Source organism: Streptococcus infantis, from assembly GCF_047463655.1.
GTDB classification, from domain to species: Bacteria; Bacillota; Bacilli; order Lactobacillales; family Streptococcaceae; genus Streptococcus; species Streptococcus infantis_Z.
Genome location: NZ_JASHDM010000011.1, coordinates 1 through 57,671 on the forward strand (window position 1 = coordinate 1; position 57,671 = coordinate 57,671).

Here is a 57,671-nt window from a genome sequence, read left to right on the forward strand (position 1 = left end):
TAAAATTGCCACCTCAGAACTTGCCTTACTCACATCAATCCCAAATACTGTACGCATGATATTACCTCTTTTGTCTTGAATAATTCCGTGTTTTAGTGATTTTATTTTCAATACGCGACGTCTAGCGTCCCACATACTTTGATCAAATTCCACCTAAAACAGGTGTCTTTCCAGTTTGTCAAGCGACGTCTAGCGCCAAAGAGCCCTACGACTTTACAAGACACCTCTACTTTAACATAAAGAAAAAGTAGTGAGTACTCTCTCCCGTCGGAGATTTTCTCACTACTAATCTTAGTATGTTTGTCAACTGTAGTGGGTTGAATAAAAGCTAACATCTGGAGAGGACAATCGTTGTCCTCTCCATTTTTATATTCAGAGCGATGAAAATTCGTTTCTTAAAGTTGTTAAAGTTCCGGAAGCCAAATGCATTGCGTTTGATGAATTTAATGAGATTATTCGTTACTTCTAATTTGGCATTGGAGTAGGATAATTGAAGTGCGTTGACGATTTTCTCTTTATCCTTAAGAAATGTTTTAAAGACAGTCTGAAAAAGAGGATGAATCTTTTTTAGATTGTCCTCAATGAGTCCGAAAAATTTGTCAGGCTCTTTATTCTGAAAGTGAAAAATCAAGAGTTGATAGAGAGTATAGTGGTGTTTCAAGTCTTTTGAATAGCTCAAAAGCTTGCTTAGAATCTCTTTATTCGTTAAGTACATGCGAAAAGTAGGACGATAAAATCGCTTATCGCTGAGTTTACGACTATCCTGTTGAATGAGCTTCCAGTAGCGCTTGATAGCTTTGTATTCATGGGATTTTCTATCAAATTGATTCATGATTTGAACACGGACACGACTCATAGCACGGCTAAGATGTTGCACAATGTGAAAACGATCTAGAACGATTTTAGCATAAGGAAAAAGCTGTTTAGCCAAGTTATAGTAAGGACTAAACATATCCATAGTAATGATTTTCACCTGACAGCGAACGGCTCTATCGTAGCGCAGAAAGTGATTTCGGATGATAGTCTGGGTTCTACCTTCAAGCACGGTGATAATGTTGAGATTGTCAAAATCTTGTGCAATGAAACTCATCTTTCCCTTGGTAAAAGAATACTCGTCCCAAGACATAATCTCAGGAAGTCGGCTAAAGTCATGCTTAAAGTGAAAGTCATTTAACTTGCGAATGACAGTTGAAGTTGAAATGGCCAGCTGATGATCAATATCGGTCATAGAAGTCTTCTCAATCAACTTTTGCGCAATCTTTTGGTTGATAATACGAGGGATTTGATGATTTTTCTTGACGATAGAAGTCTCAGAGACCATCATTTTCGAGCACTGATAGCACTTGAAACGGCGTTTTCTAAGGAGGATTCTAGTAGGCATACCAGTCGTTTCGAGGTAAGGAATTTTCGACGGTTTTTGGAAGTCATATTTCTTCATTTGACTTCCGCAATCAGGACAAGATGGAGCCTCATAATCCAGTTTAGCGATGATTTCTTTGTGAGTATCCATATTGATGATATCTAGAATTTTGATGTTTGGGTCTTTGATATCGAGTAGTTTTGTGATAAAATGTAATTGTTCCATATGAATCTTTCTAATGAGTTGTTTAGTCGCTTTTCATTATAGGTCATATGGGACTTTTTTTCTACAACAAAATAGGCTCCATAATATCTATAGGGGATTTACCCACTACAAATATTATAGAGCCGATAATATGCGTTTTATCATAGACAGATCTATTTCATTTTCTACTATAGTTGATTGAAATAAGATATGAACAAAGAGGTTAGGAAAGTCAAAACAATGTCTAATAAATGTTTTAGAATCCATGACGTGCTACTCTAAGTTCAATCCACTATAAAATTAAGTTTTTGACTAGCCTCTGAATGATTACTGAAGATTAACCTTGTTTCTCAAGATGTAGTAGGTTCCGAGATAGAAAACTGCGATGAGGATTAGGTCTTTGAAGATTTCATAAGTAAGCATCATATTGTAATGGTTACCAAAATTTAAGAAGAGATCACTGAAACCAAGGACAACATGAATGACAATATAGGCTAAAACGGCAAGAGCTGTGCGGTATTCATTAAAGAGTTGTCCGATAGAGATTGCCAAGTAGATGCAAAGGATGCTTGCTACAGTGCTAAGGATGAATGAAATCAGAGATAAGCTGATACTGTCTAGGTACTGTTGGAACAAGTCTTTAAAAGCAAGGAAATCAACAGAATTAGGCTCAATGATCACAAGAATGATATAAATGCTCAGAACCAAGACTGCTGAACTGATCAGAGACCAAATGAAGGCTCCCAAGAGTTTGGCTAAGATAATCTGGTGTTCGGAAACTGGCAAGGTCAAAGTGAGATAACCTTGTCGGTCATAGACACTACCCTTGAAGCGACGGATGATCAAAATCAAGGTTGAAATCCCAAGCGTAATCATCAAGCCACCAAACACGAGTGCTAGAAAAATAAGTAGAATAGGTTGACTTTCTTTGATAGGTAGATTGTTATAGGTCTTTGCTTGAATTCCTATAAGAGCAGAAAGTGCCAACACAGCACCATAGAGGGCTAAATACCATTTGTTAACATTTTTAAATTCATAACGAACTAAATTCCAAAACATAATAATCTCCTTTATCTAGGCTTTGAATTCATGACGGAAGAGTTGGTCGATAGACTCTCCAGACTCATAGCGAATATCATCAACATTTCCTTGACGGACGACTTTTCCGTCCTTGAGGAAGACAATCTCATCCAAGATTGGTTCGATGTCTGAAATCAAGTGAGTTGAAATCAAGACAGTCGAAGTTGGAGAGTAGTTGTTGATGATGGTGTTCAAGATATAGTCACGAGCTGCTGGGTCGACACCACCGATTGGTTCATCAAGGACGTATAGACGAGCATCACGACTCATGACAAGGATCAACTGAACCTTTTCTTTGTTCCCTTTTGAGAGTTTCTTGAAACGGCTATTCTCATCGATGCCAAGGTCACGAAGGAGACCTTGAGCACGTTCCAGATTAAAATCTTGGTAGAAGGTCTTGAAATAAGTGAGAGCTTCCTTGACCTTCATCTGCTCGTTGAGGTAGGTCGTATCAGGAAGATAAGAAACAATTGCTTTAGTTGTTGGGCTTGGTTCCATGCCATTGATGAGGATACGCCCTTCCTCTGGCTGTAGCAAGCCGTTGATTAGTTTAATCAAGGTTGTCTTTCCAGAACCGTTTGGACCAAGGAGGCCAACGATTTTTCCAGCTGGAATTTCAAGGGAAACATTTGTAAGAGCAGGACTTGCTCCATAGGATTTTGACACATTTTCAAATGCTAACAAGGTCATAGTTTAAACTCCTTCAATATAATCTCTCAAAACAGTCGGTAGTTCTTCTTTTTCATAGCCGAATTCTACCATGCCTGTTACAAACTGTTGCAGCTGTTCTTCTGACAGTTGCTTACGGGATTGGAGGATCAAGTCCAAATCCTCTGTGACAAAGCGTCCAGATGTCCGCTTGGTATAGACAAAGCCTTCTCTCTCCAAGTCCGATAGGGCGCGCTGGATGGTGTTGGGATTGACCCCTGCCTCGCTTGCCAATTCTCTAACGGTTGGAAGCTGTTGATTGGGCTCAAGTTTATGGGAAATAATCTGCAATTTGATTTTCTCCATAATCTGCAAATAAATGGGTTTATTGTTATCAAATGTCCAAGACATCACGATCTCCTTTCTAATTACCTTTGTGTTAATTCAATAATACAACAAAACAAAAAACTTGTCAAGCCAAAAGGAGAATTATTTTGGGAATCTCTTAAAAAATGGTATAATGAAAAGAAAACGACAAGGAGGGAAAGGCATGCGTTGTCCAAAATGTGGCGCTACAAAATCAAGTGTGATCGATAGTCGCCAGGCTGAAGAAGGAAATACAATCAGAAGAAGACGTGAGTGTGAAGAGTGTCAGCATCGTTTTACAACCTATGAACGTGTTGAAGAGAGAACACTAGTTGTGGTCAAAAAAGATGGTACACGGGAACAATTTTCAAGAGATAAAATCTTTAACGGGATTATTCGTTCAGCCCAGAAACGTCCAGTGTCTAGTGATGAAATTGGCATGGTGGTCAATCGCATCGAACAAAAACTCCGTAGTCGCAATGAAAATGAAATTCAGAGTGAGGTTATTGGCTCCTTGGTTATGGAAGAGTTGGCAGAGTTAGATGAGATTACTTATGTACGTTTTGCCAGCGTTTACCGTAGCTTTAAGGATGTGAGTGAGCTTGAAAGCCTACTCCAGCAGATCACACAATCCTCTAAAAAGAAAAAGGAAAAATAAATGAAGCCAAATGACCGTTTTTCTTTTGTAAAGAATAATCGGGTGTCGCAAGATACCTCATCAATGGTGCAGTGCTACCTCCCGATTATCGGTCAGGAGGCGCTGAGCCTCTATCTTTATGCTGTGACTTTTTGGGATGGTGGTCAAAAGGAACATCTCTTTGCAGCCATGCTTAATCATCTGAATTTCGGGATGGATACCCTTTTAAAGGCTTTTAAAACTCTGACAGCCATGAAATTGGTGACCCTCTATCAGCAGGGGGAGGCCTATAACTTGTTAGTCCATTCTCCCTTATCAACTCAAGAATTTTTACAACATACAGTTTATCGGACCTTATTAGAAAAAATGATTGGGGATAGTGCGGTTGCAGCTATGAGACAGGAAGGTGTTGAAGGGGAACCTATCTCGGTGTCCTTGAGTCAAATCTTTCCTCAGTTATCTGAGTCTGCGAGTCAAGAAACCTCTGGCAGTCAGCCAGCAGCAGATGATTTTGATTTGGAGCATTTCCGTCAGCTTATGGCTCGCGATGGTCTTCGTTTTCAAGATGAGACTTCGGATGTTTTGGCCTTGTTTGCAATAGCAGACGAGCAGAAGTGGACCTGGTTTGAGACTTATCAAGTAGCCAAAGCGACAGCAGTGTCGCAAGTGATTTCTGTCAAACGCATCCGTGAAAAGATAGCGCAAAAGCCTGTGACTTCTGACTTTAATCCCAAGGAAGCAACCATTATCCGAGAGGCTAAGAAAAAGACAGCCTTGCAGTTCCTTGCTGAAATCAAGCAGACTCGAAAGGGAAGTATTACCCAGACTGAACGGGACCTGCTCCAGCAGATGGCAGCCTTGGGTTTGCTGGACGAAGTAATCAATGTTATCTTGCTCCTGACCTTTAATAAGGTTGATTCGGCCAATATCAATGAAAAATACGCCATGAAGGTGGCTAATGACTACGCCTATCAAAATATCCGTAGTGCAGAGGAAGCTGTCCTCCGTATTCGTGAACGTGGCCAAAAAGCAAAAACGCAAAAGCAGAATCAGACAGCCCCAACAAAAACCAATGTGCCTAAATGGAGCAATCCTGAATATAAGAATGAAACTAGCGAAGAAACTCGCTTAGAACTAGAACGTAAGAAAAAAGAAATGTTAGCTCGATTAGAAAAAGGAGGAGACTAGATGGAAAGTGTCGGAGACGTACTCAAGCGTCAACCAAGCCGATTTCAGTATCAAGATTTGGTCCAGCAAATTGTGAAAGACCCTGATGTTGCGGCCTTTATCCAGAAAGAATCTCTCAGTCAGGAGGAGTTAAACCGTAGTATTTCCAAGTTTAACCAATACATCACTGAGAGAGATAAGTTCCTCCGAGGAGATACAGACTATATCGCGCGTGGTTACAAGCCTATCCTAGTCATGAATTATGGCTATGCAGATGTCTCTTATGAAGAAACTCCAGAGCTAATCGCGGCAGAAAAAGAAGCGGCGATTAAAAACCGTCTCAAGCTAATCAATCTTCCAGCTAGTCTTAAAAAAGCTAGCCTAGCTCAAGTTGATTTAGATGATTTGGGGCGCTTGTCCGTTTTTGAAAAGCTCCTAGCCTTTGTGGAGCAATATCCAGCTATTCGGAAAGGTCTGTACTTATATGGAGACTTTGGTGTGGGGAAAAGTTTCATGGTAGCTGCCCTAGCCCATGATTTGTCAGAAAAACGTGGCGTTTCATCAACTCTCCTCCACTATCCTAGCTTTGTCATCGATGTCAAAAATGCCATCGGTGATGGCAATGTTAAGACTTTGGTAGATGAGATTAAGCTGGCTGAAGTCTTGATTTTAGATGATATTGGTGCCGAGCAATCAACAGCTTGGGTGCGTGACGAGATTCTGCAGGTCATTCTCCAATATCGCATGCAGGAAGATTTACCGACCTTTTTCACCTCCAACTTCAATTTTGAAGATTTGGAGAAGCATTTCGCTAAAGGGAAAAATGGAAATGACGAAACTTGGGAAGCCAGACGCGTCATGGAACGCATTCGTTATTTAGCAGAGGAAACCAGACTTGAAGGAGAAAACCGCCGATGACAGAAACAATCAAATTAATGAAGGCTCATACTTCAGTGCGTAGATTTAAGGAGCAAGAGATTCCCCAAGAAGATTTAAATACCATTTTGTCTGCAGGACAAATGGCTTCTTCTTGGAAAAATTTCCAATCGTATTCTGTGATTGTAGTTAGAAGTCAAGAAAAGAAGGATGCCTTATTTGAGTTAGTTCCTCAGGAAGCGATTCGCCAGTCTGCAGCCTTTTTACTTTTTGTTGGTGACCTAAACCGTGCAGAAAAAGGGGCTCGTCTCCATACAGATGTTTTCCAACCTCAAGGGGTGGAAGGACTCCTCATCACTTCAGTAGATGCAGCTCTAGCTGGACAAAATGCCTTGCTTGCGGCAGAAAGCCTAGGCTATGGCGGAGTGATTATCGGTTTGGTGCGTTACAAGTCTGTTGAATTAGCAGAATTATTCAAACTTCCAGACTATACCTATCCAGTATTTGGGATTGCACTAGGTGTGCCAAATCAAAAGCATGATGTAAAACCAAGATTGCCACTTGAGAATGTTGTCTTTGAGGAAGAATACCAAGAGCAGTCAACTGAGGCAATCGAAGCCTATGACCGTGTACAGACTGAATATGCAGGTGCGCGTGCGACTACAACTTGGAGTCAACGTTTGGCAGAGCAATTCGGCAATCCAGAACCAAGCTCGACTCGAGAAAATCTTGAGCAGAAAAAGTTATTGTAGAAAGTGAGAAAACATGGCCTTACCAACTGTTGCCATTGTGGGACGTCCCAATGTTGGGAAATCAACCCTATTTAACCGTATCGCGGGAGAACGCATCTCAATCGTAGAAGATGTTGAAGGTGTAACGCGAGATCGTATCTATGCCACAGGTGAGTGGCTTAACCGTTCTTTTAGTATGATTGATACTGGAGGAATCGATGATGTCGATGCTCCGTTTATGGAACAAATCAAACACCAGGCAGAAATTGCCATGGAAGAAGCAGATGTTATCGTCTTTGTCGTGTCAGGTAAAGAAGGAATTACAGATGCGGACGAATACGTTGCCCGTAAACTTTATAAAACTCATAAACCAGTTATCCTAGCCGTTAACAAGGTTGACAACCCTGAGATGCGAAATGATATCTTTGATTTCTATGCTCTAGGTTTGGGTGAACCACTACCGATTTCATCTGTTCATGGTATCGGGACAGGGGATGTACTGGATGCTATCGTTGAAAATCTCCCACATGAAGTCGAAGAAGAAAATCCAGATGTTATTAAATTCAGCTTGATTGGTCGTCCAAATGTCGGAAAATCTAGCTTGATCAATGCCATTTTGGGAGAAGATCGCGTCATTGCCAGCCCTGTCGCTGGTACCACTCGTGACGCCATTGACACTCATTTTACAGATGCTGACGGTCAAGAGTTTACCATGATTGATACTGCTGGTATGCGTAAATCTGGTAAAGTCTATGAAAATACTGAGAAATACTCTGTCATGCGTGCCATGCGTGCTATTGACCGTTCAGATGTAGTTTTGATGGTCCTCAATGCCGAAGAAGGTACTCGTGAGTATGACAAGCGTATCGCTGGATTTGCCCATGAAGCTGGTAAAGGGATGATTATCGTGGTCAATAAGTGGGATACGCTTGAAAAAGATAACCGCACCATGAAAAACTGGGAGGAAGATATCCGTGAGCAGTTCCAATACCTGCCTTACGCACCGATTATCTTTGTATCAGCTTTGACCAAGCAACGTCTCCACAAGTTGCCTGAGATGATCAAGCAAATCAGCGAGAGTCAAAATACCCGTATCCCATCAGCTGTCTTGAATGATGTGATTATGGATGCTATCGCCATCAATCCAACACCGACAGACAAAGGGAAACGCCTCAAGATTTTCTATGCGACACAAGTGGCAACCAAACCACCAACCTTTGTTATCTTTGTGAATGAAGAAGAACTCATGCACTTCTCTTACTTGCGTTTCTTGGAAAATCAAATCCGCAAGGCCTTTGTCTTTGAAGGAACACCGATTCATCTGATCGCAAGAAAACGGAAATAAAAAAGCAGAATCTGGAAGGATATTTCCAGATTTTTTGCTATAATAAAATAAGGAAAGCGTTGGAGAGGTAAGGAGATGGAAAAACTATTAAAATTCTTGATTTTGGCACCCTACTTTTACTTTTTTCGTTGGCAAGGGAAGGTACAGCCAGGAAGTAAGTACTTTTCTGTCTTTTACTATTTTTATTGGTTTTATTTACCTTTAATGGCTTTGTTTAGTTTAACCTTCACTCTTTTTTCGCTAGTCTTATTTAACTTTATTTTACAAGAACCAAGGGATCTTGCTAGATGGGTGATTTGGCTACTTTTAGTCCTTTTATCCTTAGTCAATGACTGGAAAATCTATGCTTGTCTAAAATTTATGAATAAGCTGCGATTGGAAAAGAAGAAATCCAGTCTTCCTTGAAAGAAATAGGAAAGATTGTACCTGAAAGAAAACTAGCCTTGGAAGAGGGATTTTAAGGGAACTAATCACCTTGGTTAGCCCTTTTTTCGTCCTAAGGGAAAACGGAATATTTCTTGAAAAAATTGGGCAAATATGCTACAATAAAAAGAACATTCTAAAATATTCAGAATTTAAAGTAAGGAAAAAAATGGCAAATTTATTAAAAACAATCATCGAAAATGATAAAGGAGAGATTCGTCGTCTGGAAAAGATGGCGGACAAAGTCCTAAAATATGAAGATGAAATGGCTGCGTTAACAGACGAGCAATTGCAAGCAAAAACAGAAGAATTCAAACAACGCTACCAAAATGGTGAGACTCTTGACCAACTTTTGTATGAGGCGTTTGCTGTTGTACGCGAGGGAGCTAAGCGTGTTCTTGGTCTTTTCCCGTATAAGGTTCAGGTTATGGGGGGAATCGTTCTTCACCATGGTGACGTTCCTGAGATGCGTACTGGTGAGGGGAAAACCTTGACAGCGACGATGCCTGTATACCTCAATGCTCTTTCAGGAAAAGGGGTTCACGTAGTTACGGTCAATGAATACCTTTCTGAACGTGATGCGACTGAGATGGGTGAATTGTACTCATGGCTTGGCTTGTCAGTAGGGATCAACTTGGCAGCTAAATCTCCAATGGAGAAAAAAGAAGCTTATGAGTGTGATATCACTTATTCAACCAACTCAGAAATTGGATTTGACTACCTCCGTGATAACATGGTCGTTCGTGCGGAGAATATGGTTCAACGTCCACTCAACTACGCTTTGGTCGATGAGGTCGACTCAATCTTGATTGACGAAGCTCGTACTCCTTTGATTGTTTCAGGGGCCAATGCAGTTGAAACAAGCCAACTCTACCATATGGCTGACCATTTTGTGAAGTCTTTGGATAAGGATGACTATATCATTGATATTCAGTCTAAGACGATTGGTCTATCTGATTCTGGTATTGACAAGGCCGAAAGCTACTTCAATCTAAGCAACCTCTACGACATTGAAAATGTTGCTCTGACTCACTTTATCGACAACGCCCTTCGTGCCAACTACATCATGCTTCTTGATATTGACTATGTGGTCAGCGAAGAGCAGGAAATCTTGATTGTCGACCAATTTACAGGTCGTACTATGGAAGGTCGTCGTTATTCTGATGGCTTGCACCAAGCGATTGAAGCTAAAGAAGGTGTGCCAATCCAAGATGAAACCAAGACTTCAGCTTCTATCACCTACCAAAACCTCTTCCGTATGTACAAGAAGTTGTCTGGTATGACAGGTACTGGTAAGACTGAGGAAGAAGAATTCCGCGAAATCTACAATATTCGTGTTATTCCTATCCCAACAAACCGTCCAGTTCAACGTATTGACCATCCAGATGTACTTTATGCTAGTCTTGAAGCTAAATTTAAGGCTGTTGTCGAAGATGTAAAAGCTCGCTACCAAAAAGGTCAACCTGTCTTGGTTGGTACGGTTGCTGTTGAAACCAGTGATTATATTTCTAAAAAATTGGTAGCTGCAGGTGTTCCTCACGAAGTATTGAATGCCAAGAACCACTACAAAGAAGCTCAAATCATCATGAATGCTGGCCAACGTGGTGCAGTTACAATCGCGACCAACATGGCCGGTCGTGGTACTGATATTAAGCTTGGTGAAGGTGTTCGTGAACTTGGTGGACTTTGTGTCATTGGTACAGAACGCCATGAAAGTCGTCGTATCGATAACCAGCTTCGTGGACGTTCAGGACGTCAAGGGGATCCAGGGGAATCTCAATTCTACCTTTCTCTTGAAGATGATTTGATGAAACGTTTCGGTTCAGAGCGCTTGAAGGGTGTCTTTGAACGTCTCAATATGTCAGACGAAGCGATCAAATCTCGTATGTTGACACGTCAGGTTGAAGCAGCACAAAAACGTGTTGAAGGAAACAACTACGACACACGTAAACAAGTCCTTCAATACGATGATGTCATGCGTGAGCAACGTGAGATTATCTACTCACAACGTTACGATGTCATCACTGCTGATCGCGACTTGGCTCCTGAGATTCATGCGATGATTAAACGCACCATTAATCGTGTTGTTGATAATCATGCGCGTGCTAAACAAGATGAAAAACTAGAGGCTATCTTGAATTTTGCAAGATACAACTTGCTTCCAGAAGATTCAATTTCACTTTCAGACCTAGAAGGTTTGTCAGACCAAGCAATCAAAGATGAACTTTACCAACGTGCCTTGCAAGTCTACGATAGCCAAGTTGCTAAGCTTCGAGATGAGGAAGCTGTTAAAGAATTCCAAAAAGTCTTGATCCTACGTGTTGTAGACAACAAGTGGACAGACCATATCGATGCTCTTGATCAGTTGCGTAATGCTGTTGGCCTTCGTGGTTATGCACAAAACAACCCTGTCGTTGAGTATCAAGCAGAAGGTTTCCGTATGTTTAATGATATGATCGGTTCCATTGAGTTTGATGTGACTCGTTTGATGATGAAAGCACAAATTCATGAACAAGAGCGTCCACAAGCAGAGCGTCATATCAGTACTACAGCGGCTCGTAATATTGCTGCACAACAGACTGAGCTTCCTGCAGATTTGGATCTTAGCCAAGTTAAGCGTAATGACTTGTGTCCATGTGGTTCTGGTAAGAAATTTAAAAACTGTCACGGTAAACGACGTTAAGAATGACTAATTTTCAGGCGGATGCCTAGTGAAAAGTGAATTTTCGCTTGGCATCCGTTTGCTTTATAAGGAGGATGAATCATGGTATTTACAGCCAAAAGCCCTAAAATTAATATTGAAGAAGTTCGTAGTTTGTCTAAATTAGAAGGACAAGCACTTGCCAATAAACAACAACGCGATCAAGAACTTGAAGCGATTATTCGTGGTGAAGATCAACGCATTTTGTTAGTGATTGGTCCGTGTTCGTCTGACAATGAAGAAGCAGTTCTTGAGTATGCCAAGCGTTTGGCAAAACTGCAAGAAGAAGTAAAAGACCGCGTCTTTATGGTCATGCGTGTCTACACTGCTAAACCACGTACTAATGGTGATGGCTATAAGGGCTTGATTCACCAACCAAATGCCAAAGAAGCACCTAGTCTCATTAATGGGATCAAGGCGGTTCGTCATCTTCATTACCGTGTTATTTCTGAAACAGGAATGACGACCGCGGATGAAATGTTGTACCCAGAAAACCTTCCTTTGGTAGATGACTTGATTTCTTACATGGCAGTTGGAGCTCGTTCGGTTGAAGACCAACAACACCGTTTTGTAGCTAGTGGAGCAGATTTTGCGACAGGTTTTAAAAATCCAACGTCTGGAAATCTCAATGTCATGTTCAACGGTATTTATGCGGCTCAAAACAAACAAAGTTTCCTTTTCCTAGGGAAAGAAGTTGAAACGACTGGAAATCCTCTATCGCACGCTATTCTCCGTGGTGCCCTCAATGAATACGGGAAAAATATTCCTAACTACTACTATGATAATTTGATGGATACCATTGCCCAGTATGAAAAGATGGGCCTTGAAAATCCATTTATCATCATTGATACCAACCATGATAACTCAGGCAAGCAGTATATGGATCAGATTCGCATCGTTCGTCAGACCTTGATTAACCGCGATTGGAATGAAAAGATTAAAAAATATGTTCGTGGTTTCATGATTGAGTCTTATCTAGAAGACGGTCGTCAAAATGAACCAGAGGTCTTTGGGAAATCTATCACCGATCCATGTCTAGGATGGGAAAATACTGAGGCTCTTGTGCGTGAAATCTACCAAAGACTAGGAGAATAATATGGCATTTATTGAAAAAGGTCAAGAGATTGATATTGAAGCGATTAAGGCGGAAACACAGTTATCTGCAAAAGCCTTGCAACATAAGGAAAGCCGTGACCAGGAACTAGCAGACATCCTTTCAGGAAAGGATGACCGAATCTTGTTGGTCATTGGACCTTGTTCGTCTGACAATGAAGAAGCAGTTCTTGAGTATGCTCGCCGTTTGGCAGACTTGCAGAAGAAAGTTGCGGATAAGATTTTCATGGTCATGCGTGTTTACACAGCCAAGCCACGCACCAATGGAGATGGCTACAAGGGTTTGGTTCATCAGCCAGATACTTCTAAAGCACCAAGTTTGATTAATGGTTTGCAGGCTGTACGTCAGCTTCATTATCGTGTTATTACAGAAACTGGATTGACTACAGCAGATGAAATGCTTTATCCATCCAATCTAGTTTTAGTTGACGACTTGGTGAGCTACCATGCCGTGGGTGCGCGTTCAGTAGAAGACCAAGAACACCGTTTTGTAGCTTCAGGGATTGATGCACCAGTGGGGATGAAAAATCCAACCTCAGGAAATCTATCTGTTATGTTTAATGCCATCTATGCTGCACAAAATAAGCAAACATTTCTTTACCATGGACAAGAAGTTGAGACTTCAGGTAATCCCCTGGCCCACGTTATCCTTCGTGGAGCTATGAATGAATATGGGAAGAATGAACCAAACTTCTACTATGAAACTCTCTTAGATGCTATCGGCCGTTACGAGTCTATGGGGCTTGAAAATCCCTTTATCATGATTGATACTAACCATGATAATTCAGGGAAACAATATATGGAGCAAGTTCGAATTGTTCGTCAGGCTCTGCTCAACCGTGACTGGAATGAAAAGATCAAGAAGACAGTTCGAGGTTTCATGATTGAATCTTACTTGGCAGATGGTCGCCAAAATCAACCAGAAATCTTTGGTTGTTCTATTACAGACCCATGTCTAGGATGGGAAAACACAGTAGCCTTGGTAGAAGAAATCTATACTACCTTAACAAAATAAGTGAAAAGGATGGAGTTGGGGAAACCTCAACTCTTTTTGACGAAAATGATAGTTGGACACGGAATCGATATCGAAGCATTAGCTTCCATACAAAATGCAGTTAAAAAAAGAGAAGGCTTTGCGCAGCGTGTGTTGACAGACAAGGAATTGAAGCGTTTTGCCAGTCTCAAAGGTCGTAGACAGATTGAGTATTTGGCTGGTCGTTGGTCAGCTAAAGAAGCTTTTTCAAAGGCTATGGGAACGGGTATTGGAAAGCTAGGATTTCAGGATTTGGAAATTTTGAACAATGAGAGAGGTGCTCCCTACTTCAGCAAATCCCCGTTTTCAGGAAAAGTTTGGCTATCTATCAGCCATACAGATCAGTTTGTGACAGCTAGTGTTATTTTGGAGGAAGATTATGAAAACTAGTCCACATAGACCAACCAAGGCCCTTATTCATCTAGAAGTAATTCGCTACAATATCCAACAAATGGGAGCGCACATTCCCCAAGATACCCTCAAATGGGCAGTTGTAAAAGCCAATGCATACGGACACGGAGCGGTAGCTGTTGCTACGGCTATCCAGGATGACGTTGATGGTTTTTGCGTTTCTAATATCGATGAAGCCATCGAGCTTCGTCAGGCAGGAATTTCTAAGAAGATTCTTATTTTAGGAGTATCTGAGGTTGAATCTCTTTCATTGGCTAAGGACTTTGATATTACCTTGACAGTGGCTGGGTTGGAATGGATCCAGAAACTCATAGCCACAGAACCAGACTTATCTGGTTTAACCGTTCACCTTAAGATTGACTCAGGTATGGGACGAATTGGTTTTAGAAGTGCAAGCGAGGCTGAAGAAGCTCAAACTTTACTCAAGGAGCATGGAGCAAATGTTGAGGGAATCTTTACACACTTTGCAACTGCTGATGAAGAGTCGGATAGCTATTTTAAGGAACAGTTAGAGTGTTTCAAGGAAATACTTGCTGGCTTGCAAGAAGTACCAGAATTGGTTCATGCTAGTAACTCTGCAACGACTCTATGGCATGCAGAAACTATTTTCAGTGCTGTTCGCATGGGAGATTCCATGTATGGTCTCAATCCAAGCGGACAAGTTTTGGAATTGCCTTATGAACTAAAACCAGCCTTAACTTTGGAGTCAGCTATTGTTCATGTTAAAACAGTCCCAGCTGGGGCTTGTATGGGTTACGGAGCAACTTATCAAGCAGATGGTGAGCAAGTCATTGCAACGGTACCGATAGGTTATGCAGATGGTTGGACACGAGATATGCAGAATTTCTCAGTTCTGGTGGATGGACAATTGTGCCCCATCGTAGGACGTGTATCCATGGACCAAATCACCATTCGTTTGCCTAAGCTTTATCCATTGGGTACCAAGGTAACCTTGATTGGCTCAAACGGGGACAAGGAGATTACTGCAACAGAAGTAGCGGTTTATCGAGGAACCATCAATTATGAGGTGGTTTGTCTCCTCAGTGATCGAATTCCAAGAGAATATTATTAAGAAATAGAAGGAAAGGAGTAGAGCATGAATTTACATCAACCCTTGCATGTCTTACCAGGAGTAGGACCTAAATCAGCAGAGAAATATGCAAAACTAGGAATTGAAAACTTGCAAAATCTCTTGCTCTACTTCCCTTTCCGTTATGAAGATTTTAAGACTAAGCAGGTGCTAGAGCTAGAAGACGGGGAAAAGGCTGTTTTATCTGGTCAGGTAGTGACACCAGCCAGTGTTCAATATTATGGTTTTAAGCGTAATCGTCTACGTTTTAGCCTCAAGCAGGGGGAGGTTGTTTTTGCAGTTAATTTCTTCAACCAACCCTACCTAGCTGACAAGATTGAACTAGGAGCAACCTTGGCTGTCTTTGGAAAGTGGGATCGTGCTAAAGCTAGTCTCACAGGTATGAAGGTTTTAGCCCAAGTGGAGGATGATCTCCAACCTGTCTATCGTCTCGCACAAGGAGTTAGTCAAGCAAGCCTTGTTAAAGTCATTAAAACCGCCTTTGACCAGGGTCTAGATCTCTTGATAGAGGAAAATATCCCTCAGTCCTTGCTCGATAAATACAAACTCATGTCTCGCTGTCAGGCTGTTCGTGCCATGCATTTTCCTAAGGATTTAGCAGAATACAAACAGGCCCTTCGTCGAATCAAGTTTGAGGAGCTCTTTTATTTCCAAATGCAATTACAGACCCTCAAGTCTGAAAATAAGATTCACGGAAGTGGATTGGTTCTGAATTGGTCCCAGGAAAAACTAACTGCCGTTAAAGAGAAATTGCCTTTTGCCTTAACCCAAGCCCAAGAAAAAAGCCTGCAAGAAATCCTGGCAGATATGAAGTCGGACCAACACATGAATCGACTCTTACAAGGGGATGTGGGGAGCGGGAAAACAGTGGTCGCTGGCTTAGCCATGTTTGCAGCGGTGACAGCTGGCTATCAGGCAGCCCTCATGGTGCCAACAGAAATCCTAGCAGAGCAGCATTTTGAGAGTTTACAGAACCTTTTCCCAGACTTGAAACTGGCTCTCTTGACAGGTTCTTTGAAAGTGGCGGAAAAGAGAGAAGTCTTGGAGACCATTGCCAAGGGCGAGGTTGATGTGATTATCGGAACTCATGCTCTGATTCAAGATGGGGTAGACTATGCTAAACTCGGTTTGATTATCATCGACGAGCAACACCGTTTTGGTGTGGGACAAAGGCGTATTTTACGTGAAAAAGGAGAAAATCCAGATGTCCTCATGATGACGGCAACACCGATTCCACGGACCTTAGCCATCACCGCCTTTGGAGATATGGATGTTTCCATTATTGACCAGATGCCAGCTGGACGTAAACCGATTGTGACACGTTGGATCAAGCATGAGCAACTGCCACAGGTTTTGACTCGGTTGAAAGGAGAAATTCAAAAAGGGTCTCAAGCCTATGTTATTTCTCCTTTGATTGAAGAATCTGAAGCCTTGGATTTGAAAAATGCTATCGCTTTATCGGAAGAGTTGACGGCTCATTTTGCAGAAAAAGCAAAAGTTGCTCTCTTGCATGGGAAGATGAAGAGCGATGAAAAAGACCAGATTATGCAGGAGTTCAAAGAGAGAAAGACAGATATTCTGGTTTCGACAACGGTTATCGAGGTTGGGGTCAATGTGCCAAATGCGACCGTCATGATTATCATGGATGCTGATCGTTTTGGGCTCAGTCAACTCCATCAGCTCAGAGGTCGCGTCGGTCGGGGAGACAAGCAGTCCTATGCGGTTCTTGTGGCTAATCCTAAAACGGATTCAGGTAAAGACCGCATGCGTATCATGACAGAAACGACCAATGGTTTTGTCCTTGCGGAGGAAGATTTGAAAATGCGCGGTTCGGGTGAGATTTTTGGAACCAGGCAGTCAGGTTTACCAGAGTTTCAAGTGGCTGATATTATCGAAGATTTTCCGATTCTTGAGGAAGCACGTAAGGTAGCTAGTTATATCAGCTCCCTTCCTAACTGGCAGGAGGACCCAGAGTGGCATATGATTGCTCTAAATCTAGAAAAGAAAGAACATTTAGATTAAGCTTTCTCTAAGAAAATCTTAAGTTTGCTTTTAGGGTTATTGCCTATACTAGAGTCATCAAAAAGAAACGAGGACTCTCACATGACAATGACGATTAAAGTAAATTACCAAAAAACGTTTCAACAGGAGCAAGCACCTTCTCCTAAATACTAAGTAAAAGAGCGGTAACGCTCTTTTTGTGTGGGGATTCGCAGCTAAGGGATTTAGAAAAATGCTTATATTAATTTTATTTACTGAATGCATAAACTTAAACACCACTTCAAACGAGGTCTTAGTCTATCTGGTAAACTGAATGCAGTGCTTTGAGAAAGCTGTGACTAGCTTTCTAGTTTTCTCTTTCGTTTTCATTGAGTCACAAGTTACTTTTAGTTTTTTCTAAGGAAAATATAAGCTATGTTTTAGGAAGGCGTCCTATACTAGAGTCATTAAAAAGAAACGAGGACTCTCACATGACAATGACGATTAAAGTAAATTATCAAAAAAACTTTCAAGAAGTAGTAAAGGCAGACAAGCTTGCTACAAAATAGTAGTTATTAAGGGCGGTAAAGCCCTTTTTAAATACTTGCTTTAGGCGAAATATGATAGATTTTTAGTAGATAGAATCGGCAGAATCACGCTATACCAATTTTTATTCTTGACAAGTAAAAGAAACAAGTATATACTGTTTTTGCTGATTCTGTAAAGCGAGAATTAGACTATACCAATTTAAGGGGAAAGCACAGCTTGTCTGTGTCGTATATACTATGTGTGGAATTGTTGGTGTTGTTGGAAACACAAATGCAACTGATATTTTGATTCAAGGGCTTGAAAAGCTCGAATACCGTGGTTATGATTCTGCGGGGATTTTTGTCCTAGGTGGTGCTGAAAACCATTTAGTGAAGGCGGTTGGTCGTATCGCAGAATTATCTGCTAAAACTGCTGGTGTTGAGGGAACAACTGGTATCGGACATACTCGTTGGGCGACTCATGGGAAACCAACAGAAGACAATGCTCACCCCCACCGCTCTGAGACAGGACGTTTTGTCTTGGTCCACAATGGTGTGATTGAAAACTATCTTGAAATCAAGGAAGACTACCTTGCAGGTCACCACTTCAAGGGACAAACAGATACAGAAATCGCTGTTCACTTGATTGGAAAATTTGCAGAAGAAGACGGCTTGTCAGTACTTGAAGCTTTCAAAAAAGCTCTTCATATCATTCGTGGTTCATATGCCTTTGCCTTGATCGACTCTGAAAATCCAGATGTCATCTACGTGGCCAAGAACAAATCACCACTCTTGATTGGTCTTGGTGAAGGTTACAACATGGTCTGCTCAGATGCCATGGCTATGATTCGTGAAACTAACCAATACATGGAGATCCATGACCAAGAATTGGTGATTGTCAAAGCTGATAGCGTTGAAGTGCAAGACTATGATGGTAACAGCCGTGAGCGTGTTAGCTATACTGCCGAGCTTGACTTATCTGATATCGGTAAGGGGACATATCCATACTACATGCTTAAGGAAATTGATGAGCAGCCAACGGTGATGCGTAAGCTCATCCAAGCCTATACAGATGAGACTGGTCAAGTAGTGGTAGATCCAGCTATCATTAAGGCTGTTCAAGATGCAGACCGCATCTACATCCTAGCAGCTGGAACATCTTACCACGCAGGATTTGCTTCTAAGAAGATGCTGGAAGAATTGACAGATACGCCAGTTGAACTTGGTATTTCCTCTGAGTGGGGCTACGGTATGCCACTTCTCAGCAAGAAACCACTCTTCATCTTTATCAGCCAGTCTGGTGAAACAGCGGATAGTCGTCAGGTTTTGGTTAAGGCTAATGAAATGGGAATTCCAAGCTTGACAGTTACAAACGTACCAGGTTCAACACTTTCACGTGAAGCTAACCATACTATGTTGCTTCATGCAGGTCCTGAAATTGCCGTTGCTTCAACCAAGGCATATACTGCGCAAATCGCAGCTCTTGCCTTCCTTGCAAAAGCAGTTGGTGAAGCAAATGGCAACGAAAAAGCTCAAGACTTTGACTTGGTTCACGAGTTGTCTATCGTGGCTCAGTCTATCGAATCAACTCTCTCAGAAAAAGAATTGATTGATAGCAAGGTGCGTGATCTTCTTGAAACAACACGTAATGCCTTTTACATCGGACGTGGTCAAGATTACTATGTAGCCATGGAAGCTAGTCTCAAGCTCAAAGAGATTTCTTATATCCAGTGTGAAGGTTTTGCGGCTGGAGAACTCAAGCATGGAACTATTGCTTTGATTGAAGAAGGAACGCCTGTATTGGCCCTCTTGTCAGACCCAGTTCTTGCCAACCACACTCGCGGAAATATCCAAGAAGTGGCAGCACGTGGCGCTAAGGTCCTTACTATTGCAGAAGAAAATGTTGCTAAAGATACCGATGATATTGTCCTTACGACCGTACACCCTTACCTCTCACCAATCTCAATGGTCGTACCAACACAATTGGTCGCTTACTTTGCAACCCTACACCGTGGACTTGATGTGGACAAGCCACGTAACCTTGCCAAGTCAGTAACGGTAGAATAAACCCAAAGTTTAAATCATAAGAAAAAGTGAACTAAATAGTTTTCTGGAAATCAGAATGCTATCTTGTTCACTTTTTTGTATACTTAATGAAAATCAATGACCAAACTAAGGTGTTTAGGTAGATATCTCACAGAATAGTTTTGAGGTTCTAGATAAGAGTGACGAAGTCAGTCTCATTACACCAATTTGATATTGTAGAGAAAACGGATCAAGACCTCAGTCAAGGTAGTTCAAGTCAAGATTGAAGAGGATTGATTCATACTCTTCGAAAATCTCTTCAAACCGTGTCAACGTCGCCTTGCCGTAGGTATGGTTACTGACTTCGTCAGTTCTATCCACAACTTCAAAACAGTGTTTTGAGCTGACTTCGTCAGTTTCATCTACAACCTCAAAGCAGTGCTTTGAGCAACCTGTGGCTAGTTTCCTAGTTTGCTCTTTGATTTTCATTGAGTATCACTCCTTTTAAGAATTCATGAGAAATAAATCTAAACTTAAATGTTATCCCAGTTTCTATTAAAACTAGAATTCTTTTTGAAAGATATGCTTGTGAAAGGCTGGAAAGCTATAAAAAACCTCTAAGAGCTGGACGATAAGGATCCAACTCTTAGAGGAGTGAGTGTCGTATTTTACTTGCGATATAAACGATCGTATTGGTAGTAAGGATCAAAGGTTACATTGATTCCTAGTTTGCGAAGAACATTTTTATCTTCGTCTGTTAGGATAATCGTAGAGTGAGCTTCGCTTCCTTTGAGGTTTCCGAGTTCTTTCATGGCACGATCTGCATCAGGATTCTGCATAGCTGTGATTGCAAGTGCGATAAGGATTTCATTTGAGTGGAGTCGAGGGTTACGGCTACCCAAGTGATTGATTTTCAAACCTTGAATTGGTTTCACCACTTCTGGTTCAATTAATTTTGTTTCAGCATTGATGTTAGCTGATTTCTTGATTGCATTGATCAAAGCAGCGGCTGTTGGACCAAAGAGTTCTGAGTTCTTACCAGTAACGATTTCACCAGAAGATAATTCAAGAGCTAGAGCAGGTCCGCCTGTTTCTTCTGCTTTTTGACGTGCGGCAACAGCAACCTTTCTATCAGCTGGTGTGATACCTAGGTCATTCATGAGAAGCTCAATCTTCTTCACAGCAGTTTCTCCAACCTTCTCAGCTTTGAAGTCAAGAACTGTCTGGTAATAGCGACGGATAATTTCCTGTTTAGATGCTTCAATGGCAGCGTCGTTATCAGTGATTGCAAAACCAACCATATTTACACCCATGTCAGTTGGAGATGCATAAGGAGACTCACCTAAGATACGTTCCAGCATACGCTTAAGAACAGGGAAAATTTCAATGTCGCGGTTGTAGTTGACTGTGGTTTCTCCATAAGTTTGGAGATGGAATGGGTCAATCATGTTGACATCATCTAGGTCTGCTGTAGCAGCTTCATAAGCCAAGTTGACTGGGTGATGAAGTGGGAGATTCCAAACTGGGAAGGTTTCAAATTTGGCATAACCAGACTTGATACCATTGATTTGGTCGTGGTACATGTTAGACATACAAGTTGCCAACTTACCTGAACCAGGCCCAGGAGCAGTCACGACAATCAAGTTACGACTCGTTTTGATATAGTCGTTTTTCCCCATACCTTCAGGAGAAATGATGTGATCCATATCTGTCGGATACCCCTTGATAGGGTAGTGGAGATAAGAGTCGATACCATTTTTCTCTAATTGATTACGGAAAGCATCAGCTGCCGGTTGGCCTGCATATTGAGTAATGACAACTGAACCAACAAAGATACCGAGTTCATTGAATTTATCGATCAAACGAAGCACTTCTTGGTCATAAGAAATGCCCAAGTCTCCACGAGCTTTTGAGTGCTCGATATTGCTAGCGTTAATAGCGATAACAACCTCAACTTGCTCCTTCAATTCTTGTAAGAGTTTGATTTTGTTATCTGGTTCATATCCAGGAAGGACACGAGCAGCGTGGAAATCTTCTAACATTTTGCCACCAAACTCCAAGTAGAGTTTGCCGTCAAATTGGTTGATGCGCTCCAAGATATGGTCGCGTTGTAGATTCAAATATTGTTCAGAACTAAAAGCTTGTTTTTTCATTTTTTTACCTCTGAGCTCTATTATATAAAAAAAATGGAAGATAAGAAACTAGAGAGTCGCAAAAGTGAGAAAAAAAGATAAAGCAAACGCTTGCATAATTTTGATAAAAGGTCTATGATGGAGTAAAGTCAATTTAAAATAGAGGTAAAAAGATGCAAGAAAAATGGTGGCACAATGCCGTTGTTTATCAGGTCTATCCAAAAAGTTTTAAGGATAGCAATGGAGATGGGATTGGTGATTTGCCTGGGATTACCAGTAAGTTAGACTATCTAGCTAAGTTAGGGATCACAGCGATCTGGCTTTCTCCAGTCTATGATAGCCCCATGGATGACAATGGTTATGATATTGCCAATTATCAAGATATCGCGGCTATCTTTGGAACCATGGAAGATATGGATGTGCTGATTGCTGAGGCTAAAAAACGAGATATCCGAATCATTATGGATTTGGTGATCAATCATACATCAGATGAGCATGCTTGGTTTATAGAGGCTTGTGAAAATCCTGATAGTCCTGAGCGAGACTACTATATCTGGCGTGATGAACCTAACGAATTGGAGTCAATTTTCAGTGGATCTGCCTGGCAATATGACGAAAAGTCTGGTCAATATTACCTGCACTTTTTCAGCAAGAAGCAACCAGACCTCAACTGGGAAAATGAAGAACTTCGCCAAAAAATCTATGAGATGATGAATTTCTGGATTGATAAAGGGATTGGTGGATTCCGTATGGACGTCATTGACATGATTGGGAAGATTCCTAATCAGAAGATTGTCAACAATGGTCCTATGCTCCATCCCTACCTCAAGGAAATGAATCAGGCTACTTTCGGCGACAAAGAACTCTTGACAGTAGGGGAAACTTGGGGAGCAACACCAGAGATCGCTAAACTCTATTCAGATCCTAAAGGACAAGAACTGTCTATGGTCTTCCAGTTTGAACATATCTGTCTTCAGTATCAGGAGGATAAACCTAAGTGGCAGTACCAAAAAGAGCTAAATGTAGGGAAATTAAAAGAGATTTTCAACAAATGGCAGACCGAGTTGGGAGTTGAAGATGGCTGGAATTCCCTCTTCTGGAACAACCATGACCTCCCTCGTATTGTCTCTATCTGGGGAAATGACCAAGAATACCGCGAAAAATCTGCCAAAGCGTATGCCATCTTGCTTCATCTCATGAGAGGGACTCCATATATCTACCAAGGAGAAGAAATTGGGATGACTAATTTTCCGTTTGAAAGCTTGGAGCAAGTAGAGGATATTGAATCCCTCAACTATGCGCGTGAAGCTCTTGAAAAAGGCGTTCCGATAGAAGAAATTATGGACAGTATCCGTGTGATTGGGCGTGATAATGCTCGTACCCCAATGCAGTGGAATGGGACAAAAAATGCTGGTTTCTCAGATGGTCAACCTTGGCTTGCTGTAAATCCAAACTATGCGAAGATAAATGTAGAAGAAGCTTTAGCAAACCCAGATTCTATCTTCTATACTTATCAAAAATTGGTAAACATTCGTAAGGAAAATAGCTGGTTGATTCGTGCTGACTTTGAACTTCTTGATACGGCTGAAAAAGTCTTTGTTTATATCCGTAAAGATGGAGACCGTCGTTTCCTAGTTGTGGCCAATTTGTCTAACCAAAAGCAAGAGTTTGCAGTAGAAGGGTCAGTTAAGTCTATCTTGATTGAAAATACCTCAGTAGAAGAAGCTTTGACTACACAGACCTTGGCTCCATGGGATGCCTTCTGTATCGAATTAGCTGATTAAAACCAGAAACTCAAGTGTCTAAGATGCTTGAGTTTTTTTCTAAAATAAGTGTAAAAACTTCTTTAATAAATATTAGTTTGAATTTTCTAAAAAATCACCTTGAAACCCTTGCTTTTATATAAAAATAGGGTATAATGGTGAAAATAGTATTTTAAAGGAGAATACCAATGAAATCGAAAAAGTGGCTCGCAGTAGCAGGGATAACGATGAGCGCAGCTCTTCTTTTGGCAGCTTGTGGCAAGACTGAGAAAAAAGCAGATGCTCCAACAACATTTTCGTATGTATATGCCATTGATCCAACAACATTGGACTATAGCGTTACTAGTAAAAGTTCAACATCAGACGTCATTGCCAACTTGGTCGACGGACTCTTGGAAAATGACAAATATGGAAACTTGATTCCATCTCTTGCTGAAGACTGGTCTGTTTCACAGGACGGTTTGACCTACACCTACAAGCTACGTAAAGGTGTCAAATGGTATACTTCAGAAGGAGAAGAGTACGCTGAAGTCAAGGCCCAAGACTTTGTGACAGGTTTGAAGCATGCTGCAGATGGTAAATCAGATGGCCTAACTCTTATCCAAGACTCTATCAAAGGTTTGGCAGAGTATGTCAGCGGTGAAACAAATGACTTCTCAACAGTCGGTGTCAAAGCAGTTGACGATTATACAGTTGAGTATACCTTGAACAAACCAGAAAGCTTCTGGAATTCTAAGGTGACAACAGCAACTATGCTCCCAGTTAACGAAGAATTCTTAAATTCTCAAGGAAAAGATTACGGTGCGGCAGCGCCTTCAGGTATTCTCTACAATGGTCCATATATTTTGAAGAACTTCACTTCAAAATCCGTGATCGAGTACGAAAAGAACCCGAATTATTGGGACAAAGACAATGTTAAAATTGATCACGTCAAGCTTACCTTCTACGATGGTTCTGACCAAGAATCATTGATTCGTAGCTTTGCGTCAGGCTCATATACGACAGCTCGTCTCTTCCCAACTAGTTCAAGTTTTGATTCAACTAAGAAAGAATACGGCGATAAGATTGTTTATAGCCCGCAAGAAGCGACAAGCTATTACTTTACTTTCAACGTAAATCGTCAGTCTTACAATAAAACAGCTAAGACAGATGATGCCCAAAAAACATCAACTAAAGAAGCGCTTCTCAATAAAAACTTCCGTCAAGCTATCAACTTTGCTCTAGACCGTCACGCCTACTCTGCACAGATGAATGGTGAAGAAGGTGCAGACAAGATTATCCGTACTAGCCTTGTGCCTTATGACTATGTTCAAGTTGGTGAAAAGACCTTCGGTGAATTGGCTCAGGAACAACTGGTAACATACGGAGACCAGTGGAAGGATGTAGCTTTGACAGATGGTAAAGATACCCTTTACAATCCGACAAAAGCAAAAGCTGCTTTTGAGAAAGCAAAATCAGAATTGCAATCTAAAGGTGTAACCTTCCCAATCCATTTGGATATTCCAGTTGAGCAGACTGATGTCATTGCTGTACAGCAAACCAACTCTCTCAAACAGTCTGTCGAAGCAGCACTTGGAAGTGAAAATGTTGTCATCGATGTACTTCAAATGACTGACAATGAGAAAATGAGTATTACATCTCAAGCTAAAGTTCCTTCTCAAAAAGACTATGACTTGAACGGAACTGGTTGGGGGCCAGACTATCAAGACCCAGCAACCTACCTCAATATCTTAGATGCTAAGAAGGGTTCTGCTCTTAAACACTTGGGTATCACAAAAGGTAAAGATCCAGAAGTTATGGCTCAAGTTGGACTTGATGAGTACAAGAAACTCTTGGATGATGCAGCATCAGAAACAAGCGATCTTAACAAACGCTATGAAAAATATGCCAAAGCACAAGCTTGGGTTTCAGATAGCTCACTTCTTATCCCTGTAGCTTCTTCAGGTGGTTCTCCGACAGTTAGCCGTACAGTGCCATTCACAAAAGCTTACTCTCAAGTTGGTATCAAGGGAGATCCATTTGTATTTAAAGGTTTAGAATTGCAAAACGATATTGTAACAGCTAAAGAATACGAAGAAGCTCTCAAGAAATGGCAAAAAGAGAAAATCGAAACAAATGCCAAATACCAAAAAGAACTAGCAAATCACGTTAAATAGTCTTTTGTAATGAATAAAGAAATCCTGTTTTGAAGCGGGATTTCTTTATTTTTTGATTTTCAATGAGAGGTCAAATCAGTATATAACTTTACTTTTTGGACAAAATTTGTTAAAATATAGCCATGTTACAAAACCTAACATATAAGGAGAAATAAAACATGAAACTTAAAAAACGTTTGATTGGAGCGGGGTTGACACTTGCTGCTGCGGTCCTATTGACAGCATGTGGCCAGTCAGCATCAGACGGCAAAACATACTCGTCTACCTTTGGTGCAGATCCAACAACCTTCAACTATCTCTTGGACTACGCTGGTGATAACACTGCTATTATAACCAACTTGGTTGATGGTTTGCTTGAAAATGATAACTATGGAAACCTCATTCCTGCCCTTGCAGAAGATTGGAGTGTTTCTAAGGATGGTTTAACTTATACCTACAAACTTCGCCAAGATGCCAAGTGGTTTACAGCTGACGGTGAAGAATACGCTCCCCTTAAAGCACAAGACTTTGTAACTGGCATCAAGTACGCTGCTGACAACAAGGGACAAGCCTTGGACTTGATTCAGAACTCTATCAAGGGCTTGGATGATTATGTAACAGGTGCGAATACTGACTTCTCAAATGTTGGTGTCAAAGCCTTAGATGACTATACTGTCCAATATACCTTGACACGACCAGAACCATTCTGGAACTCTAAGACAACTAACAGTATCTTGTTCCCTGTAAACGAAGAATTCCTTGCTTCTAAAGGTAAAGACTTCGGAACTTTGAAACCTGACAGCATTCTTTATAGCGGACCGTATTTGTTAAAAGATTTTACATCTAAGTCTTCTATCGAATATGTGAAAAACCCACATTACTATGACCAAGAAAAAGTAACGATTGAAAAGGTAAAATTGGCCTACTTTGATGGTTCAGACCAAGACTTGACAATCCGTAACTTTGAAAGTGGTGCTTACTCATCTGCAGGTGTTTATCCAAATAGCTCAAACTTCGCTAAGACCAAGGAAAAATACAAGGACAATATTGTTTATAGCTTGCAAGATGCAACATCTTGGTACTATAATTTTAACGTCAACCGTGGTGCTTATAACCATACTGCAAAAACAAGCGATGAGCAAAAACAAGCAACTCAAGCTGCAGTTTCGAATAAAAACTTCCGTCAGGCAGTTAACTTCGCCATTGATCGTACAGCATACTCAGCTCAATCAAACGGTGAAGAAGCAGCTAAAAACACTCTTCGTAACTCGCTCGTGCCACCAACTTTCGTACAAGTTGGAGACAAGACTTTTGGTGAAACAGTTGCTTCAAAATTGGTCAACTATGGTACACAATGGTCAAATATGAATCTTGAAGATGCTCAAGACGGTTATTTCAATAAAGAAAAAGCGCAAGCTAAGTTTGCTGAAGCTAAAAAAGAATTAGAAGCCCAAGGTGTGAGCTTCCCAATTCATTTGGACTTGCCTGTAGACCAGGTTAACAAGACCTTGCTTTCTGGAACAAACTCAATCAAACAATCAATCGAATCAACGCTCGGTTCTGAAAATGTAGTGGTTGATGTTATCCAATTGTCGACAGATGATTATACAAATGCAACAGTTCAAGCACCAACTCCAGCTGATCATGACTATGATTTGAACTTGGATGGATGGTCAGCTGACTACCAAGATCCTTCAACTTACCTCAATCCTTTCAACGCTGAAGATGGATTCTATCTCAAGATTTTGGGACTTGATCCAAGCAAGGATTCTGATAAGATTACAAGTATCGGATTGGACCAATATACTCAAAAATTAAAAACAGCAGATGCAGAAAATACAGACGTAGTTAAACGCTATGAAAACTACGCCGATGCACAAGCTTGGTTGATTGATAGTTCCCTTCTAATCCCAGTTGTGTCAAACGGTGGTGGGGCTTCGGTGACACGCGTGACACCATTTACACGTGCTTATTCACTAGTTGGTATCAAAGGAACTGGAAGCAACTACAAATACATGAGGTTACAGACAGATGTTGTTACAAGCTCTCAATTTGCTGAAGCGAAGGCTAAATGGGAACAAGAACGTAAAAATTCTGTCGAAAAGAGTCAAAAAGACTTTGAAAGTCACGTGAAATAAGTTTAAGAAGACAGGTTGGGTAAAAACTCAATTTGAAAATGAAATTGAGTGAAGCTTTCAAGTATAAAATGCATAGTATAAAGTTTTTGAACACTTAATACTATGTTTTTTTTATTTTTAATACTTTTACCCTGCCTCTTGTTTTTTATTAACGATAAATCTTTGCTGCGATAGTGGGTTGTTTTTGAGACTCTAAAAGGTTATTTTTGTAAAAATATGAGTTTCTCTAGCTAAAATCTTCCACTTTCTTGGTAATTATTGAAAGTTTTAGGGTGTGAGAGTATGGTATTGAGAACTTGTCAACCGATTTCTATCTCCTGGTATTTTTGTTGGCAGTCTTCTTTCAAAAAAAGATATGAGGCATTTAATGATTGAAATATAGTATTTTTGGTTTTGAGGTGAAATAAAACGGTTGCAATTCAGGTGTTGATAGCATCCGGTGTTAGTTTGTGATATAATAGAAATAAAATAATTAATAGAGGTGTAAGGTGGGGAGACGTTTAAAAGAAAATAAAACGAGCAAGTTTCAGCAAAGTTTCAATATTATTTTGTTGTTTCTATATATAGTGCTTACTTGTTTTTTGCTGTTTTTAATATTCAGATATCATATCTTAGCCGTCAGTTATTTCAATCTTATTCTAGCAGCTATTATGGTGTTCATTGCGCTAGTAGCTTTATTTTTAATATCAAATAGAAAAGCTAAGAAGTTGACTTTAATCATGCTCTTGCTATCTATTGTAGCTAGTTCACTAGCCTTGGTTGGAGTTCATCAGTTCGTTAGTTTGGCTAATCATTTAAATGCAACATCTAACTATTCTAGTTACTCCATCAGTGTTGCAGTTTTGGCGGATAGTGAGATTGGTAATGTATCCCAACTGTCCAGTGTGACAGCTCCGACAAAAACAGATGCGGAGAATATCAAAAAACTGCTTGATGATATTAAGACAAGTCAGAATAAAGACCTAAAGGTTGAGGATAGTTCTTCTTACCTTGCGGCTTATAAGAGTCTCTTAGCTGGAGAGACCAAGGCAATTGTTTTGAATAGTGTCTTTGAAAATCTGATTGAACAAGAGTATCCGGATCACGCCCAAAAAATCAAGAAAATTTATACCAAGGAACTAACCAAAACTGTTGAGGCACCTAAGTCTTCTCAAAACAAGGCTTTTAATATCTATATTAGTGGGATTGACACATACGGACCGATTAGCTCCGTTTCTCGTTCGGATGTCAATATCATCATGACGGTTAATCAAGAAACCAAGAAAATTCTCTTGACAACGACCCCTCGTGATGCTTATGTGCCCATAGCTGATGGAGGCAATAACCAAAATGATAAATTGACTCATGCAGGTATTTATGGTGTGGATGCTTCGATTCATACTTTGGAAAATCTTTATGGAATTGACCTAAATTACTATGCACGACTCAACTTCACCTCCTTCTTGAAATTAATTGATCTCTTAGGTGGTGTCGATGTTAATAATGACCAGGAATTCACCTCACTTCATGGCAATTACCATTTTCCTGTTGGCAATGTTCATCTAGACTCTGAGCGGGCCCTAGGCTTTGTACGCGAGCGTTATTCATTAGCAAACGGCGATGGAGACCGTGGGCGCAATCAACAGAAAGTCATTTCTGCAATTGTCCAGAAACTAACTTCGGCAGAAGCATTGAAAAATTTTGATGATATTATGCAAAGTTTACAGGATTCTGTCCAAACTAATATGCCTCCTGAAACAATGGTTAGTTTAGTGAACGCCCAACTAGTAAGTGGAGGGAAATATACTGTCATCACTCGAGATCTAAAGGGAACTGGTCGTATGGATCTTCCTTCCTATGCCATGCCTGACAGCAGCCTTTATATGCTAGAGGTAGATCCAAATAGCCTAGAGACACTCAAAACAGAAATTAAAGATATCATGGAAGGAAAATAAGATGATTGATATCCATTCACACATAGTTTTTGATGTAGATGATGGTCCTAAGGATAAGACAGAAAGTATAGCGCTTCTGAAGGAAGCCTATGCTCAAGGAGTCCGTACCATCGTTTCGACTTCCCATCGTCGAAAGGGGATGTTTGAAACACCAGAAGAGAATATATTAAGAAATTTTAAAGTTGTCAAGGAGTTGGCTAAAGAGGTTGCTCCTGATTTAACCATCTTGTATGGAGCAGAGATTTATTACAGCAGTGATGCTTTAAACAAATTAGAGAATCAGCAGATTCCACAACTAAATGGCACTCGTTATGCCTTGATAGAATTCAGCATGAATACTCCTTACCGAGACATTCATAATGCACTAACGAATGTTCTCATGTTAGGGATAACACCTGTAATAGCACATATAGAGCGATACGCTGCTTTGGAAAATAATGAAAAAAGAGTGCGAGACCTCATCAATATGGGATGTTATACACAGGTCAACAGTTCGAGTATCCTTAAACCAAAATTGTTTGGTGATACTTATAAATTCATGAAAAAACGGGCTCGCTATTTCTTAGAGAGGGATTTGGTTCACATAGTTGCTAGTGATATGCACAATCTAGATGGTCGCCCTCCTTATATGAAGGAAGCATACGAAATAGTGAGTAAAAAGTATGGCCAAGATAAGGCTCGGGAACTCTTTATATTAAATCCCGAAAAAGTCATTAAAGATCAAATTATTTAGGAGTTATAATGAAAGAAAAAGATACTATTGAAATCAATGTTATTCAGTTGTTAAAGGCACTATGGAAAAAGAAACTGCTAATCCTTCTTGTAGCCATCGTAGCAGGAACTGCTGCATTTGCATATAGTAGTTTTGTTGTTAAACCTGAGTATAGAAGTACAACTCGGATCTATGTAGTTAATCGAAACCAAAGTGATAAACCGGGATTGACAAATCAAGATCTACAAGCAGGAGCTTACCTGGTTAAGGACTATCGTGAGATCATTCTTTCCCAAGATGTCCTAGAGAAAGTAGTTGCTGATCTTGGTTTAAACATTAATGCGAAAATATTAGCTAAGAAGATTCAAGTAACGGTTCCCGCAGACACACGTATCGTATCTATTTCAGTTAGTGATCACAAGCCTGACGAAGCAAGTCGAATTGCAAATGCTCTTCGAGATGTTGCGGCACAAAAGATTATTGCGGTCACCCGTGTTTCTGACGTAACTACCTTGGAGGAAGCACGTCCAGCAACTGGACCGTCTTCACCAAATATTCGTCGAAATACCATTATGGGAGTTGTAGCAGGTGCAGGATTAGTGATTGTAGTGGTCTTGTTGCTTGAACTATTCGATGACCGTGTTAAACGTCCAGAAGATATCGAAGATGTTATGGAAATTTCACTCCTTGGAGTCATTCCAGATATGGATAAATTAAAGTAAGGGAGAACTTATGGCGAAGTTAGAATTATCACAACAAAAACTGAACTCTGTAAAAAAAGCAGAAGAGTACTACAATGCTTTACGTACAAATATACAACTGAGTGGGAATAACTTAAAGGTTATTGCCGTTACATCGGTTGACCCTAGCGAAGGAAAGTCTACAACAGTTACTAATGTTGCTTGGGCTTTTGCGCGTGCAGGCTACAAGACACTCTTGATTGATGCTGATATCCGAAATTCAGTTATGTCTGGAGTATTCAAGTCAAGAGAACGAATCACAGGTTTAACTGATTATCTAGCTGGGACACAAGATTTATCTCATGGCCTTTGTGAAACAAACATTGATGATTTGTTTATAATCCAATCAGGGTCACCTTCTCCAAACCCAACAGCTCTTCTTCAAAGTGCCAATTTTGGCTTGATGATTGAAACCTTACGGAAATATTTTGATTATATTATTGTTGATACAGCACCAATCGGAGTTGTAATTGATGCAGCAATTATTGTGCAAAAATGCGATGCATCGATTTTGGTTACAGAAGCTGGCGGAACAAAAAGAAGAGACATTCAAAAAGCTAAAGTTCAGCTAGAACAAACAGGGGTTCCATTTTTGGGTGCGATTTTAAATAAATTTGATGTTAAACGAGAAAAATATGGATCTTATGGAACTTACGGTTCTTATGGTAAAAGAAAAAAATAAGATAGGGAGTTCAGTATGGAAGGAAGAGGTTTCTACAATATAACTCTGGCACTCTTGCAGAGTATACTTGTTAGTTTATTAGCTTATGTACTGATTGCAATTTCAGAAACTGACATTGTTTTAAATACAGTATTTGTTCTGTTTTTTCTTCACTTTGTCGCCTTCTATATCAGTGGATACGGTAAGGATTTTTTTAAACGAGGCCAGTATGTTGAGTTAGTAGAAACAATTAAATATATTATCTTTTATGCTCTGCTGATTAGTTTTTCAAGTTTTTTCTTGAAAGAAAAGTTTGTAATTTCAAGGCGTGGAATGGTATACTTGCTTTCCTTGTACAGTGTCTTGAATTATCTACTCAGTTTCTTTGTGAAGAGATATTGGAGAATCTTCAAACATAATGTGAAGGGAAGTCGTAATATTTTATTGATTACGGCGATATCACGTACCGAAAAAGTATTGGATCGATTATTAACAGCTAATGATGTTCCAGGGAGAATCGTTGCAGTAAGCGTTTTAGACATGCCAGAGTTTACTCATGATAAGATCGCTGTTGTGCCGAGGGAACAGTTGCTTTCTTATGCCACGCATGGAGTGGTGGATGAAGTTTTTGTCAATCTTCCAAGTGAGGACTATGATATCGAGACTGTTATTTCTCAGTTTGAAATAATGGGGATTGATGTAACAGTTAACTTAAATACTTTCGATAAAAGTTTAGGTCGAGATAAACAAATCCATGGGATGGCAGGTTTGAATGTGGTGACATTTTCTACAAACTTTTACAATCCTAGTCATATAATTGCCAAACGAATCCTTGATATTTGTGGAGCTATTGTTGGGTTGCTCCTTTGTGGAATTGCTAGTCTATTTTTGGTCCCCTTGATTCGTAAAGATGGTGGACCAGCTATTTTTGCTCAAACTCGTATCGGGAAAAATGGTCGACATTTTACCTTTTATAAATTTAGATCAATGTGTATTGATGCAGAAGACATCAAGGATCAATTGATGGAGCAAAACACCATGCAAGGTGGGATGTTTAAGATGGATAACGATCCTCGAGTGACCAAGATTGGACACTTTATTCGAAAGACAAGCTTGGATGAATTGCCACAATTTTGGAATGTTTTGATTGGAGATATGAGTTTGGTAGGCACACGCCCACCAACCGTAGATGAGTATGAAAAGTACACACCTGAGCAAAAACGTCGTCTCAGCTTTAAACCTGGTATTACAGGTTTGTGGCAAATTAGTGGTCGCAGTGCAATCACAAACTTCGATGATGTTGTAAAACTGGATGTGGCTTATATTGATGGTTGGACCATCTGGAAAGATTTTGAAATATTGTTAAAAACTGTAAAAGTTGTGTTGATGAGAGATGGAGCGAAGTGAGGGATGACAAATAGAATCAAACTTTTAGGTATTAACATTGATCCTCTTACGATGAGGGAAACAGTGGATGCTGTTGAACAATACGTACTGGGGAAAAGAGCATTACACTTAATGGGAGTTAATGCTGATAAAATTAATCAGTGCCATACAGATGAGAAAATCAAAAAAATTGTTAATGACTCAGGAATCATAAATGCCGACGGCGCTTCCGTTGTTCTTGCAAGTAAGTTTTTAGGAACACCTGTTCCTGAACGAGTGGCAGGGATTGATTTGATGCAATCTCTTTTAGAGTTGTCTAATAATAAAGGGTATTCCGTTTACTTTTTTGGAGCAAAAGAAGAGGTTTTGCAAGATATGCTCAAAGCATTTAAGAATGATTATCCTAATTTGATAGTTGTTGGACACAGAAATGGTTATTTTTCTGCAGATGATGAGCAAGATATTCAAGAAGATATTCGTGAAAAGAACCCTGATTTTGTGTTTGTTGGTATTACGTCTCCTAAAAAAGAATATATTATTCAAAAAATTATGGATAACGGTGTCAATTCGGTATTTATGGGAGTTGGTGGTAGTTTTGATGTCTTGTCTGGTCATATCCAACGAGCACCTCTATGGATGCAAAAGTCAAACCTTGAGTGGTTGTTTCGTGTAGCAAATGAGCCTAAACGCCTCTTTAAGCGTTATTTTGTAGGGAATGTTTCATTCATAGGAAAAGTTTTAAAAGCAAAAAGAGGTGTAAAATATTGAACCAAACAGAAATGGTAAAATTGATTCAGCAAGTTGAATTAGATGCTATAAAAGAGTTTCAAAAAATTTGTAAAGAGAATAATATAGACTTTTTCCTCCGTGGAGGTAGTGTACTTGGGGCAGTCAAATACGATGGCTTTATTCCATGGGATGACGATATGGATATCGCAGTACCTCGTGAAGGCTACGATAGACTTCCGGAAATTTTTAAGGATAGAATTATCGCAGGCAAATATCAGGTTCTTGCTTATCAATATTGCGACACTTTGCATTGTTACTTTCCTCGCCTATTCCTTTTGGAAAATGAAAGAAAACGTTTGGGCTTGCCACGAAATACAAATTTAGGATTGCATTTGATTGATATCATTCCTTTGGACGGTGCCCCAAATCATTCGTTTTTAAGAAAGCTTTACTTTGGTAAAGTATACTGGTATCGTTTTTTAGCAAGTTTAGGAACAACCTATGTTGGCGACCATGTGGATATGCATTCCGCTAAGCAAAAACTAATTATTGGTTTCTTTAAAAAACTAGGATTTGCAAAACTATTTCCTCAAAATTCTGTATACAGACGTTTAGATAATCTCTATAAAAAGTATGATTGGAAAAAGCAGCAGTATGCTGGGACTATCAATGCTTCTTTATTTGCTAAAGAAGTTATGCCGGTAGAGATTTGGGGAGAAGGAGTAGAGAAGCCTTTTGAGGATACCTTTTTTAAAGTTCCAACGGAGTATGACCGCTACCTTAAAAGACTTTACGGAGAAAACTATCTTCACGAAGAGCCTAGTGATGATGAAAAGAAATCGCATTTAGGAGGACACTAATTTGTTTTGTTATATTATTTTGCATTACAAAGTCTTAGAAGAAACTATTTCTTGTGTTAAATCTATAAAAGAAGGCAATTCTAATGCAAAGCAAATCGTTATTATTGATAATTTCTCTAATAATGGTACTGGTGAAAAACTACAAGAGCTTTATGAATCAGATTCAGAAATTGATGTTTTGATTAACCATGAAAATGCTGGTTTTGCTCGTGGAAATAATGTAGCTTATCAATTTGCTAAGGAAAAGTATAACCCCGATTTCATGGTTATCATGAATAACGATATTGAGATAGAAACAGAAGATTTTGAAAAAATCGTGACAGATATCTATAGTGAGGAGAAATTCCATTTGCTCGGGCCAGATATCTTCTCGACTACTTACCAACTTCACCAAAACCCAAAACGGTTGACACATTATACTTATGAAGAAGTTAAAGCTCTAAATGAAAAATTTAAAAAAGGGAGCCAAGTTAGTCTAGCTTTAAAAATCAAATGTTGGTTGAAAGCTAGTAAAGCTCTTCGAACAGCAATCTATCAAAATAGACGTAAAAAAGGATCAGTAGACTATAGAAAACAGGTAGAAAATCCAATTCTTCATGGTTCGTTTATTGTATATTCGAGAGATTTTATCGAAAAAGAGGAGTATGCTTTTAACCCTAACACCTTCTTCTACTATGAAACAGAGATATTAGATTATGAAGCTGAATTAAAAGGATACAAGAGAATTTACACACCGAAGATTAAAGTATTGCACCATCAAAATGTTGCAACTAATCAGGTTTATACAAACTTAGTAGAAAAAACTTTGTTTTCAAACAAATGTAACTTTGAATCCACTAGTTATTTTTTAACTTTAATGGAGAAAAATAAAATTAGTCGGTAATTATTAAAAATGAATAAAAAAATGATGAAAAAAATTTTATATGTGACAAATGTTGATTGGAATTGGATAAAACAGCGTCCACAATTTATTGCAGAAAGCTTATCTAATTTTTATGAGATACTAGTTCTGTATCGCTATTGGTATAATAGAAAAGGGTTGACTGAGGATAGAAATACTAATATTACAAATATATCACGTATTTATGCCCTACCTTTTGTTAATAGGTCACCTAAACTAAAGCAACTGAATGATAAAATTGTTGCTTGGAATATTCGAAGAAAAGTTAAGGCTTTTAAACCAGAATATGTATATTTGACAAATCCAATGCAGTTTGCATCTCTTGTAGACAATTCAGAACAAAAAATAATATATGATTGTATGGATTATCATGTGGCTTTTATAGAAGATAGAGAAGAACGCCAGCGATTAAAGGATTTAGAAGAGAAACTGGTCAATAGAGCTAATTTAATCTTAGTTTCGAGTGAGAAATTAAGAGAAAATATTATTTCTGATTATAACTTGGAAGAACAGGTTGATAAAATAGTGGTGGTTAGAAATGGTTATAATGGTAAAATCTTAAGCATTCCTACTCAGCATAAAAAGAATAACCAAAAGCTTGTACTTGCATATGTTGGAACTATCAGTCATTGGTTTGATTTTGATATCATTTTACGAAGTTTAGAAGATTTTGATAATATTGAATATAAGTTGATTGGTCCGATTAGCAAAGCTGTTATTCCTGAACATGATAGAATTCATTATTTAGGAAGTGTACCACACGAGAAGATTTATCAGTATATTGAGAATGCAGATGTTCTTATTATGCCGTTTCAAATTAATGATATTGTTGAAGCAGTGGATCCGGTTAAGTTATATGAATATATTAACTTTAGCAAAAATATACTTACGGTATGTTATAAGGAAATTCTGAGATTTGAACCATTTGTATACATGTATTCAAATTATTCAGATTACCAAATGAATCTGGTGCAATTGATTGAAAATAATAATTTGAAATATGACAGTATAGCTAGAGAAGATTTTTTGAAAAGTAATACTTGGGAAAAAAGAGCGGAGATGATTCATCAGCTGATTAATCAGTTGTAATTTTTTGTGGAGAGATGAATGAAGAGACAGAAGTTTGAATTTATAGAGATTCTATACTATTTTACAGTGATGCTATCAGTGGGAATGTTTCTTATGTTTTCCCTCAACTTATATTGGCACAGAAACTTATTAACTATTTTATCTATTGCACTCTTATTTTTAATGATTCCTATACTGATTGTTAATGCTAAAAGAATTTCTAAATCAGCTTTTATCTATGGTACTTTTTTATCTATATGTATTATATACGAGATATCAAGAGCTAAAACTCTTTATAATTATAGTGTGAGTAATATTTTTTTGGCATCCCGACAATATATATGGATTTTTCTATTTTTTGTATTGATTTACCTTTTTAAGAACAAACAAGAAAACATGAGAAAAATTTTAGATAATACACTCAATATTTTTATGTTTTCTCTTGGGATTAGAGCATTCACATGGTTTTTATATACAGTATTTCAATTTGAACTATTTCCATCTATTTTAAGAGAATTCGGAGATTTGTGGTATCGAAATGAATTTTCTGTACGAATAGATGGAACACCATTAATTATAATAGGTTTGTTAATCTCCACTTTTTTCTATTTTAAATTTGGAAATAGGAAATACTTTTATTATTTATTCTCGATATTAATGTATATAACATTTGTAAATCAGACAAGGATGCTACTGGTTTCTGTTTTGATTTCAATTTTTCTCATGTTTGTATATTCTAGAAGAACTTCTAGATTGCTCACCTCTTTAAGTTTTATAACTGTAATTATAGTATTCGTTTATGGAGGTGGATTGGATTATATTAAAGCATATTTAAATATCGACACTGGATCATTTGATATGGGATTAGGATTTAGATACTGGGAGTTGAAATACTATCTTGGTTTATTAGCTAATGATGTATGGAAACTTGGGGTTGGAATTCTAACATCAAGTAATATAAATAGTAATTTTATTTTGGCTGGGCCAAGTGCTGTTAAGATGTATCTAGATGATTTAGGTTTTTTAGAGTTATTTGTTCAATTTGGTGTGGCTGCAATTTTTATGTATGGTTATATATTTTATAAGATAATTAATTTAATTCTAAGAATGTCAAATGATAAATATAGAGTTGACCGAGCCTTTTTTATTGCACTCTTAACTAATTTAATAATTACTTCAATTTCTTTAAATATCTTTGGAGCGCAGAGAAGTTTCTCATTGGCAATTGTTCTAGCATTAATATTCTACTATGACTATAGGCTAAAAAATGACATAGAAAATTAGGTGTATAATGGATAAAGTATGTATAGTTATTCTCAATTATAATAATTATGAAGATACGATTGAATGTGTACAAAGTTTGAGAAGTACTATAAAATCAAATGAGTATGACATCGTGATTGTAGATAATAATTCGGTTAACGATAGTGTCAAAGAGTTATCCAGGGCGCTATCCCCTATTAAGATTATTACTAGTTTAGAAAATAGAGGATATGCGAATGGGAACAATATTGGAATAAAGTATGCTGAGGATAATGGATATGATTACATTTGTATATTAAACAACGATACACTAATTGAAGTTGATTTTTTGGAATCGTGTAAACGAGAACTAGAAGGTGATTCCTCTGTTGCTTTTGTTAGTCCAGTGTTAGTTGAATATAAAAATAATAACTTGGTACAATCTACAGGTGGTGATATTTTTATTAATAGAGGAATTGTAACTTTAAAAAATCATGGTGCTCAGAGAGACAAACTTCCTTCTAAAATCGAAAGTGACTATATTGGGGGAGCATGTTTGATGTTTAAAACCTCTATCTTGAAACTTATTGGATATATACCGGAAAGCTATTTTCTATTTTATGAAGAAACTGAATGGTGTTATAGAGCTAAAAAGTTAGGCTATAAGAATATATGTCTTACTCAAAGTTATGTTTATCATAAAGGTTCGGTCTCTATAAAAGCGGTCAATGGACTTCAAGAATATTTAATGGCGAGAAATAGAGTTGTATTTGTTCGTAGAAATGTAAATAGTAAACTAAGGTATACTGTTTTCTTGATCTATTTATTCATGCAACAACTTTATCATTGTTTCTCGAGAAGGGATTGTTCTAAAAGAAAGTATAAATATTATTTAGATGGTGTATTTAATAGAATTGATCCATCCTACCCATTTATTTTCATAAACGAATAAGTTACTGTTTATAACTGTAGATGCACTAAGGTAATTAGATTAAATAAGCAAAGAGAGTGGTCATTATAGGATCATAATTTAAAATAGTTAGGTGAAACATGGAAGTGTTTGATATATCTCAAATAAAAACAAAAATAGTCGCATTTGATTTTTTTGATACTGTTGTACATAGGAATTGTCATCCTGAGCAAACTTTGTATCAGTGGGCTAAGGAAATGGCTTTGGAGCTGAATTTTGATGTATCTCCTGCAATATTATACAAGGTTAGAAAAAGTGTCGAAAACGATAAAGAGTTAGGCACTGAAGAAATGTGTTATCTAGATCTTTTGTCTGGAATTTACGATAAAATTAAAGATAAGATAAAAATTATATCAAAAGAAGAGTTTATTCATAGAGCTAAAACTCTAGAGTTGAAAATTGAATTACAACATATTTACTTGGATTCGGAAATTAAAGAAGTTTTAAAAAGATTGAAAAGTGATTCAAAACAGATTATCCTAGTTTCTGATTTTTATACTGATAAAGAATTAATAGAAACTGTATTAAAAAAGTTTGAAATTTTTGATTATTTCTCTTCTATCTATATTTCGAGTGAGAAAGCTTGCCGTAAATCTACAGGAAATTTATATAAGTTAATTTTAAAAGAATTAGGCTTAAATCCTATAGACATTACCATGATAGGAGATAATTATAAATCTGATTATGAAGTACCGCGTTCTCTAGGATTAAATGCTATTTATAGACAATACATAGATAAAAATACAACGGTAGCAGAGAAAGAGTTGGTAAGACTCTATAATCAAATTTTATTTTCTAACAGTAAAAAAGCACCGTTTAATATTTTTTTAGCTGACATCGTATTCTTTATTTCGAAATTGCATAAAAAGATGATTCAAGATGATGTTCAAATAGCACTCTTTTGCTCAAGAGAAGGACAGTTATTGAAAAGACTTTTTGATATATATCAAGATACTTTTTTGGGGAAAAATCAAAAGATTTGTACAGAATATTTTTATGTTTCTAGACGATCGACATTATATTCTTCTTTTACTTCTTTAGAGAATGAAGAATTTGAGATGATTTTTCGTCAATATAAAAAAATTACATTACAAAATTTCTTGTTAAATTTAAACTTTTCTGATAATGAAATCATATTGATTTGTCAAGATTTAAAAGAGAAACCAACATATGTATTAACAGTAGACGATCATTTATTAGAGAAATTAAAAAAACATCCTCAGTTCATTACGAAGTTCAATAAAGAGAAAAAAGACAGTCAATTACTACGTGATTATATAGAACGTTTAACTAAAAACCAAAATGAAGTATATTTAGTCGATGTGGGTTGGAAAGGAACGATACAAGATAGTATCAAAAAGGCTCTTCCAGACAAGAGAATAGTAGGTTATTATCTAGGATTGATGCTCAATGTTTACTCAGTAGAAAATAAAACGGATAAAACTGGTCTATTATTTTCTGATTATCCAAATAAATCGGAATTTTATGATATTGTAAGTAGAAATTTTGAATTTTATGAAGATATTTTTGTAGCAGATCATGGTCCAGTTTTGAAATATAAAAAAGATAGTGAAATTATTCCCATTCTTGAAGATGATAAGAAACATGTGAGTATTTATCAGGCAGTTAAAGATTATCAAGAAGAGTTAGTATTTGGATTTTCAGAAATTTTGGAAGCTTATAAGAAAATGAAGTTTCTCCCTTTTGAACAAAAAAATCTATGGCTAATGATGTCGCTAAAAAAAGAATGTATTTATATACCTAAGTTACAATCATTTTCTGAATCTTTAAAAGAAAAAGTTGTTGAAAATTTTGGTGAGATAGTAACTCTTAAGACTACGAAAAAATCTTTAAAAACGTTATTAAGAGAGAAAAGCGATCTACTTTGGGTTGATTTCGTTTATAGATTGTTTGGTGGTGTCAATTTCCTATTTATTCCAGAATTATATACAAGAGTTATATTTTTATTGAAATATTTAGATTTGAAATTGAGGTTGAAAAATTATGGGGAATAAATCCATAAAGTTGAATGCATTATTAAATATTGTCCTGACGCTATCAAATATCATCTTCCCATTAATCACTTTTCCTTATATATCTAGAATATTGAATCCAACTGGTATAGGTTTAACTTCATTTTTTAGTTCAATAGGGAATTATGGTATTTTACTTGCTTCTCTGGGAATTTCAACTTATGGTATCAAAGCAGTAGCAAGTGTTAGAGATGACAGAGGCAAGTTGTCAAAGGTAGTGCAGGAGTTAATGATTATAAACGTTGCTATGTCTATAATAACAACTGCAATACTATTATTTTTGACTATATTTATAACACAATTGAATAAAGAATTTTCACTCTTATTGCTCACATGTGGGACAATTTTATCTTCTCCTTTTGCCTTAAATTGGTTGTATAGTGGAATGGAAGAATATACTTATATTACTACCCGGTCAGTAGTGTTTAAAATTTTATCATTAATATTGATTTTTCTACTTGTGAAAAGGCCAGAGGATTATATTGTTTTTGCTAGTATTTCATTGTTTTCTTCTCTAAGTTCAAATATCTTAAATCTATGGCATAGCCGACATTTCATTAATATTAAATTATATAAAAATTTACAATTTAAACATCATTTTAAACCAATGTGGTATTTATTTGCCTCATTACTTGCAGTAAATATTTATACTAATTTAGATACAGTTATGCTCGGTTTTATTAATGGTAATGAGGCTGTGGGATACTATTCTGTGGCATCAAAGGTTAAGTGGATTTTGCTTTCTCTTATTACATCTATTAGTGCAGTTTTGCTACCGAGACTTTCATTTTATATTAGTAAAAATGACACCTCGAATTTTAGAAAAATATTAAAGGAGTCATCTGCGGTTATATTTTTTATTGCGATTCCATTGATGGTATTCTTTATTGTAGAGGCGAAAGATAGTATCTTATTACTAGGAGGAAGTCAGTATCTTCCTGCGACCTTAGCCATGCAAATACTTATGCCAATTTTACTTATTTCTGGTTTTTCGAATATTACAGGAAATCAAATATTGATTCCAATGAATAGAGAAAAATATTTTATGGTTGCAGTAACGATTGGTGCTGTGATTAATCTTATTTTGAATCTACTGTTAATGCCTAAGTTTGGAATTATTGGTGCTTCTGTCGCAACTCTTTTTGCGGAATTGTCGCAGATGATGGTACAACTACATTTTTCAAAAGAATATTTAGTATCAAATATATCGATAAAGAGTTTGGTTAATGTGATAATTGCAACAGTTGTTTCTACAATACCACTAATCATTTTGAATCAGCTGATAACGATAACTATACCATTTTATTCTCTAATGCTAGCAGGTTTTGCTTTCTTTTCATTATATTTAGTAATTCTGCTTTTATTAAAGGAGGAAGTGACGATTCAATTATTTTCTCTTCTTGCAAAGAAGAAGTAAATTGGTCAAAAATTGAAATGTATAAACAAATAAAGAATTTAATTATTGATTTAGGAGGAAATCATGAAGATAATGCTAGTTTTTGGTACACGTCCAGAAGCGATAAAAATGTGTCCATTAGTGAATGAGTTGAAAAAACAGGCAGATATGGAAACAGTTGTTTGTGTAACTGGTCAGCACAAGGAGATGGTTATCCCTGTTTTGGAATTGTTTGGAGTTCAACCAGACTATGATTTAGAAATAATGAAAGCTAATCAAACCTTGTTCTCTATAACAACAAGTATTTTAGAAAAAATTAAACCTGTTTTAGAAGAAGAACAACCAGATATTGTTCTAGTTCACGGTGACACTACTACAACATATGCAGCAGCTTTGGCAGCATTTTATCTTGGAATTAAGGTTGGCCATGTTGAAGCTGGGTTACGAACTTACAACCTGCAAAGTCCCTTCCCAGAAGAATTTAATAGACAATCGACTTCTATTATTGCAAATTATCATTTTGCTCCAACTGAATTGGCTAAAGAAAATCTTTTAAAAGAGGGTAGAGAGAATGTTTATGTAACTGGAAATACAGTTATTGATGCACTTACAACTACAGTACAAAAGGATTATACACACCCTGATTTAGATTTAAACGTTGACACTCGTCTTATTCTACTAACTGCTCATAGACGTGAAAATCTCGGAGAACCTATGAAACACATGTTTAGAGCTGTTAAACGAGTTTTAAATGAATACGATGATGTTAAGGTAATTTATCCAATTCATAAAAATCCCTTGGTGCGTGAAACAGCTGCGGAAATTTTTGGAGACACAGAACGTATTCAGATTATTGAACCTTTGGATGTTCTTGATTTTCATAATTTCATGAATCATAGTTACATGATTTTAACTGATTCAGGAGGAGTTCAGGAAGAGGCTCCTTCTTTAGGAAAGCCTGTATTGGTCATGCGAGATACGACAGAAAGACCTGAAGGAGTAGCTGCCGGAACGTTGAAATTGGTTGGAACTGATGAGGAGACTATTTATCAAAACTTTAAGATGCTTTTAGACGATTCCGAAGAATATAAAAAAATGAGTCAAGCTAGTAATCCTTATGGAAATGGTGATGCTAGTAAACAGATAGTTCGTATTTTACGCGGAATTTAAGCGAGGCTAGGTAAAGTAATAATATAGAAAGGTACCCTACTATGAAAGGTATTATTCTCGCGGGTGGTTCGGGGACACGTTTATATCCATTGACTCGAGCTGCATCAAAACAACTGATGCCGGTTTATGATAAACCGATGATTTACTATCCACTTTCAACTTTGATGTTGGCTGGGATTAGGGATATTTTGATTATCTCAACTCCTCAAGATTTGCCTCGTTTCAAAGAACTTTTGCAAGATGGCTCTGAGTTCGGGATTAAACTTTCTTACGCGGAGCAACCGAGTCCAGATGGTTTGGCGCAAGCCTTTATCATTGGTGAAGAGTTTATTGGTGATGATAGAGTTGCTCTGATCTTGGGTGACAATATCTATCACGGTCCTGGCCTTTCGAAGATGCTACAAAAAGCGGCTAGTAAGGAGTCAGGAGCGACTGTTTTTGGTTACCATGTGAAGGACCCAGAACGGTTCGGTGTTGTTGAGTTTGATGAAGACATGAACGCCATTTCTATCGAAGAAAAGCCAGAACATCCTCGTTCAAATTATGCAGTTACAGGTCTCTATTTTTACGATAATGATGTAGTAGAAATTGCCAAAAGTATTAAACCAAGCCCGCGTGGTGAATTGGAAATTACAGACGTTAACAAGGCTTACCTAGATCGCGGAGATTTATCCGTTGAGGTTATGGGACGTGGCTTTGCCTGGTTGGATACGGGCACTCATGAAAGTTTGCTAGAGGCTTCACAATATATCGAAACAGTCCAACGTATGCAAAATGTTCAGGTTGCAAACTTGGAAGAAATTGCTTACCGCATGGGCTATATCAATCACGAAGATGTGTTGGCCTTAGCCCAACCACTTAAGAAAAATGAATACGGACAGTATCTGCTCCGTTTGATTGGAGAAGCATAGATGACAGATAATTTTTTCGGCAAGGCACTTGCAGCACGTAAGGTTGATGCAATTCCAGGTATGTTGGAGTTCGATATTCCCGTTCATGGAGATAATCGTGGCTGGTTTAAAGAAAATTTCCAAAAGGAAAAAATGCTTCCACTTGGATTTCCAGAGTCTTTCTTTGCAGAAGGAAAATTGCAAAACAATGTATCTTTCTCACGTAAAAATGTCCTTCGAGGCCTCCACGCAGAGCCTTGGGATAAGTACATCTCTGTAGCAGATGGAGGGAAAGTTCTGGGTTCTTGGGTTGATCTACGCGAGGGTGAAACCTTTGGGAATACCTATCAGACAGTCATTGATGCAAGTAAGGGAATCTTTGTTCCTAGAGGTGTGGCCAATGGTTTCCAAGTCCTATCAGATACAGTTTCTTATAGTTATCTGGTCAATGACTACTGGGCTCTCGAGCTCAAACCTAAGTATGCCTTTGTGAACTACGCTGACCCAAGCCTTGGCATTGAATGGGAAAATCTTGCAGAAGCAGAGGTTTCAGAAGCTGATAAAAATCATCCACTACTTAAGGATGTAAAACCTTTGAAAAAAGAAGATTTGTAAAAAGGGAAGAATATGACTGAATACAAAAAAATTATCGTGACAGGAGGAGCTGGTTTTATCGGTTCCAACTTTGTCCATTATGTTTACAAGAATTTTCCAGATGTTCACGTGACAGTCTTGGACAAGTTGACTTATGCTGGAAACCGCGCTAATATTGAGGAAATTTTAGGTGATCGTGTTGAGTTGGTTGTTGGGGACATTGCGGATGCGGACTTGGTAGACAAGTTGGCAGCTCAAGCAGATGCTATCGTTCACTATGCTGCTGAGAGTCACAATGACAATTCGCTCAATGATCCATCGCCATTTATCCATACTAACTTTATCGGAACCTATACTCTTTTGGAAGCAGCTCGAAAATACGACATTCGCTTCCACCATGTGTCTACAGACGAAGTTTATGGCGACCTTCCTCTACGCGAAGATTTGCCTGGTCATGGTGAAGGTCCAGGTGAGAAATTTACTGCTGATACCAAATACAATCCAAGCTCTCCATACTCATCAACTAAGGCGGCTTCAGACTTGATTGTCAAAGCCTGGGTACGTTCTTTTGGTGTGAAGGCAACGATTTCTAACTGTTCAAATAACTACGGTCCTTATCAACACATTGAAAAATTTATCCCACGCCAGATTACCAACATCCTAAGTGGAATTAAGCCAAAACTGTATGGTGAAGGTAAGAACGTTCGTGACTGGATTCATACTAATGACCATTCTTCAGGTGTTTGGACAATCTTGACAAAAGGGCAAATCGGTGAAACCTACTTGATTGGTGCTGATGGTGAGAAGAACAACAAGGAAGTTTTGGAACTAATCCTTAAGGAAATGGGACAACCTGCCGATGCCTATGATCATGTGACTGATCGTGCAGGACATGACCTTCGTTATGCGATTGACGCAAGCAAGCTCCGTGATGAGTTGGGCTGGAAACCAGAATTCACCAACTTCGAACAAGGTCTCAAAGAAACCATTCAATGGTACAGAGATAACCAAGAATGGTGGCAAGGAGAAAAAGAAGCTGTTGAAGCCAACTACGCTAAAACACAAGAGGTTCTTGAAAAATAAAAGGCAGAAACTTTCTGCTTTTTATTGCTATACCGAAGAATTGTAAATCAGTTGAAAGGAAGAAAAATGATTTTAATTACAGGGGCAAATGGCCAATTAGGAACGGAACTTCGTTATTTGTTGGATGAGCGTAATGAAGAATACGTTGCGGTTGATGTGGCTGAGATGGATATTACCGATGCAGAAATGGTTGAGAAAGTTTTTGCCCAAGTGAAACCGACTTTAGTTTACCATTGTGCAGCCTACACAGCTGTTGATGCAGCTGAGGATGAAGGAAAAGAACTGGACTTTGCCATCAATGTTACGGGGACAGAAAATGTCGCCAAAGCATCCGAAAAGCATGGTGCAACTCTAGTCTACATCTCTACAGATTATGTATTTGACGGTAAGAAACCAGTTGGACAAGAGTGGGAAGTGGATGACAAACCAGATCCTCAAACGGAATATGGTCGTACTAAGCGTATGGGAGAGGAGCTTGTAGAAAAACACGTTTCAAACTTCTATATTATCCGTACTGCCTGGGTTTTTGGAAATTATGGCAAAAACTTCGTCTTCACAATGCAAAATCTTGCTAAAACTCATAAGACCTTGACAGTTGTAAATGATCAACATGGTCGACCAACCTGGACGCGTACCTTGGCCGAGTTCATGACTTTCCTAGCTGAAAATCGCAAGGAATTTGGTTATTATCATTTGTCAAATGATGCAACGGAAGACACAACTTGGTATGACTTTGCGGTTGAAATTTTGAAAGATACAGATGTGGAGATCAAGCCAGTAGATTCAAGTCAATTTCCGGCAAAAGCTAAACGTCCGCTAAACTCAACAATGAGCCTTGCAAAAGCCAAAGCTACTGGATTTGTCATCCCAACTTGGCAAGATGCCTTGAAAGAATTTTATAAACAAGACCTTAAAAAATAAATATTGAAATATTGCTATAAAGTATATTTTGAACTAGAGATATTTCAGGATTAGTGCCCTATCACTCATGCTAAAGGATGAAATGATTTTATTAGAGAAGTCGAACTATGTGTGATAGACACTCGCACTAGGAAATAGATTTATAGAATTTTCTTTTGGACAGTTGCGGAAAATAGGACCCATTTTCCAGTGACTTTATAAAAAGGTGGAGGAGGTAAAAACTCAATTTGAAGATAAATTGAGTAAATATTTCCGTTATAAAACGCATAGTATCAAGTTTTTTTTGAACATCTGATATTATGTGTTTTCTTATTTTAAGGGGGCGTTTGCCCAGTCGTTTTCTTTTATAATTACCCACCGATGAAATCGTCGGATAATTATAAAAATCCAAGAAAAAGCTTGCGTAAATGTTAGAAAATTCGAGCACGAATGTATTTTTTGTGTTATAATATTCTGTGAGTAGTTATGCCTTGGTGTAGCTATTAAAAATAGAAGTGTGAAACTGGTAAGATAGAGAGGACGCAGTGTAATGACTAGGAATGGTTTTTTTACAGGCTTAGATATCGGAACTAGCTCTATTAAAGTGTTGGTTGCAGAGCTTGTAAATGGTGAAGTAAATGTAATTGGCGTAAGTAATGCCAAAAGTAAAGGTGTCAAAGATGGGATTATCGTTGACATCGAAGCAGCAGCGACTGCTATTAAGTCTGCAATTTCTCAAGCAGAAGAAAAAGCAGGGATTTCAATCAAGTCTGTAAACGTTGGTTTGCCAGCTAATTTGCTACAAGTTGAGCCAACTCAGGGCATGATTCCGGTGACATCAGATACAAGAGAAATTACAGATCAAGATGTTGAAAATGTAGTTAAATCAGCTTTGACTAAAAGTATGACTCCAGACCGTGAAGTTATCACCTTTATTCCAGAGGAATTTGTCGTAGATGGATTCCAAGGAATTCGTGATCCTCGCGGGATGATGGGTGTGCGTTTGGAAATGCGCGGCCTCTTGTACACTGGCCCACGTACGATTCTCCATAATCTTCGTAAAACTGTAGAGCGTGTAGGCATTCAAGTTGATAACGTGATTATTTCACCTCTTGCAATGGTTCACTCTGTCTTGAATGAAGGTGAACGTGAGTTTGGTGCGACTGTTATCGATATGGGTGGTGGCCAAACGACGGTTGCCACTATTCGCAACCAAGAACTTCAATATACAAATGTCAACCAAGAGGGTGGCGATTATGTCACAAAAGACATTTCAAAAGTTCTTAAGACTTCTAAGAAAATTGCAGAAGGTCTAAAATTGAACTATGGTGAAGCTTATCCACCGCTAGCTAGCAAGGAAACTTTCCAAGTTGAAGTGATCGGTGAAGTTGAACCAGTTGAAGTGACTGAAGAATACTTGGCTGAGATTATTTCGGCAAGACTTAAGCACATTTTTGAGCAAATTAAGCAAGATTTGGAAAGACGTCACCTATTAGACTTGCCAGGAGGTATTGCTTTGATTGGTGGAAATGCCCTCCTTCCAGGTGTCGTTGAATTGGCCCAAGAAGTATTTGGAGTCCGTGTTAAGTTATTCGTACCAAATCAAGTTGGGATTCGCAATCCTGCTTTTGCCCATGTCATTAGCTTGTCAGAATTCGCTGGAAGCCTTACTGAAGTGAATGTTCTAGCTCAGCGAGCAATTCGAGGTGAACATGCTTTAAGCCACCAGCCACTTGACTTTAGAAGTTCAGCTCAACCTGTTTCACCTGTTTCTCCACGACCAGTATTTAATACAGTGACAACACCTGAGCCTGAAACAAACCAATCTGTTGAACCAGTAGCTCCTCTTCAATCAGAAGAAAAGAGCAAAGGTAAATTAACGGATCGTTTCCGTAGCTTGATTGGAAGCATGTTTGACGAATAAAATAGAGGAATATAAATATGACATTTTCATTTGATACAGCAGCAGCACAAGGTGCAGTAATTAAAGTAATCGGTGTCGGCGGTGGTGGTGGGAATGCCATCAACCGTATGGTTGACGAAGGCGTTTCTGGCGTTGAGTTTATCGCAGCCAACACAGATGTACAGGCTTTGAGCAGTACAAAAGCTGAGACAGTTATCCAGCTTGGCCCTAAATTGACTCGTGGACTTGGTGCAGGAGGTCAACCTGAAGTTGGTCGTAAAGCTGCAGAAGAAAGCGAAGAAGTATTGACAGAAGCGATCAGCGGTGCTGATATGGTCTTCATCACTGCTGGTATGGGTGGTGGTTCTGGTACAGGTGCTGCACCAGTTATCGCTCGTATTGCAAAAAGTCTTGGTGCTTTGACAGTCGGTGTTGTTACTCGCCCATTTGGTTTTGAAGGAAGCAAACGTGGACAATTTGCTATCGAAGGGATTAACGAACTTCGTGAGCATGTTGATACACTCTTGATTATCTCAAACAACAACTTGCTAGAAATCGTTGACAAGAAGACTCCACTTCTTGAAGCATTGAGTGAAGCAGATAACGTTCTTCGTCAAGGTGTGCAAGGGATTACAGATTTGATTACAAATCCTGGTTTGATCAACTTGGACTTTGCAGACGTTAAGACTGTTATGGCCAATAAAGGTAACGCCCTTATGGGAATTGGTATCGGTAGCGGTGAAGAACGTGTTGTAGAAGCTGCTCGCAAAGCAATCTACTCACCACTTCTTGAAACAACTATCGATGGTGCTGAGGATGTTATCGTTAACGTAACTGGTGGTTTGGACTTGACTTTGATTGAAGCTGAAGAAGCATCAGAGATTGTTAACCAAGCAGCTGGGCATGGAGTTAACATCTGGCTTGGAACATCTATTGATGAGACAATGAAAGACGAAATCCGCGTGACGGTTGTTGCGACAGGAGTACGTCAGGATAAAGTTGAGAAAGTTGTAACTCCTCAACCGCGCCAAGCAACACACCGTGAACCTGCTCGAACTAGTCATGCGCAGACTTTTGATCGTAATTTTGATATGACTGATACAGCAGAAATTCCAACTCCAAGTTATCGTCGTCAAGAAGCTCCAAAGACATCAGCTTTTGGTGACTGGGACTTGAGACGCGATGCTATCGTTCGTCAAGGAGAGCCAGTTGTTTCTCCAGTGGAACGTTTTGAAGTTCCAGCAGCTACGGATGAAGATGAGTTGGAAACACCACCATTCTTTAAAAATCGTTAATGAAGATGAATTTAAAAGAAAATACGAACCTTGTTTTTCAACAGATATCGAATGCAGTTCAGGAAGCTGGTCGTGAAAACGACTCGGTTTCTGTGATTGCGGTGACCAAATATGTAGATGTTGAAACAGCCTCAGCTTTGGTTTCGCAAGGAGTGCAACACATTGGTGAGAACCGTGTTGATAAATTTCTTGACAAGTATCATGCTCTAAGTGATAAGAATCTTACCTGGCATTTGATTGGAACCTTACAGAGACGTAAAGTCAAGGAAGTGATTTCTTATGTGGATTATTTTCATGCATTAGATTCCTTAAAGCTAGCTCAGGAAATTCAAAAACGAGCAGACCACAAGATTAAGTGCTTTTTGCAAGTAAATATTTCTAAGGAAGAAAGTAAGCACGGGTTTTCGAAAGAAGAATTGTTAGCCCTCTTACCAGAACTTTCAGAATTAGACCAGATTGAGTATGTGGGACTGATGACCATGGCTCCATTTGAAGCAACTAGTCAAGAGTTACTAGAGATATTTAAAGAAACGCAAGAATTGCAAAAAAACATTCAAGAAAAACATCTCCCCAATATGCCGATGACAGAACTCAGTATGGGTATGAGTCGAGACTTCAAAGAAGCGATTCAATGTGGTTCAACTTTCGTTCGAATCGGCACAGCATTTTTTAAGTAGGAAATAACCATGTCACTAAAAAATAAATTTGAAAAGTTTATAGATTATTTCACTGAAGATGGAGAAGAAGTGGCACCAAACGTTGCTGAATTAAAGCCTGAAAAAACGCTAACATCAGTTTCTGCCCCCATGGAAGAACTTCCACAAGCTCAACAACTTCCCCAGCCTTCACAAGTGAATTCAAAGGAAAAAAATATTACGCGCCTTCATGCTCGTCAGCAAGAATTAGCGATGAAGAGTCATCGTAGTACAGAAAAGGTAACCATTGATGTTCGTTATCCTCGTCGCTACGAAGATGCAACGGATATCGTTGATTTACTAGCAGGCAATGAAAGTATTTTAATTGATTTCCAATACATGACTGAAGTACAAGCGCGTCGTTGTCTAGATTATTTAGATGGAGCTCGTCATGTACTTGCTGGTGAATTAAGAAAGGTTGCAAATACCATGTACCTTTTGACACCAGTAGGAGTTGTGGTTAACATCGAAGATATTCGTTTGCCAGAGGGAACTCATGGTGAAGAGTTTGATTTCGATATGAAGAGAAAACGAGTGAGATAATGATATTTCTAGTTCGCTTTATTCAAAACGCTACAGATATCTATTCTATGATACTTGTAGCGTTTGCTCTCTTATCCTGGTTTCCAAATGCCTATGAGACTAGAGCAGGTCGTTTGTTGACTAATTTAGTCAAACCGATTCTTCAACCCTTGAGACGTCTGCCGCTGAGTATTGGTGGTTTAGATTTTTCAGTTTGGGTGGCCGTCCTTTTAGTTCATTTAGTCGGTAACTATCTGATCCGTTTTCTTTTAATACTAGCATGAGAAAAGATATCTATCAGCATTTTTCAGTCGAGGATATTCCTTTTATTGATAAAGGTTTGGAGTGGCTTAGGCAGGTTGAGGAGCACTACGCTCCCATCTTAACTCCCTTTATCAACCCTCATCAGGTCTTTATTTTAAAGACATTGGGCAATCATCAAGGGATTCAAGTTTTTTCTAGCAATGATTTTGTAGCTAGCGAGTATAGTCGTGTACTACTTGCACCAGATTATTTCATACCGACTTTGACGGATTTTGAAATGGACTTGCTTGAGATTGTTTATTCTAGCAAGTTTGACCAATTGACTCATTCCAAGATTTTAGGAACTGTTCTGAATCGTCTGGGAATCGATCGCAAGTTGTTTGGTGATATATTGGTAACGGAAAATAGAGCTCAAATCATTGTGGACCGGAAATTCACTTCTCTCTTTCAAGATGGGATTCAAAAGATTGCTCGATTGCCTGTCAAACTTGAAGTCAAATCCTTTGAAGAATTGGTAGAAGCCGAGAGTGATTATCAGGAAAAGGAAGTTTTAGTTCCGAGTATGCGCTTGGATGCTTTCTTGTCAAATGTTCTGAAATTGTCTCGCTCTCAGACAGCTGATTTATTAGAAAGAAAATATGTTCAGGTAAATTACCATCTGGTTGAAAAATCCGATTATCAAGTTAAGATTGGTGATTTAGTAAGTGTCAGACGTTTTGGAAGAATTAGTGTTCTGAGAGAAAATGGTCAGACAAAAAGGGATAAGAAGAAATTGACAATACAATTATTATTAAGTAAGTGAGGGGAAAATATGCCAATTACATCGTTAGAGATTAAGGATAAAAGCTTTAGTACTAAGTTTAGAGGTTTTGATCCTGAAGAAGTTGATGAATTTCTCGATATTGTAGTTCGAGACTATGAAACATTGGTTCGAAGTAACCATGATAAAGAGCAACAAATTAGAAATTTAGAAGAGCGTTTGTCTTATTTTGATGAGATGAAAGATTCATTGAGTCAGTCTGTTTTAATTGCTCAAGATACTGCTGAGCGAGTTAAACAAGCAGCTACTGAACGCTCTCATAATATCATTCATCATGCTGAACAGGAATCACAACGTTTGCTTGATGAAGCTAAGTACAAGGCAAATGAAATTTTACGTCAAGCAACTGATAATGCTAAGAAGGTTGCGATTGAGACAGAAGAACTGAAGAATAAGAGTCGCGTCTTCCATCAACGCTTGAAATCTACAATTGAAAGTCAATTGGCCATCGTTGATTCATCTGATTGGGAAGAAATTTTACGTCCAACAGCAACTTATTTACAAACTAGTGATGAAGTCTTTAAAGAGGTGGTTAGAGAGGCTTTGGGGGAAAATATTTCAGCATTTCATGAGGAGGAAGCCAATGATTTGACTCGTCAGTTTTCACCTGAAGAGGTTGCTGAACTCCAAGCACGTATAGAAGCAACTAATCGTGAATTGATGGAAGCACAGGATGAATCAACTTTATCTGACTTATCTTCGTTAGTAAATAATGAAATGAGTTCTGAGTCTAAAGAGGATTCAGAATAACAATTTCTCAACATTTATAATTGTAAAATCTGAGAACAAGATCTAATCAAACATATTTCCAGCGAGTAGGAGATGGTGAAAGTCCTACAATCCCTGTTGATTAGATTATCCTCTCAAGTTATCAAGTCTGAAGTTAGTAGGATTTGACGTTACCCACGTTACGGGAAAAGAGGGAGAAAGACTAGTTCTTTTTCCGAACAAAGGTGGTACCACGATTTTCGTCCTTTTTAGCGAGTCGTGGTTTTTATTTTGCCTATATAAAAAAGGAGATATCATGAAACTCAAAGAAACTTTAAATCTTGGGAAAACTGACTTCCCAATGCGTGCAGGCCTTCCTACAAAAGAGCCAGTCTGGCAAAAAGAGTGGGAAGAAGCAAAACTCTACCAACGTCGTCAAGAGTTGAATGAAGGGAAACCTCACTTCACTCTTCATGATGGACCTCCATACGCTAACGGAAATATCCACGTTGGTCATGCTATGAACAAGATTTCAAAAGATATCATTGTTCGTTCTAAGTCTATGTCAGGATTCTACGCACCATACATCCCAGGTTGGGATACACACGGACTACCAATCGAGCAAGTCTTGGCTAAACAAGGTGTTAAACGTAAAGAGATGGACTTGGTTGAGTACTTGAAACTTTGCCGTGAATACGCTCTTTCTCAAGTAGATAAACAGCGTGAAGACTTCAAGCGCTTGGGTGTTTCAGGTGACTGGGAAAATCCTTATGTGACTTTGACTCCTGACTATGAAGCAGCCCAAATCCGTGTCTTCGGTGAGATGGCAAACAAAGGTTATATCTACCGTGGTGCTAAGCCAGTTTACTGGTCTTGGTCATCTGAGTCAGCTCTTGCTGAAGCGGAGATTGAATACCACGACTTGGTATCAACATCACTTTACTATGCCAACAAGGTTAAAGATGGCAAAGGTGTTCTAGATACAGATACTTATATCGTTGTCTGGACAACTACTCCATTTACTATCACAGCTTCTCGTGGTTTGACAGTTGGTGCAGATATTGATTACGTTTTGGTTCAACCTACTGGTGAAGCTCGTAAGTTTGTGGTCGCTGCAGAATTATTGACTAGCTTGTCTGAGAAATTTGGCTGGACTGATGTTCAAGTTTTGGCGACTTATCGTGGTCAAGAATTGAACCATATCGTGACAGAACACCCATGGGATACTGCAGTAGATGAACTCGTTATCCTTGGTGACCACGTTACAACTGACTCTGGTACAGGTATCGTCCATACAGCTCCTGGTTTTGGTGAGGACGACTACAATGTTGGTGTGGCTAATGGTCTTGAAGTTGCTGTGACAGTTAACGAACGTGGTATCATGATGGCTAATGCTGGCGCTGAGTTTGAAGGTCAATTCTACGACAAGGTAGTGCCAACTGTCATTGAAAAACTAGGCAACCTCCTTCTTGCTCAAGAAGAAATCTCTCACTCCTACCCATTTGACTGGCGTACGAAAAAACCAATCATCTGGCGTGCAGTTCCACAATGGTTTGCTTCAGTATCAAAATTCCGTCAAGATATTTTAGATGAAATCGAAAAAGTGAAATTCCATTCAGAATGGGGTAAAGTCCGTCTTTACAACATGATCCGTGACCGTGGTGACTGGGTCATCTCTCGTCAACGTGCTTGGGGAGTTCCTCTTCCAATCTTCTACGCAGAAGACGGCACACCAATCATGACAGCTGAAACGATTGAACATGTAGCTCAACTCTTTGAGGAACATGGTTCAATTATCTGGTGGGAACGTGATGCTAAAGCCCTCTTGCCAGAAGGATTTACACATCCAGGTTCACCAAATGGTGAGTTCAAGAAAGAAACAGACATCATGGACGTTTGGTTCGACTCAGGTTCATCATGGAATGGTGTCGTGGTTAACCGTCCAGAACTCAAATACCCAGCCGACCTCTACCTTGAAGGTTCTGACCAATACCGTGGTTGGTTCAACTCTTCTCTTATCACATCTGTGGCTAACCATGGTGTGGCACCATACAAACAAATCTTGTCACAAGGTTTTGCCCTTGATGGTAAAGGTGAGAAGATGTCTAAATCTCTTGGAAATACCATTGCTCCAAGCGATGTTGAGAAACAATTTGGTGCTGAAATCTTGCGTCTCTGGGTAACAAGTGTTGACTCAAGCAACGATGTACGTATCTCTATGGATATCTTGAGCCAAGTTTCTGAAACTTACCGTAAGATCCGTAACACGCTTCGTTTCTTGATTGCCAATACATCTGACTTTAACCCAGCTGAGGATGCAGTAGCTTACGAAGAACTTCGTTCAGTTGATAAGTACATGACCATCCGCTTTAACCAACTTGTTAAGACCATTCGTGACGCTTATGCAAACTTTGAATTCTTGACAATCTATAAAGCCCTAGTGAACTTTATCAACGTTGATTTGTCTGCCTTCTACCTTGATTTTGCCAAAGATGTTGTTTACATCGAAGGTGCCAAATCATTGGAACGCCGTCAAATGCAGACTGTCTTCTATGACATCCTGGTGAAAATCACTAAACTCTTGACACCAATCCTTCCTCACACTGCGGAAGAAATCTGGTCATATCTTGAGTTTGAAGCAGAAGACTTTGTTCAATTGTCAGAATTGCCAGAAGCTCAAACATTTGCTAATCAAGAGGAAATCTTGGACACATGGGCAGCCTTTATGGACTTCCGTGGTCAAGCTCAAAAAGCCTTGGAAGAAGCTCGTAATGCCAAAGTCATCGGTAAATCCCTTGAAGCTCACTTGACTGTTTATCCAAACGAAGTCGTGAAAACTCTTCTTGGAGCTGTTGATAGCAATGTAGCTCAACTTTTGATTGTGTCTGAGTTGACCATCGCAGAAGGTGCAGCTCCAGAAGGTGCAGTAGCCTTTGAAGATGTAGCTTTCACTGTAGAACGTGCAGCTGGTGAAGTGTGTGACCGTTGCCGTCGTATCGACCCGACAACAGCAGAACGTCATTACCACGCAATCATCTGTGACCACTGCGCAATCATCGTAGAAGAAAACTTTGCGGAAGCAGTCGCAGAAGGATTTGAAGTAAAATAAAAGTAAAAAATGGCGAGGGTAGTCCAAAGGGTAATTTGAAAAGAAAGGCCAATAGCACTCTCCAACATTAAACGCATAATATCAAGACTTTTGCAAGTCTGGTATTATGCGTTTTTTTATTGTAATGCCCTTTTTACCAAGTATCTTTTTTGTATAGTGGATTGAATCCATAATATAGTAGATTGAATCTAAAATCATACATTATGACTGCTAAAAATATTTCTAGAAATTAGTTTGACTTTCCTAATCGAATTGTTCATACCTTATTTCAATCAAATATAGTATAGCACACTGTTGCTTCTAAAATATGGATAGAAATTGATTTGATTTCCCTAGTCAATTTGTTCAGATTTTATTTCATTTTACTATAAAATAAAATTGCTCTTTTTTGTTAGCAGGCTGCTTAAGAAATATCTAAGCCCGTGTATAAATTTGGAATTCTAGCAGCTAATCAACGTATTCTAGGAAGCTAAGGAAAGAGTTTCTAACAAAACATACAATATATATGTTTGTGTGGTGAAAATTTTTGCTCTTTTTGATTTTAAAAGAACATCAAGTTTTTAAGAAAAAAACTAACAAAATAGAGAAAAACTATATTTAGATATTATAAAAACCTATATGTATACATTTGGAATATAATAAACCGAAAGAAATCGAAAGAATAAATTTGATTCATCTAAGTAAAAAGATTATAATAAAATTGTATTTATAATACTACATAAACACAAAAGGAGAATATTTGATGTATTTTAATCGTAAAAATGCGGAACAGAAGAACTGGCGTATGATCAAAAAAGGAAAACATTTCTTGTTTGGTTGTTCGCTTGTATTTGCAGTTGGAGCAACTTTAGCTATTCCAACAGTCCAAGCTGATACAACTGAAGTTAAGGCGGAAGTTACAGCTGGAACAGCTCAAGCAGAACCTAATGCTGAAGGGCCTACCTATGCTGCACCAGCTGCAACTAGCCCAGTTGCGACTGAAGCAGTAGAAGCAAATTCAGCAACAACTGTCGTTTCAGCTGACAAATCTCAACTAGAAGCTGTTTTGACACAAGCTAAAGCTAAAAACTTGGATGGTCAAGAAGCTTCAGTTAAAGCTGAAGTAGCAGCTGCAATTGCAGAAGCAGAAGCATTAGTTGCGAACGGTTCAGCAAGCCAAGATCAAATCAACCAAAGTGTTGAACGTTTGACTCAAGCTGTG

At 38.6% G+C, this 57,671-nt stretch carries 49 protein-coding genes (1 of these 49 running past the window's edge); 43 read left to right on the forward strand and 6 right to left on the reverse strand.

Translation table 11 applies throughout. From position 1 onward, the window contains the following. Nucleotides 1-328: 328 nt before the first annotated feature. The 4 genes from QM877_RS07760 to QM877_RS07775 all read right to left on the reverse strand — a co-directional run bounded on the left by QM877_RS07760 (nt 329) and on the right by QM877_RS07775 (nt 3,703). Nucleotides 329-1,585 (reverse strand): ISL3 family transposase, encoded by a 1,257-nt coding sequence (locus QM877_RS07760; protein ID WP_414318077.1) that lies wholly within the window; start codon nt 1,583-1,585, stop codon nt 329-331. A gap of 306 nt (nt 1,586-1,891) precedes the next feature. After that, nucleotides 1,892-2,623: a hypothetical protein gene (locus QM877_RS07765; protein WP_311522948.1), complete on the reverse strand. Its 732-nt coding sequence runs from the start codon at nt 2,621-2,623 to the stop codon at nt 1,892-1,894. Nucleotides 2,624-2,638: 15 nt separating this feature from the next. Further along, complete coding sequence (locus tag QM877_RS07770) at nt 2,639-3,334, reverse strand: ABC transporter ATP-binding protein (RefSeq protein ID WP_311522947.1); 696 nt, start codon at nt 3,332-3,334, stop codon at nt 2,639-2,641. A gap of 3 nt (nt 3,335-3,337) precedes the next feature. Continuing rightward, nucleotides 3,338-3,703 carry a GntR family transcriptional regulator gene (locus tag QM877_RS07775; RefSeq protein ID WP_000119157.1) on the reverse strand — a complete coding sequence of 122 codons (366 nt, stop codon included), beginning with the start codon at nt 3,701-3,703 and terminating at the stop codon, nt 3,338-3,340. 139 nt (nt 3,704-3,842) lie between these two features. Between QM877_RS07775 and nrdR the strand changes: the two genes are divergently transcribed. From nrdR to glmS, 13 genes are all read left to right on the forward strand, one after another. After that, a complete protein-coding gene (gene nrdR, locus QM877_RS07780; RefSeq protein WP_001203674.1) occupies nt 3,843-4,316 on the forward strand; it encodes a transcriptional regulator NrdR in 474 nt (157 codons plus the stop codon). Then, nucleotides 4,317-5,483, forward strand: coding sequence for a DnaD domain protein (locus tag QM877_RS07785; RefSeq protein WP_414318078.1), 1,167 nt, complete (start codon nt 4,317-4,319; stop codon nt 5,481-5,483). Further along, on the forward strand, nt 5,484-6,380 hold the full coding sequence (gene dnaI / locus QM877_RS07790) for a primosomal protein DnaI (RefSeq protein WP_414318079.1): 897 nt from the start codon (nt 5,484-5,486) through the stop codon (nt 6,378-6,380). Further along, nucleotides 6,377-7,090: an NADPH-dependent oxidoreductase gene (locus QM877_RS07795; RefSeq protein ID WP_414318080.1), complete on the forward strand. Its 714-nt coding sequence runs from the start codon at nt 6,377-6,379 to the stop codon at nt 7,088-7,090. The genes dnaI and QM877_RS07795 overlap by 4 nt, the downstream gene beginning before the upstream one ends. Before the next feature lie 13 nt (nt 7,091-7,103). After that, a complete protein-coding gene (der, locus tag QM877_RS07800; protein ID WP_414318081.1) occupies nt 7,104-8,414 on the forward strand; it encodes a ribosome biogenesis GTPase Der in 1,311 nt (436 codons plus the stop codon). 75 nt (nt 8,415-8,489) lie between these two features. Then, a complete protein-coding gene (locus tag QM877_RS07805; RefSeq protein ID WP_414318082.1) occupies nt 8,490-8,819 on the forward strand; it encodes a hypothetical protein in 330 nt (109 codons plus the stop codon). Nucleotides 8,820-9,006: 187 nt separating this feature from the next. Beyond that, nucleotides 9,007-11,520 carry a preprotein translocase subunit SecA gene (gene secA / locus QM877_RS07810; RefSeq protein ID WP_414318083.1) on the forward strand — a complete coding sequence of 838 codons (2,514 nt, stop codon included), beginning with the start codon at nt 9,007-9,009 and terminating at the stop codon, nt 11,518-11,520. Between the two features lie 81 nt (nt 11,521-11,601). Next, nucleotides 11,602-12,633, forward strand: coding sequence for a 3-deoxy-7-phosphoheptulonate synthase (locus QM877_RS07815; RefSeq protein ID WP_000232201.1), 1,032 nt, complete (start codon nt 11,602-11,604; stop codon nt 12,631-12,633). Between the two features lies 1 nt (nt 12,634). Continuing rightward, the gene (locus QM877_RS07820) at nt 12,635-13,666 is read left to right on the forward strand and encodes a 3-deoxy-7-phosphoheptulonate synthase (RefSeq protein ID WP_049503924.1); all 1,032 of its coding nucleotides are present in this window, start codon (nt 12,635-12,637) and stop codon (nt 13,664-13,666) included. A gap of 45 nt (nt 13,667-13,711) precedes the next feature. Further along, nucleotides 13,712-14,074: a holo-ACP synthase gene (acpS, locus tag QM877_RS07825; protein WP_373094391.1), complete on the forward strand. Its 363-nt coding sequence runs from the start codon at nt 13,712-13,714 to the stop codon at nt 14,072-14,074. Then, on the forward strand, nt 14,064-15,167 hold the full coding sequence (gene alr, locus QM877_RS07830) for an alanine racemase (protein ID WP_414318084.1): 1,104 nt from the start codon (nt 14,064-14,066) through the stop codon (nt 15,165-15,167). Before acpS ends, alr begins: the two co-directional genes overlap by 11 nt. A gap of 24 nt (nt 15,168-15,191) precedes the next feature. Beyond that, complete coding sequence (gene recG / locus QM877_RS07835) at nt 15,192-17,207, forward strand: ATP-dependent DNA helicase RecG (RefSeq protein WP_414318085.1); 2,016 nt, start codon at nt 15,192-15,194, stop codon at nt 17,205-17,207. 743 nt (nt 17,208-17,950) lie between these two features. Next, entirely contained in the window at nt 17,951-19,759 is a 1,809-nt protein-coding gene (glmS, locus tag QM877_RS07840) for a glutamine--fructose-6-phosphate transaminase (isomerizing) (RefSeq protein WP_414318086.1), read from the forward strand. A 216-nt stretch (nt 19,760-19,975) separates the two neighbouring features. Here glmS and QM877_RS07845 read toward each other — a convergent pair whose 3' ends face one another. Together QM877_RS07845 and QM877_RS07850 are read right to left on the reverse strand one after the other, a co-directional pair. After that, nucleotides 19,976-20,206 (reverse strand): hypothetical protein, encoded by a 231-nt coding sequence (locus QM877_RS07845; protein ID WP_414318087.1) that lies wholly within the window; start codon nt 20,204-20,206, stop codon nt 19,976-19,978. A gap of 179 nt (nt 20,207-20,385) precedes the next feature. Beyond that, nucleotides 20,386-21,870 carry a DUF1846 domain-containing protein gene (locus tag QM877_RS07850; protein ID WP_414318088.1) on the reverse strand — a complete coding sequence of 495 codons (1,485 nt, stop codon included), beginning with the start codon at nt 21,868-21,870 and terminating at the stop codon, nt 20,386-20,388. Nucleotides 21,871-22,022: 152 nt separating this feature from the next. Here QM877_RS07850 and QM877_RS07855 point away from each other — a divergent pair, with 152 nt between their 5' ends. From QM877_RS07855 to QM877_RS08000, 30 genes are all read left to right on the forward strand, one after another. Then, nucleotides 22,023-23,633, forward strand: a complete 1,611-nt coding sequence (locus QM877_RS07855) for a glycoside hydrolase family 13 protein (protein ID WP_414318089.1) — start codon at nt 22,023-22,025, stop codon at nt 23,631-23,633. Nucleotides 23,634-23,800: 167 nt separating this feature from the next. After that, entirely contained in the window at nt 23,801-25,768 is a 1,968-nt protein-coding gene (locus QM877_RS07860; RefSeq protein ID WP_414318090.1) for a peptide ABC transporter substrate-binding protein, read from the forward strand. Between the two features lie 158 nt (nt 25,769-25,926). After that, nucleotides 25,927-27,885 (forward strand): peptide ABC transporter substrate-binding protein, encoded by a 1,959-nt coding sequence (locus QM877_RS07865; RefSeq protein WP_414318091.1) that lies wholly within the window; start codon nt 25,927-25,929, stop codon nt 27,883-27,885. A 488-nt stretch (nt 27,886-28,373) separates the two neighbouring features. Continuing rightward, nucleotides 28,374-29,819, forward strand: coding sequence for an LCP family protein (locus QM877_RS07870; protein WP_414318092.1), 1,446 nt, complete (start codon nt 28,374-28,376; stop codon nt 29,817-29,819). Nucleotide 29,820: 1 nt separating this feature from the next. Next, a complete protein-coding gene (cps4B, locus tag QM877_RS07875; RefSeq protein ID WP_414311168.1) occupies nt 29,821-30,552 on the forward strand; it encodes a capsular polysaccharide biosynthesis protein Cps4B in 732 nt (243 codons plus the stop codon). Between the two features lie 8 nt (nt 30,553-30,560). After that, nucleotides 30,561-31,253: a CspC family polysaccharide chain length determinant protein gene (locus QM877_RS07880; protein WP_281335619.1), complete on the forward strand. Its 693-nt coding sequence runs from the start codon at nt 30,561-30,563 to the stop codon at nt 31,251-31,253. A 10-nt stretch (nt 31,254-31,263) separates the two neighbouring features. Next, nucleotides 31,264-31,953 (forward strand): tyrosine-protein kinase, encoded by a 690-nt coding sequence (locus QM877_RS07885; RefSeq protein WP_281335620.1) that lies wholly within the window; start codon nt 31,264-31,266, stop codon nt 31,951-31,953. A gap of 15 nt (nt 31,954-31,968) precedes the next feature. Further along, nucleotides 31,969-33,339, forward strand: a complete 1,371-nt coding sequence (locus QM877_RS07890; RefSeq protein WP_414311169.1) for a sugar transferase — start codon at nt 31,969-31,971, stop codon at nt 33,337-33,339. A gap of 3 nt (nt 33,340-33,342) precedes the next feature. Further along, nucleotides 33,343-34,086 (forward strand): WecB/TagA/CpsF family glycosyltransferase, encoded by a 744-nt coding sequence (locus tag QM877_RS07895; RefSeq protein ID WP_414311170.1) that lies wholly within the window; start codon nt 33,343-33,345, stop codon nt 34,084-34,086. Continuing rightward, a complete protein-coding gene (locus tag QM877_RS07900) occupies nt 34,083-34,907 on the forward strand; it encodes a LicD family protein (RefSeq protein ID WP_414289699.1) in 825 nt (274 codons plus the stop codon). The genes QM877_RS07895 and QM877_RS07900 overlap by 4 nt, the downstream gene beginning before the upstream one ends. Before the next feature lies 1 nt (nt 34,908). Then, the gene (locus QM877_RS07905; RefSeq protein WP_049530530.1) at nt 34,909-35,790 is read left to right on the forward strand and encodes a glycosyltransferase; all 882 of its coding nucleotides are present in this window, start codon (nt 34,909-34,911) and stop codon (nt 35,788-35,790) included. Between the two features lie 24 nt (nt 35,791-35,814). Beyond that, nucleotides 35,815-36,897 (forward strand): glycosyltransferase, encoded by a 1,083-nt coding sequence (locus tag QM877_RS07910; protein WP_223141144.1) that lies wholly within the window; start codon nt 35,815-35,817, stop codon nt 36,895-36,897. Nucleotides 36,898-36,915: 18 nt separating this feature from the next. Next, nucleotides 36,916-38,160 carry a polymerase gene (locus tag QM877_RS07915; protein WP_414311171.1) on the forward strand — a complete coding sequence of 415 codons (1,245 nt, stop codon included), beginning with the start codon at nt 36,916-36,918 and terminating at the stop codon, nt 38,158-38,160. Between the two features lie 7 nt (nt 38,161-38,167). After that, nucleotides 38,168-39,070 carry a glycosyltransferase family 2 protein gene (locus QM877_RS07920; RefSeq protein WP_414318093.1) on the forward strand — a complete coding sequence of 301 codons (903 nt, stop codon included), beginning with the start codon at nt 38,168-38,170 and terminating at the stop codon, nt 39,068-39,070. A gap of 98 nt (nt 39,071-39,168) precedes the next feature. After that, entirely contained in the window at nt 39,169-41,103 is a 1,935-nt protein-coding gene (locus tag QM877_RS07925) for an HAD-IA family hydrolase (RefSeq protein WP_414318094.1), read from the forward strand. After that, on the forward strand, nt 41,093-42,538 hold the full coding sequence (locus QM877_RS07930; protein WP_414318095.1) for a flippase: 1,446 nt from the start codon (nt 41,093-41,095) through the stop codon (nt 42,536-42,538). The genes QM877_RS07925 and QM877_RS07930 overlap by 11 nt, the downstream gene beginning before the upstream one ends. A gap of 60 nt (nt 42,539-42,598) precedes the next feature. Next, nucleotides 42,599-43,687 (forward strand): non-hydrolyzing UDP-N-acetylglucosamine 2-epimerase, encoded by a 1,089-nt coding sequence (wecB, locus tag QM877_RS07935; protein ID WP_281335637.1) that lies wholly within the window; start codon nt 42,599-42,601, stop codon nt 43,685-43,687. A gap of 41 nt (nt 43,688-43,728) precedes the next feature. Then, entirely contained in the window at nt 43,729-44,598 is an 870-nt protein-coding gene (rfbA, locus tag QM877_RS07940) for a glucose-1-phosphate thymidylyltransferase RfbA (protein ID WP_281335629.1), read from the forward strand. Continuing rightward, nucleotides 44,599-45,192, forward strand: coding sequence for a dTDP-4-dehydrorhamnose 3,5-epimerase family protein (locus QM877_RS07945; RefSeq protein WP_153225226.1), 594 nt, complete (start codon nt 44,599-44,601; stop codon nt 45,190-45,192). Between the two features lie 12 nt (nt 45,193-45,204). After that, the gene (gene rfbB / locus QM877_RS07950; RefSeq protein ID WP_414318096.1) at nt 45,205-46,254 is read left to right on the forward strand and encodes a dTDP-glucose 4,6-dehydratase; all 1,050 of its coding nucleotides are present in this window, start codon (nt 45,205-45,207) and stop codon (nt 46,252-46,254) included. A gap of 66 nt (nt 46,255-46,320) precedes the next feature. After that, on the forward strand, nt 46,321-47,175 hold the full coding sequence (gene rfbD, locus QM877_RS07955) for a dTDP-4-dehydrorhamnose reductase (protein WP_414318097.1): 855 nt from the start codon (nt 46,321-46,323) through the stop codon (nt 47,173-47,175). A 529-nt stretch (nt 47,176-47,704) separates the two neighbouring features. Continuing rightward, entirely contained in the window at nt 47,705-49,078 is a 1,374-nt protein-coding gene (gene ftsA / locus QM877_RS07960; RefSeq protein WP_414315556.1) for a cell division protein FtsA, read from the forward strand. A gap of 17 nt (nt 49,079-49,095) precedes the next feature. Next, a complete protein-coding gene (gene ftsZ / locus QM877_RS07965) occupies nt 49,096-50,352 on the forward strand; it encodes a cell division protein FtsZ (protein WP_414318098.1) in 1,257 nt (418 codons plus the stop codon). Nucleotides 50,353-50,357: 5 nt separating this feature from the next. Continuing rightward, nucleotides 50,358-51,029, forward strand: a complete 672-nt coding sequence (locus QM877_RS07970; RefSeq protein WP_248035604.1) for a YggS family pyridoxal phosphate-dependent enzyme — start codon at nt 50,358-50,360, stop codon at nt 51,027-51,029. 9 nt (nt 51,030-51,038) lie between these two features. Continuing rightward, nucleotides 51,039-51,590, forward strand: a complete 552-nt coding sequence (locus QM877_RS07975; protein ID WP_075231297.1) for a cell division protein SepF — start codon at nt 51,039-51,041, stop codon at nt 51,588-51,590. Continuing rightward, on the forward strand, nt 51,590-51,853 hold the full coding sequence (locus QM877_RS07980; RefSeq protein WP_414318099.1) for a YggT family protein: 264 nt from the start codon (nt 51,590-51,592) through the stop codon (nt 51,851-51,853). The genes QM877_RS07975 and QM877_RS07980 overlap by 1 nt, the downstream gene beginning before the upstream one ends. Further along, complete coding sequence (locus tag QM877_RS07985) at nt 51,850-52,635, forward strand: RNA-binding protein (RefSeq protein ID WP_414318100.1); 786 nt, start codon at nt 51,850-51,852, stop codon at nt 52,633-52,635. Before QM877_RS07980 ends, QM877_RS07985 begins: the two co-directional genes overlap by 4 nt. A 9-nt stretch (nt 52,636-52,644) precedes the next feature. Then, nucleotides 52,645-53,403 (forward strand): DivIVA domain-containing protein, encoded by a 759-nt coding sequence (locus QM877_RS07990; RefSeq protein WP_075231300.1) that lies wholly within the window; start codon nt 52,645-52,647, stop codon nt 53,401-53,403. 274 nt (nt 53,404-53,677) lie between these two features. Next, on the forward strand, nt 53,678-56,470 hold the full coding sequence (ileS, locus tag QM877_RS07995) for an isoleucine--tRNA ligase (protein WP_281335634.1): 2,793 nt from the start codon (nt 53,678-53,680) through the stop codon (nt 56,468-56,470). Nucleotides 56,471-57,212: 742 nt separating this feature from the next. Next, nucleotides 57,213-57,671 carry part of the coding region annotated (locus QM877_RS08000; protein WP_414318101.1) for a lectin-like domain-containing protein on the forward strand (this coding region is incomplete at its 3' end). Its footprint extends 2,605 nt past the window's final position, so 459 of the 3,064 annotated nt are shown.

Bases quoted from the DNA above. Each gene is read 5' to 3' on its own strand.
- QM877_RS07885 (WP_281335620.1), top strand. From the start codon at position 31,264: ATGGCGAAGTTAGAATTATCACAACAAAAACTGAACTCTGTAAAAAAA.
- QM877_RS07760 (WP_414318077.1), bottom strand. From the start codon at position 1,585: ATGGAACAATTACATTTTATCACAAAACTACTCGATATCAAAGACCCA.
- QM877_RS07970 (WP_248035604.1), top strand. From the start codon at position 50,358: ATGAATTTAAAAGAAAATACGAACCTTGTTTTTCAACAGATATCGAAT.
- QM877_RS07890 (WP_414311169.1), top strand. From the start codon at position 31,969: ATGGAAGGAAGAGGTTTCTACAATATAACTCTGGCACTCTTGCAGAGT.
- der (WP_414318081.1), top strand. From the start codon at position 7,104: ATGGCCTTACCAACTGTTGCCATTGTGGGACGTCCCAATGTTGGGAAA.
- QM877_RS07990 (WP_075231300.1), top strand. From the start codon at position 52,645: ATGCCAATTACATCGTTAGAGATTAAGGATAAAAGCTTTAGTACTAAG.
- acpS (WP_373094391.1), top strand. From the start codon at position 13,712: ATGATAGTTGGACACGGAATCGATATCGAAGCATTAGCTTCCATACAA.
- QM877_RS07975 (WP_075231297.1), top strand. From the start codon at position 51,039: ATGTCACTAAAAAATAAATTTGAAAAGTTTATAGATTATTTCACTGAA.
- QM877_RS07795 (WP_414318080.1), top strand. From the start codon at position 6,377: ATGACAGAAACAATCAAATTAATGAAGGCTCATACTTCAGTGCGTAGA.
- rfbA (WP_281335629.1), top strand. From the start codon at position 43,729: ATGAAAGGTATTATTCTCGCGGGTGGTTCGGGGACACGTTTATATCCA.
- QM877_RS07925 (WP_414318094.1), top strand. From the start codon at position 39,169: ATGGAAGTGTTTGATATATCTCAAATAAAAACAAAAATAGTCGCATTT.
- QM877_RS07805 (WP_414318082.1), top strand. From the start codon at position 8,490: ATGGAAAAACTATTAAAATTCTTGATTTTGGCACCCTACTTTTACTTT.
- cps4B (WP_414311168.1), top strand. From the start codon at position 29,821: ATGATTGATATCCATTCACACATAGTTTTTGATGTAGATGATGGTCCT.
- recG (WP_414318085.1), top strand. From the start codon at position 15,192: ATGAATTTACATCAACCCTTGCATGTCTTACCAGGAGTAGGACCTAAA.
- QM877_RS07985 (WP_414318100.1), top strand. From the start codon at position 51,850: ATGAGAAAAGATATCTATCAGCATTTTTCAGTCGAGGATATTCCTTTT.
- QM877_RS07775 (WP_000119157.1), bottom strand. From the start codon at position 3,703: ATGTCTTGGACATTTGATAACAATAAACCCATTTATTTGCAGATTATG.
- QM877_RS07980 (WP_414318099.1), top strand. From the start codon at position 51,590: ATGATATTTCTAGTTCGCTTTATTCAAAACGCTACAGATATCTATTCT.
- ileS (WP_281335634.1), top strand. From the start codon at position 53,678: ATGAAACTCAAAGAAACTTTAAATCTTGGGAAAACTGACTTCCCAATG.
- QM877_RS07880 (WP_281335619.1), top strand. From the start codon at position 30,561: ATGAAAGAAAAAGATACTATTGAAATCAATGTTATTCAGTTGTTAAAG.
- QM877_RS07770 (WP_311522947.1), bottom strand. From the start codon at position 3,334: ATGACCTTGTTAGCATTTGAAAATGTGTCAAAATCCTATGGAGCAAGT.
- rfbD (WP_414318097.1), top strand. From the start codon at position 46,321: ATGATTTTAATTACAGGGGCAAATGGCCAATTAGGAACGGAACTTCGT.
- nrdR (WP_001203674.1), top strand. From the start codon at position 3,843: ATGCGTTGTCCAAAATGTGGCGCTACAAAATCAAGTGTGATCGATAGT.
- QM877_RS07845 (WP_414318087.1), bottom strand. From the start codon at position 20,206: ATGAAAATCAAAGAGCAAACTAGGAAACTAGCCACAGGTTGCTCAAAG.
- QM877_RS07850 (WP_414318088.1), bottom strand. From the start codon at position 21,870: ATGAAAAAACAAGCTTTTAGTTCTGAACAATATTTGAATCTACAACGC.
- QM877_RS07865 (WP_414318091.1), top strand. From the start codon at position 25,927: ATGAAACTTAAAAAACGTTTGATTGGAGCGGGGTTGACACTTGCTGCT.
- glmS (WP_414318086.1), top strand. From the start codon at position 17,951: ATGTGTGGAATTGTTGGTGTTGTTGGAAACACAAATGCAACTGATATT.
- rfbB (WP_414318096.1), top strand. From the start codon at position 45,205: ATGACTGAATACAAAAAAATTATCGTGACAGGAGGAGCTGGTTTTATC.
- QM877_RS07915 (WP_414311171.1), top strand. From the start codon at position 36,916: ATGAAGAGACAGAAGTTTGAATTTATAGAGATTCTATACTATTTTACA.
- QM877_RS07920 (WP_414318093.1), top strand. From the start codon at position 38,168: ATGGATAAAGTATGTATAGTTATTCTCAATTATAATAATTATGAAGAT.
- QM877_RS07765 (WP_311522948.1), bottom strand. From the start codon at position 2,623: ATGTTTTGGAATTTAGTTCGTTATGAATTTAAAAATGTTAACAAATGG.
- QM877_RS07945 (WP_153225226.1), top strand. From the start codon at position 44,599: ATGACAGATAATTTTTTCGGCAAGGCACTTGCAGCACGTAAGGTTGAT.
- QM877_RS07855 (WP_414318089.1), top strand. From the start codon at position 22,023: ATGCAAGAAAAATGGTGGCACAATGCCGTTGTTTATCAGGTCTATCCA.
- QM877_RS07910 (WP_223141144.1), top strand. From the start codon at position 35,815: ATGAAAAAAATTTTATATGTGACAAATGTTGATTGGAATTGGATAAAA.
- ftsZ (WP_414318098.1), top strand. From the start codon at position 49,096: ATGACATTTTCATTTGATACAGCAGCAGCACAAGGTGCAGTAATTAAA.
- QM877_RS07785 (WP_414318078.1), top strand. From the start codon at position 4,317: ATGAAGCCAAATGACCGTTTTTCTTTTGTAAAGAATAATCGGGTGTCG.
- ftsA (WP_414315556.1), top strand. From the start codon at position 47,705: ATGACTAGGAATGGTTTTTTTACAGGCTTAGATATCGGAACTAGCTCT.
- QM877_RS07815 (WP_000232201.1), top strand. From the start codon at position 11,602: ATGGTATTTACAGCCAAAAGCCCTAAAATTAATATTGAAGAAGTTCGT.
- secA (WP_414318083.1), top strand. From the start codon at position 9,007: ATGGCAAATTTATTAAAAACAATCATCGAAAATGATAAAGGAGAGATT.
- QM877_RS07860 (WP_414318090.1), top strand. From the start codon at position 23,801: ATGAAATCGAAAAAGTGGCTCGCAGTAGCAGGGATAACGATGAGCGCA.
- alr (WP_414318084.1), top strand. From the start codon at position 14,064: ATGAAAACTAGTCCACATAGACCAACCAAGGCCCTTATTCATCTAGAA.
- QM877_RS07820 (WP_049503924.1), top strand. From the start codon at position 12,635: ATGGCATTTATTGAAAAAGGTCAAGAGATTGATATTGAAGCGATTAAG.
- QM877_RS07930 (WP_414318095.1), top strand. From the start codon at position 41,093: ATGGGGAATAAATCCATAAAGTTGAATGCATTATTAAATATTGTCCTG.
- QM877_RS07895 (WP_414311170.1), top strand. From the start codon at position 33,343: ATGACAAATAGAATCAAACTTTTAGGTATTAACATTGATCCTCTTACG.
- dnaI (WP_414318079.1), top strand. From the start codon at position 5,484: ATGGAAAGTGTCGGAGACGTACTCAAGCGTCAACCAAGCCGATTTCAG.